Raw genomic sequence first — 56602 nt, forward strand, 5'->3', positions numbered from 1 at the left:
AAATCCGCCACTGCGTTCGAAGCAGGAAAGCGGAGCATTTCGTCAAATGTGTGATGTTGAGCAAACATCGTGCTGTCATTCGTTTCAGTTCGTTTCGACAACTCGCGTAGTATAGCAGCATTCTTGAACCCTGTCAAATCACACGAAGCTGATCCACGAAGGACACGAAGGAACACGAAGCACGGAACCGCGAAGGACGCGAAGAGCGCAAAGGGCTATGGGCTATAGCTTTCTGACTTCTGACTTCTGACGTTGGCTTCATCCTTCATCCTTTTAGTTTTGCCTTTATAATAGCTTTGCCACAGCGATAGAAGGCGTGGAGCCTACGAGAGAACTAAGAATCTACTTCATACGAGATTGGGAGAAGCGCACATGTACGCCACGTATATGCACGAGTTGGCACGTTTTGTTGCGCAAACAAAGCTGGTTGCGACTGTTGCAGGTGCTGATGAAGCAACGCTCAGCGCGCTGGAACAACGCCGTGGCTATCAGTTGCCAGCCTGTTATCGCGCCTTTTTGCAAACCTTTGGCAATACCAACACCCACGGTTGGTTTGATGGCGATTATGCGGCCATCGGTCATTTTGATGATACGTTTGAAGTCATTCAAGATTTAATTACCGAAGGCTCAATTCCTTGGTTAGACGACCCGCTGATGCTGCCATTTACCCAACATGATGGCTCTGTTGTCTATTATCTTCGGCGTGATGATGGTGATGATCCAGCGGTTTTTTGCGTTATTTCAGACGATGAAACTACTCCGGCAGAATGCAGACAGCTTGCCCCAACTTTCTCGATTTGGCTGCGTGATAGTGCATTTGCTACGATCGAACGCCGACCATGGACCGAAGCCTACATTAATTATATTCGCCAACCTGATGGCACTGTTGAAGAACGCAGCAAGCTTGTAACGCAGCATATGCAGGAATATAGCAAGCTCTATGAGCATTTTAGCGCTCAATCGTATCAAACAGACATCCAAAATCAACAATTAACAGCTCCTTGGGATTTTGTAAGTGCTTGGGTGGCTATGTTTCGCCAAAGCTATCTCTACCAACGGATGCACCCATTGCACGTGCCGCTGCCTTTGCATTGGGTGCGGTTAACAGGAGAAGATTGATCAATGAAAAGGTTTTCAAGCAACAAACTGGGGGCAATTATTGGAATTGTGGGGATGCTCGTGGGCTGCGCATCCAACCAAACGGCTCTTTCGAATGCCAGCAATAGTAGCCCGACCACCCAACCAACAGAGCGTATATACCCAACCGCTTGGCCGACCTCAACGCCTTATATTCAAGTAAGCAGCGCAACAGCAAAGCCAATAGCAAAGCCAACAGCCTTGCCGAGCGACTGGCCGCTGCCACCAACCGCGCCAGTTTCAGTAACCGAATATGTCGATCTGCTGACCGATTTTGTCAATGCACAACCAAGCAATCGCGATCAATTAGGCGCGCTATTAACAGGATGGGCAGAACAAAGCCAATCAACCAACGCAGCTAAACTCATTGGCGAACAGTATCGCACTGTTGATTTGAATAATGATGCTCAAGCCGAAATTCTGATTACGCTGCCTGTTGGCTATCCAGATCTGCTCATCCTTTTAACTCTCGATGCGAATGGAGTTTATCAACCAAACTGGACATTATTAGCTGATCAAGCCAATGGCTATCGGATTTGGCTGGTGCGCGATCTGACGAATGATGGCATGCCAGAAATTGTTGTGCATACTGCTGGGTGTGGGGCACATACATGCTCTGAATCGATTAATATTGTGCAATGGCAAGCAGCGGAGTTTCATTCAATTTTAGAGCTGAGTGCAACCAATCCAACCATGAGTTGGGCTGATCTGACTGCTGATGGCACGCTGGAATTAATCGTTAACCGCGGCAAAGTTGGCTCAGATGGCGCGGGTATTCAGCGCAAGCAAACCGAAATTTATGCTTGGGATGGCGAGCGCTATACGCTTAGCTCAATCATGCCCGACCCAATTGATTCGCAGCATCCCTATTGGCTGTTGCTTGATGGATTTACAGCCTTGGCAAATGACGATAAGGTACTCGCTCAAACCTTATTCAGGGCTGCGGCCAATGCTCAAGCACCATTCCCAGCAATTGGAGTCGAGGGCAGTGAGCTTGAGTTGACTATCGCAATCGCCCGTTTTCAAGCGTTGTATACAGCCTTATTAGCGGGCGATGATGCAACAGCCCAAACTTTTTATGCTCAAACCCAACAGAGTGCTGCTGATGATAAACAATGGGCTTCGAAATTTATGTCAACTTATCAACAAACTGCCGATCTGCAAGCAGCATGCTCGGCAGCACAGGCCCAAGTTGAAGAGGATCAATATTTGACAGGGTTTAGCTATAAGCACCGTGCTTTGCCAATTCAATCGTTACTGTGTGGGCGCTTACCTTAATAAAGGAATACCACATGTTGCAGTCATTTCTAACCGCAGCACTTCGCGATGACCACTACATCCTTCAGATTGCGGTTGATTTTGTGCCAGCATTGGTCAAAACCCAACTCCAAGCTGTAGTCAAAACGTTGTTAGCGATCCTTGCACATCCCTATGCAGCTGATCCTGAACTAGAATGTATTGGACTTGGCGCAATTATGTTAAATCAGGAGAATTTAGCATTTGAATTATGTTTTATCAATGGCAGCTATGATGAATATCAACAGCATAAACGCATAAATTTCCTGTTTTATCTTTTGGCATTGGTCGATCAACAATTTCCACTCGATCACAGCCCGTTACCTCATAATTTGAGCCAATGGCTTGAGTATTATCCAAAAGAGTACACTGATTAATTGATAAAAAAGCCCCTGAGCATTGCATGCTGAGGGGCTACTGGATTTAGTTGAGCCACAAAGAGTATAAAAGGAATGGACTATAGGCTAGATATATTGGTTCATTGGATTGGCAATAAGGATTATTCCCTCACCCCCAGCCCCTCTCCCACTCAACGCGGGCGAGGGGAGCACCAATGTTCACCACCAATCATGCAAAAACCACGGCGTTAAAGCCCCTCGCCCATCGGATGGGCGAGGGGTTGGGGTGAGGGTATCAGGCGGTGGTTAACCTGATGTACCATTACAGCTATTAACTATCGGAACAATTGTTGTCATTTCAACTCAATTTCCGATAGCCAATAGCCTGTAGCCATATGCTCTATGTTCTATGTTCTCTGCTCTTCATCCCTCATACTTTAATTTAGGGTTTCGGCTGCTTGCCATTCGATTTTGAGCTTTTCGCGGAAAGCGAATTGTTCAAAATGTTCGTCCATAATGTGTTGGATGGTGGCGATCGCCTCGGGGGTTTCAGCATTGATTACAAAGGTTAGTTGCTCAGCTTCGGCGTGCATGGCACACGTGCCCATCGCAAAATAGGCCATGCCTTGCTGATCGTCGTATTCGACCTTGATTTTGTGGGCGTAGTGTTTGCACAGTTTTTTGATGTAGCTTGAGCCAAGTGCGGTTGGAATTGTTGCTTGTGATTGCATGATATGCTCCTTATAGAATAATAATTTATTGCTTATCAATGGTTCGCCTCCCTTCCGTCCCTCTGCCAGCGGGAGACGCAGCTTACAAGGGTAGGTTGTTAAGATCCCCTCACCCCAGCCCCCTCTCCCGTGGCGCGGGCGAGGGGCTTTAACAGCGTGGTTCTCCCCCAATTGAACCACGGATGCTCCCCCTCGCCCGCGTTCAGTGGGAGAGGGGGCTGGGGTGAGGGGACACGGTTGCCAATCCAATGAACTAGTACATCTATGTTCTATGTTCTCCCTCTCTCATCCTTCTAATTTTTCGATGCTGCGTTGCACACCAACGATAATTGGCGTACCACTCACAGGATCGGGAATTAATCGGCAGTGAACGCCATAGAGTTGATGAATTAATTCGGGCGTAACGATGGTTTTGGGTGCGCCAGCAGCGATAATTTTGCCAGTTCGCATGGCAATCAGATGATCAGCGTAGCGGCAAGCACTGGCTAAATCGTGCACGACCATCACCACAGTTTTGCCCTCGGCTGCTAATTGGCGAATCAGCTCGAAAACTTCGATTTGATGGCCAAGATCAAGCGCAGCGGTTGGCTCATCGAGCAGCAGCAATGGCGTAGCTTGGGCAAGCGCCATGGCAATCCAAGCCCGTTGGCGTTGGCCACCAGAAAGTGTGGTTAGCGGACGATCGGCCATGCTGCTCAGATCAGCAGTGGCAATTGCCTCGACGACCGCCTGTTGATCATCTTTTGACCATTGGCGCAATAAACCAGTATGCGGGTGGCGACCAAAACGCACCAAATCGGCAACAGTCATGCCATCGGGGGCAAACCCATCTTGGGGCAGCAATGCCAACGATTGCGCCATCTCACGCGGCGAAAGGCGGGCAATATCACGCCCATCGAGCAAAATCTGGCCCTGCTTAGCAGGATGCAATTTGGCCAGCCCTGCTAACAAGGTCGATTTGCCACAACCGTTTGGACCAATAATTGCCGTAACTTGGCCATGAGGAATTTCAGCATTCAGCTGGTCGATAATCGTTGTGCGTTGATAGCCCAAGACCAAATTTTGGGTTTGCAAAGCCGCTGGGGGAAAAACACTCATAATTGTTTGCCTCTAGGGGTTCGCAACAGGAACCATAATAAGTATGGGCCGCCAACCAAGGCGGTTACAATGCCCACGGGAATTTCAGTCGGGCTGAACAAGGTGCGCCCAAGCAAATCGGCGAGCATGGTAAAACATGCACCAGCCAAGGCCGCTGGCACAATCGGCACGGTGCGCGGGCCAGCCAAACGCCGACCCAATTCGGGCGCTGCCAACCCGATCATGCCAACCGGGCCGGCAACCGCAACCGCAAGCCCCGTCAAACTGCCAGCCAACAAAATCGTAAAGAAGCGCAGGCGATTGACCCGCACGCCCAAACTTTGGGCTACAGCGTCGGGCAAGCGCACCAAATTCAGGCGTTTGCCTACAATCACGGCCAGCGGCAGCATCACTACCACGCCCCAAGCCAGCAAGCTTACAACTACGCCCGAACGATTATTCAAACTGCCGACTGTCCAAGGAAAGGCCGTGTTAGCAGCGTCGATGGGTGCTCGCGCTAGCATCAAGTTAGTGGCAGCGCCGCAGATTGAGCCTAAGCCAAGCCCAGTAATCAGGAAACGATAGCCACGCGTGCCAGCCCCGCCACTCAAGGCAAAGGTTAATGAGAGCATCGTAATCGCGCCAGTTAATGCCATGGCCGAAGGGGCGAGGGTTGTGCTGACCGCCACGACTGAGGCAACCGCAAAGGCCGTTGCCGCATTATCGATCCCAATTGTGTCGGGGTTGGCCAGCCGATTACGGCTCAAGGTTTGCAACAAACAGCCAGCCATGCCCAAGGCAGCGCCAGCCATCCCACCGCCCAAAACCCGCGTCAGGCGTAAATCGCGCACAATAAAAATAGTTTTGGTTTCGCCTTGATTGAATAATGCAGCCAAAGCCTCAAACGGTGCAATTTTGACCGTGCCACTGCCAAGGCTTAGGCCAACCAAAACAATTGTGGCAAGCAGCAACAGCAAACTCGCCAGCCAAGCCCGCCGATCCAACAAGAGGCTGAAACGGCCAAAGCGCAGCACCCACAATCCTGCTGGCCGCCCATTAAATAGGATTGGTGCTGAAACATCGTGAGCAGCACTCGTTGTTGAGGTCATTGAAAGTCGATCCATGACGTTCTCCTAGAGTGCTGGCAAGCGTTGGCTACGCACAATTAATACCAAAATTGGCGCACCAATCAGGGCTGAAATCACGCCCAGCGGGGTTTCAGTAGGTCGGGCGACAATCCGCGAAAGCACATCAGCAAGCAAAACAAAACTTGGGCCAAGCAATACCGCTACAATCAAGGCGCGGCGAATATCTGGCCCGACAATCGCCCGTGCGGCAATCGGCACAACCAGCCCAACAAAGCCAATCGGGCCAGCCATAGCCGTGGCCGAGCCAACTAATAAGGCTACACTAATCATCACGCCTGTTCGCACTAATTTTGGGCGTTGGCCAAGCCCGCTGGCAACTTTTTCGCCCAAAGCGAGGGCTGCCAATGGCCGAGCCAACAGCAAGGCAACCGCCAAACCCAATAATAATACAGGAATCGCAGGCCGAATGCTGCTCAAGTTGCGGCCAGCAATCGCGCCAATCGTCCAAAAGCGCACTTCATCGGCAGTGCGTTGATCGGTCAAAAGAATCACCGATGAAACTGCTGCCAACATACTGCTCAAGGCCGCTCCGGCGAGCACCAAACGAATTGGATCATCGCCAAGGCCGCTCATTCGGGCTACGCCTAAGGCCACGCTACAGCCAAGCAACGCCCCAACAATTGCAATCCAAACTTGCAAATTATCAAGGCTCGCGCCAAGCGCAATTGAAATGACGACCGCCGTTGCTGAGCCAGCGCTTACGCCCAACAAGCCAGGTTCGGCCAAGGGATTGCGCGCCGCCGATTGCAAGAGCGCGCCAGCAGAGCCAAGCGCAACCCCGACAAAACAGCCAATAATGGTGCGTGGAACACGTAAATCAAGCACTGTCATACGCGCTTGATCATCGCCTGCGCCTTGGAGCACCGCCAGCACTTGCGCAAAGCCAATTGCGTTATCTGAGCCAACGCCGAGGCTCAATAAAACAACAATTGCCAGCAAGCCTAGGGCTGCCAGCACTCCAATGAGCATGCGTCGCGAGAGAAAAGTCGTAGCCATGTATCAGTTTCCCAATTTAAATGGGGCAAGAAGAACATAGAACATACTCACTATTTGGAGCACCAGAATAATTAGTGTAATCTGTGGCAACAAATAGCTTTTATATCCAATCCGATCCCCGATCCGCGACCCCTCGCTCTTCATTCTCCACCCTTCCGTCCCGCCAGCGGAAAACGGAAGGGCAGGTTTTTAAGATCCCCTCACCCCAACCCCTCGCCCGTTGGACGGGCGAGGGGCTTTAATGCCGTGGTTCTGCTGCACGACGTGGTAACAACGCGTGCTCCCCCTCGCCCGCGTGCAGTGGGCGAGGGGGCTGGGGGTGAGGGAACGTTCAACAGCAAACCAATCCCCAATCTACCTCTTCTTCGTGTCCTTCGCGTACTTCGCGGTTTCGAATCTCTAGTCTCTCAGCCTCAGTGATCGTTGGGAATCGCCGATCGAATCGATCCCCGATCCCCAACAAGGGATTTTCCACCCTTCCGTCCCGCCAGCGGGAAACGCAGGGGATTTTCATCCCCCTGCACCCCCTAATATTTACATTGAGGATTGTTTTTATTCAGCACAATCCCCAATATATGTACCTTTTACGGTTCCTCTCTCCTGAACCCTAAACCCTAGCCCCTGATCCCTTGCTTATTGGGCAGCAGGAACGTTGGCTACAATGTCGCTTAAGATGGCATCGGCGGCCAATGGGCCGAACGCGCTGCTCCAAAGTTGGGCATTGACAGCGACAACTTGCTTGGCTTTTTCGGCTTTCAATTGGCTGAATGCTGCTTGGCTGCGAGCACCAGCCAAAGCGGTGTCGCCTTCGGCGTTGAACGTGGCTACAAACAACCAATCAGTATCAACGGTTGCCAATTGTTCCAAGCTCAACACATCGGTGTGCGGTGCGTCGGTGCCTAAGTCGATTGAAACTTGGGGCAAGGTCAAGCCCAATTCTTCAATCAAAACAACAGCTGGCAACAAGCGACCCATCACCAATGGACCTTGGGGCATCCAGCGAATAACAGCGCCAGTTGTGCCTGCTTTGATTGCCAATTTGGTTTTGGCATCAACAACTTTGGCATCGAAATCTTTCAACCAAGCTTCGAGTTCGCTGGTTTTGCCCAACGCTGCGGCATATTCGCCAGCTGCATCTTTCCAAGCGCCGATGCCGTTGGTTGGCACGATGGTTGGAGCAATAGCGCTCAATTTTTTAAAGGTTTCTTCGTCGATGCGGTTGTGGGTCAAAATCAAATCGGGGGTTGCAGCAATCACTGCTTCGAAATTGATTTCGCCAGGGTTGCCGACGATTGCAATTCCAGGCACTTTAGCGGCGATGTATGGTGCAACGCCATCGGTCAAGCGTGAGCTAATGCCACCAACTGGGATAATGCCCAAGGCAACAGCGGTATCTAATGCGCCTTCATCAAGCGTAACCAACCGAGCAGGAGTCGCTGGCACTTCAACCTTGCCATAGCGGGTTTCAATGCTGCGCGTACCGCTAGCACTGGTTTCTGTGGTTGCTTCAGCGGTTGGGGCTTCGGTCGCTGCTGGAACTTCGGTTTCCGCTGGCACTTCGCTTCCTGGAGGAGGAATGGTTGCTGCTGAGGCTTCGGTTGCCGCAGGAGCCGTGGTTGCAGTTGGAGCGGCGGTTGAGCCACAAGCAGCCAAGGTTACAAGCGCGAGCAAGGCCAATAACGAACGAAACCGAACTGAAAGGGATGTCATTGGTGTAATTCCTTCGTATGCTAAAAACTTAGCGTATACCAATACTAGTCTGGCGTAAATCGGGTGCAGGCAGTAAGCCCGTTCGAATACACCGCTCAAGATAGCCAAAGAAGCGCTCGCGGTCGATCACAGGCACGGCGATGCCATGCGCTGCCAGCGTTTGCAGCAAGCGTTTGTTTTCAATCGTCCCAATTGCACTTGGCAGTTCCCCGCCATCAGCCTGACGATCAAAGAAGGTCAGGGTGGCCTGACTCATCGCGTCGGCGGCAGTACGCAAGGATTGATACCATTGCTCAACACTGCACAGTTGCACAGCATAGCCATAATCAGCCACCCAGCTTAATAGTTGGCTAAAGCTCAGCGGCGCGCTTGGGGCAAGATTATACACCCGCACACCACGATGATTATGGCTTAGTTGAACGATTGTCTGGGCAGCAAAATCAACTGGATTCCAGATTTCCTCGACAGGCAGGCTGGGCAATAAGCCACGTGGCACACCTGCTTGGACAATCCGCCAGAATAAATCATCTTGATTGACGAAATTGCTTTGAACTGGGCCAACAACCCGGCCCAAGCGATAGACCGCCACCGGCAAACCACGGGTCGCTGCTTGTTCGAGCAAGCGTTCGGCAACCCATTTGCTTTGGCTATAGCCATCGCGCAGGCCAGCATGTGCCGCCACAAAATCTTCGGGCACACGATGGATCACGCTTTGCGGTGGCGAAACCGCCAACGTCGAAACGTAATGCACCGGCGTGCAACGCACCGCTGCCAAGCGCACAATTTCGCTGGTCGCGTTGACGTTGACCGCCCGCAAGCTGCTATATTCGCGTACCACACTGACGACTGCTGCATTGTGATAAATCAAATCGCAGCGGTCAATCAAGCCTTGCCATTGCTGATCATCAAGCCCAAATTGGGGCTTAGCCAAATCGCCTTGCCAGGCTTCAACCCGCTCAGCAAGCTGGTCGGTTGTTAATTCGTAGTGCTGCAAACTTGCTTGCAAACGCTCAAATGCCGCCGCGCTCGAATCCGCCCGCACCAAGCAAATCACTTTAGCAGTAGTTGTGTTGAGCAATTCGGCCAACAGATGCGCGCCAACAAATCCAGTTACCCCAGTCAAGAGCACGGTTTGAATTGGTCGAGGCTGGGCGGCAAGTTGCTTGGGCACAATCTGCTCAGACAAGTTGGCATCGCTCAAAAATTGCGGCGCTGCCTCGCTTGTTTGCGCAAATTCAGGGTCGAGCGCTTGCGCCAAGCCGGCAATCGTGGGATAGCGAAAGATCAAGGCGGCGGTTACTTCGCGGCCCAAGGCAATGCCCAAACGATTAGCAACCTGAATTGTTTGCAACGATTGACCGCCCAACGCGAAGAAATCAGCCTCGTCGCTTAATTCAGTTTGGCCCAACACTTCGGCCCAAACTTGGCGAATTAATCCTGCGCTATCGTTCGCTGAAGCAGCGGCCACGATTGGCGTTGGTGCTAAAGCCGCAACAGCCTTGCGATCAATCTTGCCTGCGCTGCTACGCGGCAAGCGTTCGACAATCCTAATTGCTGCTGGCACAACCGCCGCAGGCAGATGCTTGCTGGCGTGATTGCGCAATTCAGCCACGCTCAACGCCGCATCGCTAACCACAACCGCCGCAAACAGGCGCTTGCTGACATTGCCTAACTGCTGGCCAATCACAGCTACTTCGCGCACCGCTGTATGCCGCAAAAAGACCGATTCAATCTCGGCGGGCGTAACTCGCTGACCGCTAATTTTAAATTCATCGTCGTTGCGACCCACAAACTGCAACTCATCATCCAGCAAGCGCACCCGATCGCCAGTGCGATAGGCTCGCGGAGCGTTCGGCAATTGGCTGAGTTGGCCAAAATTCAGCGCATCCAAATCGGGGCGTTGATAGTAGCCCGTTGCCAAGCCATTACCCAGCAAATACAAATCGCCAACGTCGCCAGTAAAAATCGGTTGCTGGTCACTACCTAAAATCGCCGCTTGCACGCCAGCCAACGGACGACCAATCGTAATTGGTTGGTTGGGGTTGCTCAATTCGGCGACGGTTGCGACCACCGTTGCCTCGGTTGGGCCATAGGTGTTGAATAAACGGACGCTTGGTGCAACCACGTTCAACCAGCCACGAACACGCTCTGGCAGCGCTGCCTCGCCGCCGATAATCACCACCCGCAGGCATTCGGGCAATTGCACCGCGCCTTGGGCCACGCTATCAGCTAATTCATGCCAAAAAGCGGTGGGCAAATCGAGCACGCTAATAGCATGCTCTTGGCAAGCCGCCACAAAACGCTGCAACGATTCGAGCATGGCATCGTTGCGCAGCACCAAGGTTGCACCTTGGCACAACGTGACAAACATTTCTTCGACGCTGGCATCAAAAGCAAACGGCGCAAATTGCAACACCCGATCATATTCGGTTATTGCGTAGCGCTCTGCCGCCGCTTGCACAAACCCAGCCAAAGCCTGGTGGCTAATCACCACACCTTTTGGCTCACCAGTCGAGCCAGAGGTATACATGATGTAGGCAGGTTGGCTCAAATCGACCCGTGCCTCGAACCATGCATTCGATTTGCCAAGCTGCTCTACCAGAACCACATTCGGCAGATCAAAAGCTTGTTGGGCCAAGACCAAGGCTGGTTGTGCTTGGGCAACGACACTCGCCAAGCGGCTTTGCGGCCATTGCGGGTCAAGTGGCAGATAGGCCGCACCACAACAGAGCGTGGCCAAAATAGCCACAATTGCCTCGCGGCTGCGCGGCAAGGCCATGCCAACCACGCTACCAGCAGTTACGCCACGCTGCACCAATTGGCCAGCCCAAGCATGAACTTGGCTCGCTAATTCGGCATAATTCAATTGCTCAGTGTCAGTAACCAAAGCCAAGGCATATGGTTGTTGTTTGGCGTTGCTCAAAATCTGCTCAATCACGCTGGTCAATGGCAAGCGCAATTCGCCGCCATCAAGCACCATCGGCGCTGGCAACACGTGGTGCTCAGCCACAGTTTTGGTTGGCTCTTGCAGCCAAACATTTAATAGTTGTTGAATCGCAGCAAAATGATACTCCAGCGCTGCTTGACTATAGCAAGCAGGATTGGCCTCAAGCGTCAGATATAGCTGATTGCCCCGCAAAATCACGTTGAAAGCCAAATCTTCGACTGGGCCAGCTGTAAGCGTGGTGCTCTGGGCTTGGCACGCGCCAAAATTCAGCGGGTGATCGAAGGGCATAATATTGACAACTGGGCCGAATAAACGCCGCCCAGCGCCGACAAAGCCCAAATCGCGGCGCAACTGTTCGTAGCGATAGCGGCCATGCTTGCGGAAGGCGTTGCGTTCAGCGGCAACCACCGCAGTCAATTGGCCAAAATCGTGGTCGGCAGCAACATTGAGGCATAGCGGCACAATATTCATCGCCATACACGGCACGCGCAACGCCACTGAACCCAAACGGCTCATCAAGGGCATGCCCAAAACAACACTCGCACTGTTGTTCCAGCGGGCAAGATAGGCCGCTACCACCGCCATCAAGGCATCAGGCCACGTGCTGCGGCTTGGTTTGGCAATTGTGGTTAATTGTTCGATCAAATCGCTGGCCAAGGCGGTGCTTAAACGAATACTGCGCGGTTGCGATAAGCCAGTTTGCTGAGTCAAGCTAACGATCTGCGGATTTGAGGCAAAGCGATTGACCCAAAATTCGTGATCAAGCGTGGCTTGAATCGAGGCTTGATAGGCTTGATCTTCAGCAATCACTGGGGCTAATGCACCAAAGCTTGGGCTTAACGCGGCCTTGGTTTGCAACGCCGAATAGATTTCGGCCACGCGCTTGGTCAACAAAGCAAAACTATAGCCATCCAAGGCAATGTGATGCGCCCGCAAATACCATAAAACCTGATCATCGGCAAGCTGGAAAATCGCTGTTTTGAACAACGGCCCAGTTGCGAGATCAACCACATTGCTCAAATCGGCCTGCATCCACGCCAAGGCTTGGGCTTCAGCATCGGGCTGATCGCGCAAATCGTGCAACACCAAATCGATCGGCTGTGGCTCAATTACTGCATACGGTTGCCCATCTTCAACGCCAAAACGCAAATGCAGGGTTTCGGCTTCGGCAAAGGCTTGCGTAATTGCCGCAGTTAAATCGGCTAGCTCAACTGCGCCGCGCAAGCTCACATATTCTGCTGTGTTATACAGCGGACTACTCGGATCAAGCTGTTGACCCAGCCAAATGCCATGTTGTGCCGCCGATAGCGCCAGCTTAGCCATGCGTTTGCTCCAGATTTTGAGCGGCGAAACGGCGTTGCCACCATTCGGCCAAGGTTGGGGTTTCGGCCAATTCTGCAAAGCCAACTTCGCAGCCAGCCGCCCGCCAGCGTTCAGCCAAAGTCATCAAGCGCACTGAATCCAAGCCCCAATCGAGCAAGTTGTCATCAGGACCAATGCTCTCAACATCATCAAGCAAATCGTGCAATTCGCTACGCAACTGGTTGTAGCCCAATTCGCGCACCAATTGCTCGGTCGTGGTGACCACAGCGCAACGGCCAGCGGCATATTGCAAGGCCATGCGATGCTCATCAAGGCTAAAATCGGCGACTGCATCGGCCACAAAAAATGGCTGAATATCTTGCATAAAGGCATCGCAGGCGGTCAACAAACAGCCAAGATGAGCATAAACGCCACACACAATTAGCTGATCGCGGCCTGCTTCACGCAACAATTCACGCAATGGCGTGCGCTGAAAGGCGCTATAGCGCCATTTCGTAATCACCTGATCGCCATCACGCGGCGCGAGTTGGGCGACAATCTCTGGCGGAGTGCCAGTGCTCAAGCCTTTGCCCCAAAATGTGCTCAACAAGCCGCGATCTTCGGGCGCTTGGTCGCCTGGTTGGGCCGAATAAAAGACCGGAATGCCCAAGGCATGAGCTTGATCGCGCAATGTTGCAATCGAACGCAACACGCTGCTGATTGGCTCCTCGCCAGCAGGAAACGCATCGATGAAATAATTCTGCAAATCGTGAATCAACAAGGCGACGCGCTGCGGCTCGGCGGCCCAATTTGCGCGGTTGGTTGGTAATTCAGTTGGAATTGCATAAGCTGTAATTGATGGTAACGCCATGGCTCTGTATCCTTCTAGGCTGGCACACGACCAGCGCTTAATTGCTCACGTAACAGCCGTTTGTTGATCTTGCCAACGCCAGTTTTGGGCAAACTCGCCACGATTTCGACCCGATCTGGCAATTTGTAGTCGGCCAGCCCCCGGCTGCGCAAAAATTGCACCACCTCGCGGCGGTTGATAGTCGTGCCGTTGCTGACGATCACAGCACAAGTGCGTTCGCCCAAGAAACGGTCGGGCAAGCCTACCAGCGCCACATCGTGAATCGCTGGATGATTGAGCAAATGTTGCTCAATTTCTTCGGCAGCAACTTTTTCGCCGCCGCGATTGATTTGATCTTTGGCGCGGCCTTCGACCGAGACATAGCCAGCAGCGTTCAGCCGAGCCAAATCGCCAGTGCGATAAAAACCGTCGCTGGTGAAGGCTCGTTGATTATGTTCAGCTGCTTGGTAATAGCCGCGAATCGTGTAGGGGCCACGGGTAATCAGGTGGCCAAGCTCGCCAATTGGCAGATAGTTATCTTCATCATCGACGATCCGCACTTCGTCCAAGGGTGAAATTGGGCGGCCTTGGGTATTGCAAATCAACTCGTCAGCATCAGCAAGCCGAGTGTAATTAACCAAGCCCTCAGCCATGCCATAGACCTGTTGCAATTGGCAACCAAGCTCAGGCTGCACGCGGCGGGCTGTATCGGCTCCAAATGGCGCACCACCAACCAAAATCTGCTTGAGGCTGGTCAATTCTGCTTGGCCTTTGGCCGCAGCATCGAGCCACAGCAAAGCCAGCGGCGGAACCATACCGGTGATCGTCACGCCTTCGCGAGCAATCAGCGGAAAGGCCACATCAGGGCTTGGTTGCGGCGCAAGCACCACCGTGCCGCCTGCCGCCAAGGTTCCCAAGGTTCCAGGCGAACTCATCGGAAAGTTGTGAGCCATCGGCAGCACGCACAAATAGACGCTGCTGGCATCTAATTCGCAGATTTCAGCGCTAGCCCGCACCGAATACAAATAATCGTCGTGGGTGCGAGCAATCAATTTGGGCACGCCCGTGCTGCCGCCAGAAAGCTGAAACAACGCCACCTCGGCGGGATCAAGCACTGGAAATTCGGCTGGCTCTGCATCAACATCAGCCAAAGCAGTAAACGGCCCAGCCTCGCCAACCACCAACACATGCTCCAGGGTTGGCGCAACCGCTTTGACCTCAGCCGCCAAATTGCGATAATCGAAACTGCCAACTTTATCGGCAATCACATAGGCCACGGCTTCGCTGTGCTGGCAAAAATAGCCGATTTCGGCCAAGCGATGAGCTGGCAGCGCCATCAACGGAATTGCGCCAACCCGAAAGAGCGCAAAACAAACCACAAACCACTCGGCACAATTGGGCAATTGCACAACCACTCGTTGTTTTAGTTGGATGCCAAGCTGTTGCAAGCCCGCCGCCAAGCGATCAACCCGTTGATCAAGCTCGCGATAGCTCCAACGGCGATCGCCACAAACCACCGCAGTTGCATCGCCAGAGCGTTGCGCCCACTCGCGCAGGGCCTCGCCAAAGGTTTGGCCAACCCAATAGCCAGCATTGCGATAGCGTTCAGCAAATTCGGCGGGCCAAGCGGTCGTGCCAGCGAGGCCAAGCGTTTGCTCAGCCATTAGGCCACCTCGCCTTCGCTATCAAGGCCCATCGCCAACAACATCGTGCGGAATTTCGCGCCAGTTTCGGCCAATTCTGCTTCAGGCGTTGAGCCAAGCACTACGCCAGCGCCAGCAAATAAACGCAACGATTGGTCGACAACTTCGGCGCAGCGAATTGTGACAATCCATTCGCCATCACCTTGGGCGTTGCACCAACCAACCATCCCCGTGAAAAAGCCGCGATCAAACGGCTCGATTTCGCGGATGGCAGCGCGGGCGGCCTCGGTAGGCGTGCCACACACCGCTGGAGTTGGGTGCAACGCCAATGCCAGACCTAAAGACGAAGGTGCATCAGCGTTTAATTCGCCAACCAAGGTTGTCGAAAGATGCCACATTGTCGCCGTAGAAATGACGGTTGGTGCTGGAACTTCGAGGCTAGTACAGAATGGAGCTAAGGCCGCTGCCACAGCATCAACCACAACCTTATGTTCGTGTAAATCTTTGGGTGATACGAGCAAGCCTGCTGCTCGGCGCGCATCTTCCTCAGGGTCGCTGCTGCGTGGAATCGAGCCAGCCAACGGATTGGCGATTACTTGATTACCATTGCGCGCCAGCAACAATTCAGGGCTTGCACCCACCAAGGCGCGGCGAGTCGGCAGCGGCACGGCAAAGGTATAGCCAGTTTTGTTATTGCGCGCCAAGCTTGCCAAAATCAAGTTGACATTAAGTGGCGCATCGGCGGTCAATTGCAACGAGCGTGAGAGCACAACTTTTTGCAAATCGCCAGCTTCCATTTTGGCCAAAGCTTGGGCGACACCCCGTTTGTAGTGCTCGGGCGCTGGCATTGGCTCGATTGTGCAATGGGGCAAGCGTTGATTGTGCCAGTAGGGCTGAGCTTCAGCATGCAATGGGCCAGCCCACGCCACCCGCGAAGGCAGCGCCAAGTAGGCCGCAGCATCGGGAGCAAAAGGCAATGCGCCAACCACAACTGGATTAACGTCGCCGCCACGTTCAGCGCGTTGCAACGCCTCGTGCACCCGTTGCTCAATCTCAGTCAGCGAGGTTTGGCTAATCAAATCGACATAGCTTAATTGCGCCAACAAGGTATGGTTGGGCGAGGCAAAGAAAAAGGCCGATTCTGCTTGATAGGTGTCTAGCAATTGCCACGCCGATTCGCGTAGCCGTTCTTGTTCAAAACTGCTCATGATCGTCATCCTTAATTGCTTATTACTCGACCTTGGCTTAGTTCAGACCCACTTCGCGCGCCACTGGTTGGGCAGCTTGCAGATTGATTTTCTGCATCAAATCTGCAAAGTGTTCGTGGTTCAGCGATTGCGGGCCATCTGAGCTAGCGTGATCAGGATCATGGTGGACTTCGATCATCAAGCCATCGCCACCAACTGCCAAGCCAGCTAAAGCCAAGGGTGCAACCAAGTACCATTTGCCAGTGCCATGGCTTGGGTCGACGATCACAGGCAGGTGGCTACGATGTTTGGCCATCGCCACGGCATTCAAATCCAGCGTGTTGCGGGTAGCATTTTCAAACGTCCGAATGCCGCGCTCGCACAAAATCACATTGGGATTGCCCGTTGCCAGCACATATTCGGCGGCCAGCAACCATTCTTCAATCGTGCCAGCAGGGCCACGTTTGACCATAACGGGGCGGCCAGTGCGGCCAGCAGCTTCGAGCAAAGCAAAATTTTGCATGTTGCGAGCACCAATTTGAATCACATCGGTGTATTCAGCCACCAAATCGACATCGGCAGTATTGAGGGCTTCGGTGATAATTGGCAGGCCTGTTTCGGCGCGGGCCTTGGCCAAAATCTTCAAACCTGCTTCGCCCAAGCCACGGAAAGCATACGGTGAAGTGCGGGGCTTGAAAGCGCCGCCACGCAGCATGTGCGCGCCAGCTTCGGCCACCGCATAGGCCGTGTTCAACAATTGGCTTTCCGATTCGACCGAGCATGGACCAGCCATCACGACTGGCTGACCGCCGCCAATCTTGACTGAGCCAAGATCGACAATTGTGGTTTGGTTGGCATCGCTGCGAGCAGCAAGCCGATACGGCGCGGGCTTGGTCGATGCGTTTGCAGTGCTCATGAGCAAAAGATCCTTGTATCTAAGCATCAAGCGTTGCCCCACCATCAATGCGCAAATCGTGCATGGTGATGTGGCGGGCACGCTCGGAGAGTAAAAAAACAACAGCGTTGGCAATATCGGCAGGCTCGGCAATCCGCCCAAGCGGAATTCCCAAGCGAAATGTTTCCAATGAGCCAGCAATCACTCGTTGCGGGCCAGTTTCGTCGTGCCACAACATGCGTTGCATGGCGGTGTCGGTCGAGCCAGGTGAAACGACATTACAGCGAATCTTATGTTGCGCTAATTCAAGCCCCAAGCACATGGTGAAGGCGGTCGCGGCAGCTTTCGAGGCGGCATAGGCCGCCATCTGCATCCGTGGCACGCCAGCGGCGTTCGAGCCAACCGTCACGATGCTGCCAGCCTGGCGTGGAACCATACGCCGAGCAACTACTCGCGTTAGGTTGAACACCCCAGTTGCATTGACATCAAGGCTAGTTGCCCAATCGTCGTCGCTTAATTCAACTACGGGAGCCATGCGCAAAATGCCAGCAACATTCACCAGCATGCCAATTGGCCCCGTCTGATTTTCGATAGCATCGACCAGTGCTTCAACTGCTTGGGCATTGCGCACATCGATCACGCGCGGCGTGAGTTGGCCTGCACCAAGCTCCAAGCGTTGTTGCAAGGTTTGCAAGCCAGCCGCTTGAACATCTAAAGCAACCACATGCACGCCATGGCGACATAATTCCTCGGCAACTGCGGCCCCAATGCCTTGCGCAGCGCCAGTTACCAGTGCCACTTGGTTTTTCAGTTCGGGGTATTCTGAAAAATGCACACACGCTCCCTAACCGATCAGGCTTTGCCTGCAGTTTGAATGGCAACAACTGACGATGACAGTCGCTATTTTTAACCCATATGTTGGGCAAAAATCAGGCTCTTACTATCACCATCGCTTGAATTATGTCATTAACACAATTTAGTCGGATATAACTGTTTTTATTCAAGGCGCAGTATACGCAACAGGTTCATATTTGTCAAACGCAGATTAATAGAGCATAGAGCATAGAGCATAGAACATAGGGTTGGGCTATTGGCTATTGGCTTTGGGGCTATGGAAACATGCTTCGTGGAATTCCTGCAATTCGTGGCTAAAACATATTCTTCGCCGATCAGGTTTTAACGCAGAGGATGGGTGGCTAGTGGCTGTTGACCAGCAAGAACATAATCCCAAAAATCTGTGCCAATCTGTGGCTAAAAATCATGCTTCGGATCAGCAAGTTTGCGGTTAAACTCAGCAGAAATCACTTAACTATAAGGATAATTCATGCACACAGTTCGGGCAATTAGTTTATTCATCTTGGCGGGCTTGGCCGAAATTGCTGGCGGGTATCTGGTGTGGCAATGGCTCCGCGCCGATCGATCGGTTTGGTTGGGTGTGCTGGGTGCAATTTTGTTAATTGGCTATGGCGTTTTGCCAACTCTCCAGCCACAAGTGTGGAGTTTTGGCCGCGTCTATGCAGCCTATGGTGGAGTATTTATTGTGCTTTCACTCGCTTGGGGCTGGATCGTCGATCATAATCCACCTGATCAGCCGAGCTTAATTGGTGCATGTTTGGCTTTAGTTGGGGCAGCAGTTATTTTGTATTGGCCGCGCTAATAGTGAGCAATAACAGAGCGTAACGCTTGGGGGCAGGGTTCAGGGGTTAGGGATCAGACTTTGGAAATAGGAGCCTTCGGGGTTTCAACCATCGTCGATCACGCCGTTAACCTATTCGTGTCCTTCGTAGATCGTTCTATAGCATTCCTGGTCAAAAAAAACTAAGGCCGCTTGCATCTAAATCACTATACTATAATCGCTATGAGACAAATGCCATTTTTTAGAAACATTTAATCCAGCGAGGGTGTATGGGCAAAGTCGCTTGGATCACTTCACTTAATCACGTACATACCAAGATACTTGCAATCGAATGGCGGCACTATCGCCGATCTAGCAGCATTTTTATTGTCGTGTTTATGCTTCGCTGCTACAAGTTGGCGGCGCAAAGCCTCTGGTTTGATGAACTGAGCACATGGTGGGCTGTTTCACAGATGAGTTGGCTCACTGGATTTAAACAACTTTGGGTGCCTCAAGCAGGCTATCCTTTATATCAACTCTTGCTTAAAATGTGGATCTCTCTGCTTGGCCAAAGCGAATGGGCATTACGCAGTTTTTCAGTTCTATCAGGTACATGGGCTGTTATGATTATTATCCAAATCGCACACAGATTAAGCCTAGCACGCTCATTAGTTTGCGGTTTAGTCGTGATTGCACCATTGCCATTATGGTATGCTCAAGAAAGCACAGCCTATAGTTTGTTCTTTTGCACCGCAGCAATGCTTCTATTAACCATCATTCGCCTGCTTGAAACCCCAACAAGCCTGAAGCTCGTGCAATGGATTGGCGCTGCCTTGATCTGCATGAGTAGTCATCGGCTTGGTTCACTACTGGTTATTGGCTGTCTTGTAGCGGGATTGCTGCGTTGGAGTCAACTCAATCGGCTTCAAGGAGTAAATCGACCCATAAGCCGGTATTGGCTACGTGGCGCGATCGTTGGGCTTAGTTTTTGTACCATCGGATTAATTGGCTATGGTGTCAAAATCTTTAGAGTTGATAATCCCTTAGTTAGCCAATCGCATCGCCAAGCCACCCTGATTGATGCCCTTGAAATGACGATATGGAGCTTTAGTAGCAATCAAAATCCTGGTGATTTTTCGTGGCTCTGGCTGCTGCCTAGCCTTGGGCTTGCAAGTTGGGGCCTGGTCAAACTGCTGCTGGATTGTCGAAAGCATTGGCAAGCGCAAACTTTGCTCTGTTTGATGCTCGTACCGATTGGCTTATTTGCAATTCTATTAGGTTGGACAAAACTGTATGAGCCACGCTATATGATTGGCCTGTATCCACTATGGATTCTCATCCTTGCGTATCCTTCGGTTAATCACCCCAAAAAGCAAAATAGCTCTTCTCCAGCGGCATTGAGCCTACGCCAGCGTGTGCAAGCAAGCCAAACTCGCCTGCTATACCATAGCCTTACATTTGGGGTGATTGGGGTTAATCTAATGATGTTAATCGTGCCAAAAACTGGATTATGGAGTAATAATCCAGTCCGCGAACAATATCGTGAAGCAATTGACTATCTCGCCCACCAAATCCATCAAGATGATATTTTTATGGTGCATCCAGGCTATTTAAGTTTAGCTTGGTTTTATTATGCACCGAGGCGTAGCCCTGATCCGCTGCCGCATCCATTAACATTTACTGAATTTGATCACTATGCGACAACGTCTGCCAAGATTGACGCTTATTTGCAAACATTTGGCCAACAACGATCGTTTTTGTTGGTTGGCCCATTCCATGCCCGCACCATCGATCCACCGCCAAGCGATCAAGCATATGGAATAATTGGCAGCTTTTATCAATCAGGCAATGGTGCATGGCAACCATGTGGCCAACGTGATTTTTTAGGCGTTGCGATTCTTTGTATAGCCCAGCCAGCCAGCAATCCAACCAAAATCAGCCGTTCAAGCTATGTTCCAGTAACCTTTGGTCAACACATTGTGTTGCATGACTACCAGATAAAACCATTTGCCGGCAAATTCAATGCCGGCGGAAGCCTCCCAATTACGCTGTTTTGGCAGTATACTCAACCATTTTCCGAGCCACACCAGTTAACGCTCGCTCTTCGCCGCGTTGGGACAAGCGAATTACAGGCATTTGAATGGGGATTATTGGCCCAAGCAGAACCACGCAATCACCTATCGCTTGATCAACGGGCAATCCGCTTATCCGATTATCGGAGTGGTCAGCCATTAGCAGCAGGTCGTTATGAAATCGTGCTAATGATCCAAAAAGCGAATATTGCCCCTAACACGATCTGGCTTACGGCCCAAAATGCCAATGGAATTTCAACAAATCAAGTCATTCTCACGACGATCGATGTAAGTAATCCTTAGATCAGCAAGAGGCGAAGAATGAAAAAGGTTTTTGCCAGTCTCGGGATCGTGCTGCTACTGCTTGGAATCCAAGCCCGATTTTCAAGCAAGCAGGCAATGACGGCTTCCCCAGTGCAGTCATTCAAACAACCAAACACCTGTCAGCCAGCAACTCCATCAACCTGTGGGCAATTACGGATCGACGGTGCAGGATTCTTTGATCAGTATGGCCCATGGGTTATGCATGGGGTTCAGTTTTTCTTGCCGCAATATGGAATTAATGGCCGAACGTTTTGGGATGCTGAATACAATCAAGCAATTCAGGATGGTTCACTTGATTATTGGCTTGGACGAGCCCAACAAGCGCTATACGCAAATCTGCTTCGAATTTTTGTTGATTTACCATTAGCTTCGGGCCAGCAGGTGGTTATCCCAACTAGCTATGCGACCCTCTACGATTTTGCCAGTCGGGCGAATGCACGCGGCATGCGGTTGGGCATATCCATCCATAATAGTGATGAATGGACGTTAACCAGCGGGCAACAACAGTGGATTGAAGGGATGCTTTCCTATTTTTTAGAACGCGATAGCCTAGCCATGCTGGCCTATATTAATCTTGATAATGAAATCAATAATTATTGCGATCCACACCATCGCCGTGATTGCCTAGCTAATCCCAAACAGGCATATCTTGATCAAGCCATCGATTGGATTCGCCAAACCAGAGCGCTCATTAAAGCCCGCACCCCACAAATCCTGATCACTGTTGGCATGTCAACTGAGCTGATAGCACCAGCGGCTAAAGGCGGGATTGCTAATTATTTTCTGCGCGATCAGCACGGTGTTAGTTTGGCAAGTTTGATCGATTTTTTAGCACCGCACAATTATGGAGGCCGTGGCCTCTGGTTGATCACCAGCATTCGCGAGTATGGCTATCGCGGCCCGGTTGTGCTCGAAGAATATGGCTTCCCGACCGATCCGTTTCCTGGCAGCGTTCATTGGTCGGAAGGGCCTGCGATCTGTCGCATTAATCCGCTATTCGCAGCCTGCTTTGAAACCGCCCCATTTTATGTCGAAACCAATCTCAATGCCTTGCGCCAAGCTGATTATGCAGGCGGAGTTGCTTGGATGCTTGCTGATATTCAAGAAAAGGAACTGCCAACGGCGTGTGATGGGTATTCAATTCCATCAGATTTATGGACTGGGCTGTTTGCAGTTGGCGGCTCCTATTGCAATGGCGGAACGCTTACGCGCGATTTTGGTCGACCTAAAGCAACCGCAACCCGCGTCTGCTTTTATCATATCAATAATCTTGAGCTTTGCCTGCAACACGCAGCCCTTACAATCCAACCTTAAAGGCTGTCCAATAGGGCAAGAGTGTGCTGATCAAGGCCATGCTTGCAAATAACCCTAAAAAAACACTCATCCCAACTAGGCCTTGGCGGCGAAGATGAGGTGGAAACAAGCTCCTCAATCCCACCACCAGGATGATCAATGATGGAACAACCGCCACAAACGTATAGCGCCCAAAACTCCAAATAAATGCGCCTTGAATCGGTTGTAAATGCACCCGCAAAAAGGCCATGGCCCAGCCCAACCCTACTGCCAAGCAAATCATCCACCAAGCTATAGGCTGGATGTGCGCAAGATCGCCAGGAGTTTGCCGAGCAAAGCGATAACTTTGACGCATAGCGCCGACCAACCCAAGCCCAACCAACAAACCAATTGCCGTAAACCAGCCTGCTGAAACACTGATTTCGCCCCAGCCAAAAACACCCCAAAAGCCTTGAAAGAGGGCTAGGGCTTGGCGTGGGTACACTGCCCTAATCCATTCAGGATTAACGGCTTTTTCCAGCATGCGATCAATACTTTGAGCATCAATATGGCGCGACGTAAGACCACTCATCGCGCTTGGCACAAGAGGGATCTGCAACTCTGCATCGCTATTGCGTAAAAAGTTTTGCGGTACACCTTGGTCAAGAAGAGCTTTTTCAAGCTCACCATCAGGAGTGGCATCGTCGCCAGGAGCATAGCCTGCAATCAGCGTCAGCGAATCATAAAAGATTGTAGCGTGGCTCAATGGCCCACTTAAGCGCACAGCAAGATAGGTTGTATCGGTTGGGATGCGCGTCGTGATTGAGACATATTTCCAGGTTGTTCCAAGATAAATACTATCGTGTACGACCGTTTGATTATATTGGAGGGCTGGTGTAAGCCCAAGGATTCCTTCGCGATCAGTGCGCATCCAGCCGCTCAAGGTCAGCACTTGCCCAGCAAGATCTTTACGTAAAAACGGTGCAATCTCTTGTTCAAGCATTGGGCCAGGCCCATCAACAGGTCGATCAAGCTGAAAAGCAGCAGTCCCGCGCCGAACAATAGTTGTCGACTGGGGCTCAAAGCCTGGTTCATAATTTGCTGCAACGCTTGTCCAAGCCGCTAATTTACGCGGCAGAACCTGACTTGCGCCATAGCAACCAAACACCAAGCCAAGCCCCAAGGCTGCTCCTATCCGCCAGCGATAGATTGGCGGCAAACTCATCAGCCATCCCAGCGGAACAATCAGGGCAAAGGGAACCAGCATGCGTTTAACATTCCACGCTAATAGCATCAAGCTAAGCCCAACCACCAGCCAGCGCCAACTTGGCCGTTGGGCAAAACGGAGGCTCGCCGCAAAAAGCCAAACTGCAACCAGATTCGCCAAAACATCGCTATTAACGCTACTCATCGTATCAGCAAGCGCAGGATTAAAGGCCAACGTAGCGAGAATCGTCGACTGAACGTCACTAGCCAGTTGCAGCTTGGCAATAAGTCGCACAACGCTATAAAAAAAGAGCGTTGCCAACAACACACTGAGCAGTCGAGCAGCCCGTAATTGATCAACAACTGGTTTTGATTGAAATGGCGTAGTGAGGGTTGCTGCAAGCCAATAATAGAGTGCAGGATGAGTACGTTCATTAAAGCCAAGCGTTAATTCCGGATCATCAAGCTCAAACGGTTCAAGCTCGCTATGGGGCGAGGCAAAAAAGCCCTCTTCAAGCATTGAAGCAGCTATTGCCCGCCGCACGCCATGATCGTGCACTTCGAGGCTCGGAATTTGGTCAAGCTTACGAATAAGCGCGATATATTCAAAATGGGTTGGCTCATCATAATGTTGCCATGGTGGGGCAAGCATGGCATAGATCAACACATGCCCCACCCAAAGCAACAACAGCAGCGCGTCGGCATATTTACGCATAGCCAGCTTATTTAAACGAGATTGGCAAATAGGCGTAATAGCGACTCAAAACTGGTTCAATCGGAGTGACGAAAAAAACAACCGCTACCAAGATCGTCACCATCAACAATGAAAACCACCAGCGCCGCACAAACCGATCAATTATTGTAGCCATAAATGCTCCTTAAACTACCAGCATTCACTCAACCCAAGTATGCCTAGCGCCGACTAGTTGTAAATGTCCAACGGCTATCGAACGGGATATTGTCATAGCTTCCAGTAACATGCACCGTAATTCGGCTATTTGCTGGCAACGGATTGGTCGGCAACAAAAGTACCCCTTTATGCCCAGCAGGCAGATCAGTGCTTGCAGAATGGGCAATTTGAACCCCGTTGCTCGTTTCAATTGTCGTGCTACTGATAATTGGATTGTCCCCAAAGTAGCGCCAACTTAGAGTAATTGGATACTTGCTTGGCGGAATAAAGCGCTCAGCATCAGCAGGATAGCGAATTGGCCAACCAGCGTACGTTTCATCTGCATCCATTGCAGTGCGTGAAAGCACATCAAGGCCTGCTGCCGAGGTACCATTTTCAGCCCGATAAAAACCAAAGCCAAAAACCGGCGTTGTTGGGTAGAGCAACCACAGTCGATGCCCAGGTGAGGACATCCAACCCTCAACCGCATCAACTGCCGTCCAGCCTGCGCCACCGCCAAGCCAAGCGTTGCCATTGCTGCCACAAATTTGGCCAGCAGGCGAGGCCCATGGCAAACTGGGGTCTTGATCATGGGTCAGATGACGATTTTCGGCCATATAGCGGGCATGCTGAAAACAATTGTCATTAAGCACCGCATCTTCGGCAACTGGCGCTAAACCTGCATTGGCCCGATAGAAATTGACAGCCTCAAGCCAGCCTTGAGGTTGAGGCGGCGGTGGCCCCAAAATTTCACTGCCGAGTAAGCCAAGCAAAACCTTAAATTGATCAGGATTATTGGGATGCCACTCAAAACGAGCACGCTCAAACCATTGGGTTACTACCGTATCGCCACTGGCATTGGTTTCCATTTTTGGTTCAGTCAGTGGTAAGCCAAACAGTTGCAACGAGCGCTCATAGGCATTTAAGCCAGCAATGTTGAGCCCATGGTTCTCCCAGTAGCTGCGAAAGCCTAGGCCTGCCTGTTGGTCGCAAAGATTATGCCCAGTTTGTTCAAACCATAAGCATCCATCACGTGGGCCTGCTTCACGGCCTTCGACAAATGGGTCACGGCCAAGTTGCTGCAAGCGATCTTTGCCAAGCAGCCCCAGCAAAATCACATAGGGCGTTCCTGCGTTCTCAGGATGCCATTCCAACCGATTGCGCTCAAACCATTGGGTAAGATACTGTTGGCCAGTATCAGCATTGGTTTCGTTATCAGCCCATGTAATTGGGTAGCCAAATACCGCAAGTCCGCCGTTGGTTTCCCAATAGGAATTAAAACTTGCATCAATACAATAAGCCGATTGTTCTGCGGGGAAGCATTGTTCCCGGGCAGCGACTGCCTGAATTGGCCACAAGCTTAAGCCAAGCAAGCAGATTAATCCCCAGCGTAGCTTCTGCATTATCTACTCCTTCAGATCAATCCATAACGATTTATGGATGAACGATTACCGCTGTGCCAGTGCGATCAGTCCAGTTATAGAGCCATTCAGCTTCGGCTAAAGCAAGGTTGATACAGCCATGCGAGCGACGAGTGCCAAAATCTGCATGCCAATAGGTGCCATGAATCGCCCAATCGCGGTAGAAAAATTGGACAAATGGCACAGCGCTCGTATTCCAGGATTCACCACGTTCGCTGCTTTGCATATCTTTTTCCCACCATTTTTGATAGACCAGAAAGCTGCCGCTGACCGTCTCAAAGCCTGGTTTGCCAATCGCAATTGGCGCAGTCAAGACCTTTAAATCGGCTTCGTAGGCCTCAAGTGTATAGTTTGTCAACGAGACCTTGATCGTTTGGGGCCAAAGCTGAGGCGACCACGTAGGCACTGCTTGGCGCTGTGGCACTGCGTCGAGCATCAGACCATTGAGCTGAGCCACTTGGCGGCCAACCGCGCTCGGAATAATTTCATACAATGGATCAAGATCGATCGCCTTAAGTTGCTCGTAGGCGAGCCACAGTGGTTTTAAGGCTTCTGGATGATATTCTAAGCGGCCCCGTTCAAACCACTGAACAAGCATTCCATCCTCATTGGTAGGCTCTGCAATCGGATAGCCAAGAAATTGAAGCCCTGCAGAACGCTGCCAAAATTCGCGAAATTCACCCTGCAGCGTATGGCCAGTCTCAGGAATAGAGATCACACTTGGATCAGCGCTGACCGCAACCGCAGGCGTAGCCATGCCTAGCTCGCGACCTAAAAGCCCAAGCAATACCTGATTGTGCTCAGCATGAAATTCAAGCCGAGCGCGTTCAAAATATTGCACAGGGCGGTTATGCTCAACAATTTGTTCCGTAATTGGATAGCCAAGCCGTGTTACTTGACCATGTGCACGCCAATAGCTCAAGAATCCGAATTGATCATCAACATGATGGCCAGTTTGCGCAAAATAAACAGCTTGAACTGATGGTTCCACCGCATAAGCCGAGCGATTAATCAAGAGTAGTGCGATCAGGAGCAGCAAACGAGGAATCAACAAGCGCATTGTAACCTCCTATGGGCGTAGCATTCGTTGAAGTTCGTGATCATAGATCTGGCCCAATGGAATGAGGAAGGTGCCTTGCTGGGCATTCCAAGCGATCATAGCACGTTCTGTCAACACAATAATATAGCCATCAATCCCATTTTGATCAACACGTTGATTGGGAATGTTGCGCAGCACATACTGCTGCATCGTTGCTTGCGATAGCCAAATTTCTTGGGTCAAAACGTTGCCAAATACCGCGAGAAAATGTTGCTCAGAGCCAAAACTCGCAATAACCCACTCGCGAATACCATTAACCAAAACAGTCTTTTCCCATGGGCGAATAGTTCCGATGGGCAAGATTCCTGCTGCCTCCAAATCGTAGCCCATCCGCGTGCCCAATAAAGCGAGGGTAATTGGCCCAGCCTCAACCCGTTCATAATGAACATAGGTTCCTGGTAAAACAACTTTGGTTAGCTGTTGATCGTGCCAGCGAAAGGGTTGGCCAAGCACTTCGCCCCATTGCAGATAGTCGCTGCCAAAGGCCTTGCGTGCGGCGTATAAATACGGCCCACCAAGCCGATTCGCCACATAGGGCGCGGTTCGGGCAGCAAATTGATAACGCTGATGATCAGCGATGCTGCCCGCCTCTGCACTGACCATAATCACGCTATTAAACCCCCGCAACCAGTCTGCAAAGGTATCCAGCGTAAGCGCAAATGGGTAGCCAACTAAACCATCAAGAATAATGACTTGCTGCGGCGTACGTGGGTCGACAAAGACTGCGACCTCGTGATAGGGATAGAGCATCGCAACGGTTTCATTGGTTTCGGGAACAACAATGTTCCGTGCATTGCGCCTATACTCACGCGGGGTAATCCAGGCATGGGCGAATGAAGCATGCGGATTTTTCAGCAACTGATCAACGATACTTTGGGCGAAACTATAATCACGCTGATCTGGTTCGGCCATGAGCAGCAGTGCGTTATAACCAAGCGCTTGATAGACCCCAATAAAGGCAGCGGCGGCAGCACCAAGATTATCGAGCGAGAAGCGCTGATCTGAGCCATTTGGGCCTTTTAAGGTATAAAAACCTTCATAATAATCGCGGGGGCTTTGGGAAATCATCGTGCGCGCAGTAGCATAGGCTGCGTCACCAGCTCCCCCAATATTTTGAATGCCATTTCTGAGCGCAATAAAATCACAATTACTATCGTTGCCTTGCAGCCGAATATCATATGTTTGCTGCATTGCCGATGGCGCTATCCCAGGTGGTTGAAAGGTCGGGCCATAAATCGCCTGGCGTTTCACAAGGCTCAGATCGTTCAATTGAGCGGAATCAGGTTGTGGTGTTGCAGAAATATTCATGGTAATGCCAAGCCAGCAGATCAAGAATGCAGAAAATCGCATGAACATTGCACCCTCCTAGCGTAGTGATTCCAAAGCTCAGATCAGCAATGGAGAGTATGTAGCACAGCGCTGAATCAAGCAGCAGCTACCTTCAGCACTGTGCTGCGAGCACTATTTATGGGCGAGCAAACACGTGAGTCCAATAGTGAAAATATGGGCCATTGCTACATCCACCATCAATGCAAACATTGCCTTGATCGTTAGCTTGATAGTAGTAGCCAATCCCGGTTTGGGTAAAGTTGCAGTTTAAGATATTGGCCCGATGACCGGTACTATTCATCCATCCAGTAACAACCGCCTGTGGCGAACTATAGCCTACAGCTATATTCTCACCACCTGTTGAGAAGCTATAGCCCTGGGCATTTATGCGCTGACCAAAACTTGATCCATTCGAACCAGTATGGCTAAAGAAGTTATTAATCGCCATGTCTTGGCTATGCAGCCAAGCAGCAGTTCGCAAGCGCGAATCAACCGTGAGTGCGCCACAACCAGCTTGAGCACGTTCTTGATTGACCAAGGTTAGCACTTGGGCCTCAAAATCACCCGAATTTGGGGTTGCCGTCGGCATGCTGGTTGGTGTGCGGGTATTCGTCGCGGTTGCCGTCGGCATGCTGGTTGGTGTGCGGGTACTCGTCGCAGTTGCCGTTGGCGGTAGGTTGGTCGCAGTTGCCGTCGGTGTGCGGGTTGGCGTACGGGTTGGCGTTTGGGTATTCGTTGCAGTTGCCGTTGGCGTGCTGGTTGGCGTGTTGATATTTGTTGCAGTTGCCAAGGGCGTGCGAGTTGGCGTTTGGGTATTCGTCGCGGTTGGCGTAGGGTAGACTGGTGGCTGTGAATAGCCCAAGGTAAGCGGTAGCCAAACCCCTGGTAGGACTGTGGCCGCAGGAATGATAAAGCCACCGTTCAGCGTATACACGCCACCATTCAGCTGGCCTGCATCTGCTTGGCCGATGCTACCGCTGAGCGCATAAGCCCCACCCTGCGCACTACCACCACCAGCATCGATCGAAAACCAACGCAGATCATAATTGGATGGCGCGGCGCGCAAAGAACTATAGCCAAGCAGCATTACGCCAATCAAGCAGCATTTAAGCCAATGTTTCCGTAGCATAATCACAATCCTTTACATCACTAACGGCGTTCCAATTTACGCTGGAGTTCTTGCTCCAATTCTTGTGCTGGTGCCGCCGGAATATCGATGGTAGGAATGCTTGGTGGGTTCTTGATTGTGCTGCGATAGCGGGCATCAACTCCTTTGGCTGCTTGGGCAGAGCCTTGAGGAGCCAAATAGGTTCCTTGCTCGGTTAATGGCTTGGTTACTTCTACCTGCAGCGGATTGGCGACCGCATAGGGATCATGGCGAATGCCAGTAACTTGCCATGAAACTTTACTGCCAGCGCTGCCGCCAGCAATCGTAAATTGGTTCTGCTTAATTTCGGCAGCAATATATAAACCTGGGCCGGGGGCATTGAGTGCAGTAAGTTGATAGCGGAAATCGCCATTCAGCGCTTCAAACCAATCAGGCAGTTTAACCACAGCCTTGCCATCGCGGTCAAGCACGGCTACGCCATCATAAATGGTCTTCATTGCATCGCTTTCGACCGAAGCATGTTGCAAATATTGGTTTGCAGGATCAAGTGGGTGATCGATGCGAAAATTTTTAACCGCAGCATTGATGGCCCCTGTCACATTGACCGAGCCATAGAACATGCCAGCATAGCCACTTTGGCTAATCCCAACAATCCCATTGCCGCTAACTGCAATTCCTTCAACCCCGTTACCAGTGCCTGATTCAATTTGCTGACCTTGAACAGCAGTATTATGGCTACTGGTGAAACCCCAAACACTGGCATAATTGCCACCACTTACCCCCAGAATGCCACTACCATTTTCGCTTTGACCCCAAACCCCAGAGTTATCTGTGCTAAATCCGCGCACCCCTGTATCAGCACCAATGCCTTGCACGCCTACCCAATTAGAACTTGCACCAGAAACTCCTAAAGCATCGTTGCTAAAGCCATAAACACCACTACCTGACGTACTTCTCCCTGAAACACCAATGCTCGATACACTTTCACCAGAAACTCCAATCCCTGAAGTCGTATTACCCACAACACCACGTCCATTCGTACTTAGACCCCAAACTCCATAGGCTGCTGGGCCATTATTGGCTACCCCTCGAACCCCATTTCCTAATATATTCGTTGACTCACCAGCAACCCCATCATAGCCAGTGCTCATGCCATGCACCCCAATCCCAGCGCCATTGTTGCGGCCATACACTGCACTTGCAGATGTTGAGCTTGAGCCAGTGGTGCCATAAACCCCATAGGTTTCATTGCTTTGGCTTGTGCCTTCGCCATAAACCCCGCTGGTCGTGCCATAACCTGCTAAGCCATTGCCGGACGTACCAAGATTACTCGCAGTAAAGATCGAATTGAATGGTTCGGCGCTACGCACAACCGCACCTGGCTTGAGGCTCAAGGCATAGGGCGTTGCTGTAATCTTCTGACGGGGATTAAGCGCAGTATAGCTGCCAGTTCCTGCCGGGCAGCGAACAGCAATACTCAGCCAGCGGTCACCACCAGTAAACGCTTCGCCAAAAGGGCCACTTACGCCAGCATCAAGCTCAACACTAAACCGACCCTTTTGCACATTCACATTCAATGCTGTCTGAGTCGAGCCAAGCTGGCTGCCGCCACTGGCAACACTATAGAGACTAAATTGAAAATCACAAACATTATTAATTGCAGTGCCACTGCTAACCAACTCGCCTTGATAGGTAAATGTGCCAGCATACAACGTGGATGGCCCCACTGGATTATTCGCTGATTGAGCGGTTGTCTGTTGGGTCGTGATTCCACCGAGCACAAAAATAACGAAACCAAGCACGCCATAGCCAATCCTTGAACGCATAGCGACCTCCTCATGGTGTAGAATCATTGATGCACGAAAACCTTCCCCTCAGATCTGACTCTATTTAGGCACAGCCAGCACCAGAAATAGTGCTATTGCCACTAACCGAGACTGTCGAATAACTTCCAGCTACACCTGAATAAACCACCGTTGACATCCCACCACCAAGGTTTATATGTTTAATAACAGGACTAGCAGCCAAGCGATTGAAGGTCACTTGCACGCTGCCGCTCCCACCAAGACTAACCCAAGCGCCATTGCCACATGAGGCGTAAATATTGGCACTGCCTGCGGCCCAAGTTGTGGTAGGCAACATAGCTAAAACCAACAAACCTAAGCCAACCAATCGAATCAAGCTGCTTTTCATCATTCCTCCTAAAACAATAACCAAAGCTTCATAGCTATATGATGCGAAAGGCTTAGATTTTTTCAGTCGATAAATAGCTTAAATATAGCGCTCCTGTCTGATTCGACTATAACAAAATACGCCTTGACGGCATAGGCACAATCCATGGCGAGCTTAACACTGTTCATGGGGGGCTTTGGCTAATTAAAAAGACTTTATAGCTTTTTCAAGCAGGTTTATAAAAATTAGGTGAAAGAGGTCGGGGATCAGGGATCGGGGATCAGGGATCGGGGATCAGGGATCGGGGGTCGGCGATCAGGCTTTTGGCGAAAGGGGTCGGGGATCAGGGATCGGGGGTCGGGGGTCGGCGATCAGGGGTCGGCGATCAGAGGTCGGGGATCAGGCTTTTGGCGAAAGGGGTCAGGGGTCGGCGATCAGGCTTTTGGCTATAGAAACATGTTTCGTGGCTATTGGCTATGTGTACTGGTTCATAGCATTAACAACCGCCTGATCCCCTCACCCTAACCCCTCTCCCGTGGCGCGGGCGAGGGGCTTTAATGCCATGGTTCTTGTGCAATGTGTCGGTAAAAACGGGGACTCCCCTCGTCCGCGTTCAGTGGGCGAGGGACTGGGGGTGAGGGCATGCCCTGCGTTGCCAATCCAATGACCAGTACAACTATTAGCTATCGCAACAATTTGGATGCAATTTCACCCAAACCCCGATAGCCCAAAGCCAATAGCCAATTTCCCTTCGCGATCTTAGCGTCCTTCGCGGTTTCGTGCTCTTCGTGGATCACAATCCATGATCCACAAAGAATGCTAACCCCTGACCCCTGATCTCCAACCCCTAGCTAATTACCAACGCTCATGCACCAGCGGGCGAATGAGGCGTTCGTAAATTGCTTGAGCCTCGGCCATGGTTGCTGCATCAAGCGGCGCAAGCGCGGCGGCATCGGCGTTGGCGCGCATTTGGGCTGGCGTTTTGGCCCCAGGAATGGCCGTCGTCACTGCATCGAACATCAAGATCCAGCGTAAAGCAAATTGGGCCATGCTGGCATCGATTGGCACTAAAGCGCGTAATTCCTCGACCGCTTGCAAACCAGTCGCATAATCCACGCCCGCAAAGGTTTCGCCTTGGTCGAAGGCTTCACCATGGCGATTATAATTGCGATGATCGTTGGCCTCGAAATTAGTAGCTGCCGTAATTTTGCCCGATAATAAACCACTCGCTAATGGCACCCGCGCCAAAATGCCAACTCGCTTGGCTTGCGCCGCAGCAAAAAATTGATCAATTGGTTTGTGGCGAAAGAGATTGAAAATAATCTGCACGCTTTGCACATTGGGAAATTCAATTGCTGCCAGTGCTTCATCAACCCGCTCGACGCTTACGCCGTAGTAGCGCACTTTGCCAGCCCGCACCAAATCATCAAGCACGCCAAATACGTCGGGCATGGCATAAACTTCGCTTGGCGGGCAGTGCAATTGCAGCAAATCCAGCGCTTCTGTATTGAGATTGTGCAAACTGCGTTCAACAAAGGCGGTTAGATTTTCGCGATTGTAGCCAGCAGCCGTATGCGGGTTCAAGCGCCGCCCAGCCTTGGTTGCCACAATCACTTGCTCCGAACGCTCGCGCAGCACTTGCGCAATGAGGCGCTCAGAGTGACCATCGCCATAGACATCGGCAGTATCAATAAAATTCACGCCTGCATCAATTGCTGCATGAATCGTCGCCAGCGAGGTGGCATCGTCGGTTTTGCCCCAGGCATCGCCGCCAATCGCCCACGCCCCAAAGCCGATCGATGAAATCTTCCAGCCAGTTCGGCCCAGTTCTCGATAATCCATAGAAACTCCTCAGATTGCTAGGTGTAGCTTGCGATTATTGCTCAATTCGTTGCAGCAGGTGGGTTTGCATTTCGCCTTGCTGGTTCAACATGACTAAGCTCAGCTGCTCGACGCTCAAGGCATAGGTCGCGGTTTGTTGCTTGCCATCAGCGCTGGTTAAGCGCAATTCGGTCGCACTCAACACGTCGTAGCGCAGCGGCTCGCTCGCTAAGCCAGTGACCATGCCATCGGCCTGAAACTCAACCACTTGGCTCACCATTTGCCAACGCCCTTGCACCGTCGGCGCATCATTGGCAAATAAATGCCACACGCCCCAAATCAATAAACCAAGCACGACCAACGTCAAAACACTATAAATTGTGCGAATTGAACGCACTCGCGGCGATAAAATTGTCATACTGACCTCGAAGTTAATCCGTAGCCATTTTAGCAGCAAGTTGCGGTTAATGATCCAGCAATTGATCCACGAAGGACACGAAGCCACACGAAGCACGGAAACCGCGAAGGACGCTAAGACCGCGAAGCACGTTTTAGCTACAGATTGCCCAGATTGTTTTGATCCCCTCACCCCCTCTCCCGCCCGCGAGGCGAGGGGGAACCGTGCGGTTAGTGCTCCCCTCGCCCGCGTTCAGTGGGAGAGGGGCTGGGGGTGAGGGCATGAACCTGCTAGCCTATAGCTTCATCCCTTCGTGCTCTTCGTGGTTAAAATAGCTTTTTGCCTTTTGATTTTCATCTCTCATCCCTCATCCTTCGTTTCTCTGCGCCGCTGCGTTAAATATATATTCTTTGATTTTTGACTTCTGACTTTTGACTTTTGACTTTTGACTTTTGATTTCTCCATGCTTCTCGCGTACAATTACTTGATATTAAATTAAGGGCACAACTGTTGGTTGCATGGTTAACAATCCAGACAGCTGATCAAACCAACCTTCCTTTGCGTCCTTCGCGTCCTTCGCGGTTTTGGCCTTCGTGCTCTTCGTGCTCTTCGTGGATCGGAATTTGATCCCGCATAAAGGAATATAAATGACCCGTCAAATACCGCGCCCGCTTGAAGCGTATCGCGATTTATTGAATGAAACCGAACTCAACCAACTGCTTGAGAGCATGAATCAGCCGTTGCCGAGTGGCTTGCGCGTCAATCCGCTCAAGGCCAATGCGGCTAGCCCCAAAGCCTGGCAACAAGCCTATGGTTGGCAACTTGAGCAAGTGCCATTCTGCCCAACTGGCTGGCAGCTTGGCAACGAAACCAGCAATTTAAGCCGCACGGTCGAGCATCAAATGGGCCATTATTACATTCAAGATGCAGCTTCGATGTTACCCGTCGAGCTATTTGAATTTAATCCCGAGGCCGAGCCAAGCGTGCTCGACATGACAGCCGCGCCTGGTGGCAAAACCACCCATCTCATCTCGCAGCTTGGCGATCGCGGGCTGGTGGTGGCCAACGATAGCAATTTGCAACGTATTTCTGGCCTCAAGGGCAATCTGCAACGCTGGGGCAGCACCTCGGCGGTCATCACCAACCAACCAGGCGAGCGCATGGGCCGTTGGCTGCCAGAGCAATTTGATTATGTCTTGTTGGATGCGCCATGTAGTGGCGAAGCCTTGCGCACCAGCGAACGCCACACCAGCCGCTTAGTTTCGAGCCACGAACGCAACACCCTGCAACAACGCCAAATTAAGTTGCTCGAAAGTGCGCTGCAAGCGGCTCGCCCCAACGGCCAAGTGGTCTACTCAACCTGTAGCCTTGCACCCGAGGAAGATGAGGCAGTGCTTGATGCGCTGCTCAAGCGCTACCCTGAGCAAATTGAAATTCGGCCAATTCCGCAGCGCGTGCCAATTCACGCCCCGGGGTTGATGGCCGCAGGCGCGCAAGCCTACGATGCTGAGGTTGGCAAAGCCTTGCGCCTCTGGCCACATCTCTACAATACGGCGGGATTTTTCGCAGCGCTGATTGTCAAGCGCGATCAGATTGCCACGCCAAGCCTCGAGCGCCCGCAACAGACGCTTGCCAAAGCTGGCTACAAAGCCGTAACCAATGAAGAGCAGCAGCAAATTATCAGCAGCTTACAGAATTATGGCTTCGATTTGCCCGCGCTCTTAGCCAGCCAAGGCCTCAGTTTATGGCGCAATGGCAAGAGCATTCAGGCGATTCCTGAGCGCTGGCTGAGCAATTTCGAGCATTTCCCGTTTGTTAGTGCAGGCATACATATTGGCAAACTATCGCGTCATGGCTTTCAGCCAGGCCACGATTTGGCCTCGCGCTATGCAGCCCAATTCAGCCAGCAGCGGCTCACCATCAGCGATCACCAGATCGACGAATGGTTGGCGCGCCGCGATCTACCGATTAAAAAGAGTTCGTATCCTGATGGCAGCATCGTGGTAGTCGAAGATCAACAGCAACGCTACCTTGGTTTAGGCCAAATCAACGCCAACACTTTAGAGAATTTGCTGCCGCATTGGCAATAAATAGAGGGGTCAGGGGGCAGGGGTCAGGATTCAGGGGCTGGGGAATGTTTGCAAGAATAGGGGTTAAGATCCCCTCACCCCAACCCCTCTCCCGTCCAACGGGCGAGGGGCTTTAACGCGCTGGTTCTCCCGCAATTCCTTGGCGAAAAAGGTCGGCTCCCCCTCGCCCGCGTTCAGTGGGAGAGGGGGTTGGGGGGTGAGGGCATGTTTGACCACCACACTTTTTAACAACCTACCCTTGAAAGCCCGTGGCGCGGGCGAGGGGATTTAACTCCGTAGCTCTTTTGCAATTCCGCTGAAACCCAGTGCTCCCCCTCGCCCGCGTCTAGTGGGAGAGGGGGCTGGGGGGTGAGGGCATGCCCTACAGCTACTTACTTTTTGCTAACAACTAACTCAGGCCGCCCCATTTCCTTCAAAAGTCGGGGATACATCTCATACATTGGGGTAACTGCTGGCAGCAGCTTGATAATTTTGGGAATCGGGCCTTTGGCCACAATTTGGCGGCGAGTTAGGGCAGCCATCAAATTGATTGTGCCATGCCAAAATTGGTGGGCAATATCGGCCTTCATCGACATCACAACATCGGGCTTCAACCCAGCAACTTCACCCCAAACCACATCGAAAAATGCACCCTCTTGGGTTGGCTGACGATCAGCCAAAATGCTCACAATCCCTGCGGGATCGTCGTAGCGATACTGAATTGAGAGGCCAGATTGCTTGATTTTGGGCGCAATTTCAGGATCGCACTTGGCTTCATCATACAACGCACCAAGATACTTGATCAATTCTTCTGAATCTTTGAATACCGACATGGGTGATGCTCCTCACGTATACAGGCGGTTCGGAGACGTGACGAGGGGAAAGTGCTTCGTCGCGCTTTTTGGCGATTATAAAGGCCATGCTGCACTTGCGTCAAGCCCAATCCAAGCCTGCCCTGCATGATTGAGGCCGAGCGTTTAACCAAAAGCCGCCGATCAAGCATGATCGACGGCTAGCTCCATTAGATCGCAATTTCGCAGCGTATTTAGCTGGATTCGATGCCATGTGCACGCTCGAAGGCAATCCGTAGGCCACCAATTTGGCTACGATGTTCTGCTTCGTGCTGGCATAAATGGTGTAGCACCCATTCTGAGGTTACAAGATAGGGTTCAAATTCACGCGCGCGCCGAAAATCGGCCAAACTCATATCTTTAAAGGTTTCTAACAACAATTCACGAATTTTTGCGAGGCGGGCGCTATGTTGGGCGATCGTTTCACCAAAGACTGGGGTCAATAAACCTTGGCTCGTCCGATGCGGGTGAGGCAACAGGCTGGCGGCTGGCTCGGGATAATCATCGCGCTCAAGCACTTCAGCATAGAGCCAATCGGCTTCAATCAAGGCAACATGATAGAGCACGCTGCCAATGGTGCTATCGCCATGGGGTGGCTGCCAATCGATCATGGCTTCACTCAATTGGGCAATTTCTTCGTTGGTTCGGCGGCGCGCATCTTCTAGCGCCCAAAGCCAGACACCGATTTCTGCAACAGGGTGAGCATGTTCGACAATTTTTTGTTCGCGCAAAGGCGTTCTCCTTAAGTAAGAATCTCCTGAAGTATGCCCAATAATCGCCAACTTTACCTCATTCTTAAGCACGATCAATCGCAGTGCATTGATTATGCATGCCCTCACCCCAACCCCTCTCCCGTGCGCGGGCGAGGGGCTTTAACATCGTGGTTCTCTCTCAATTCCTTGGTGCACCACGGGTGCTCCCCCTCGCCCGCGTTTTCGTGGGAGAGGGGGCTGGGGGGTGAGGGAATGTGCCAAACCACCACCAATTCAAACCTACCCTTGAAAGGCTGGGGGTGAGGGAACCCTCAAGCGTTGCGCATCCACAATGAACAGCGTAGGCTTGACAGAAACCACGATCATGCTAAATTATGACTTATCGGTCATAAATTATGACCATCAAGTCAATAAATATGAATCCTGAGTTCAAGGACATGCAAATGGAGCAAAAAACCCTAGCAACGCCGCTGCCAATGCGTTCGCTGCGCGAGCGCCAACGGGAAGAACGAGCCGCCTTAATTCTTGAGGTTGCCCAGCAACTTTTCAGCGAAAAAGGCTATGTCGAGGCCTCGATCGATGAAATTGCTGCCCGCACTGGCATTGCCAAAGGCACAGTGTATTTACACTTTGCCAGCAAAGAAGAGCTGGTTGTGGCGCTCTTTGAACAACAATTTAATCAATTTTTGCGCCAAATTGAACAAATATTTGCTGAAACTTTGCCAGCACGGGTGCGGCTCGAACATTTGCTGCTCGATGTCTACACCCGCATTCAAGCCCAAGGCAACCAAGTGCTGCTTGATCTCAATCCGCGGCTTGGCTTAACCACCAACGTCATCAATAAACGCCCAGATCTGGCGGCCTATAGCGCCAAAGCCATGGAATTAATCACGGCCTTGATGACCGAAGGTCAAGCCAACGCTGAATTTGATCCAGCAATTCCCACGGTGGTGCTGGTCGCGACGCTGGTCAACATGCTTGCACCCAATAGCTACGAACGCCTGCTTGCCAGCGGCCAAATTAGCCCAGCAGAGTTAGCGGGCTATCTGAGTCGCTCGTTTTTCCCTAATCTTGCAAGTGCGCAAGCCTAAATCATTGCTGCAATCGAAGGAGTTTTTATATGACAACCGCTGTTCGTTCGGTTCCGCATCGGCGCAGCCGTTTGGCGCTTGATATTGCGCTTGAGGTCAAACGCCAAGGAACACTCCAATTTTTTGAATCAACTTGGCGACGCTATGGCGATCTCGCGCATTTGCAACTTGGCACGCAAGATATGTTTTTGATTGTGCATCCAGATCATGTTAAACGCGTGATGGTTGAGCAACGCGACACCTATTCGAAAAAAGCCAGCTATGAAGGTGTGCGCAAACTATTATTGGGCGATGGCTTGGTGGCAAGCACTGGCAGCTTGTGGCGGCGGCAGCGCAAACTAATGGCTCCGTTTTTCACACCCCGCTCAATCGAAACCTATTTGCCAATTATGGTTGATGATGGGGTTTGGTTTCGCGAGCGCTGGACAGCAGCCGCCAAACAGGGCCAGCCGCTCGATATTCTGACCGAAATGTCGGTGCTAACGGCATCGATTATCCTCAAAAGTATGTTTAGCCTCGAAGCCGACGAAACGATTGCATGGGTCAAACATGCCGTCGAAACCATGATCGGCTTTGCCTCAAGCCGCCAAATGAACCCATTGCATGCGCCACTCTGGATGCCAACGCCCAAAAATCGCGCCTACTTGGAGGCTCGCAAACGAGTTCACGACTATATTCAGGGCATCATCGCCGAGCGTCAACGCCAAGCACCAGAGCAATGGCCCAACGATTTGCTCACCCGCATGATGCAAGCCCGCGATGAGGAAACCGGCGAGCCAATGTCCACAATCTTGTTGCGCGATGAAGCAATTACGGTCTTTTTCGCAGGCCACGAAACCACCGCTCGCACATTGTCGTTTCTGTGGTATGCCTTGGCCAATAATCCCGAGGTTGCCGAGCGCATGCAGGCCGAAATTGATAGTGTGCTTGGCGACAATCCACCAACGCTGGAGCTGCTCAAGCAATTGCCCTACACCTTGCAAGTTATCAAAGAAACCTTGCGGCTCTATCCCGCTGCGCCGATGTATGCCCGCGATGCAGTTGCAACCGATGAATTTGCTGGCATCAAGGTGCCAGTTGGCTCGCGTATGACCGTGATGCCCTATCTGACCCATCGGCACCCCGATTTTTGGGATGATCCGCTGCGCTTTGACCCTGATCGTTGGTTGCCAGAGCGCGAAGCTCAGCGCCATCCCTTTGCGTATCATCCATTCGCCGCAGGCCAACGGATTTGCATTGGCAATAATTTCTCGTTGTTTGAATCGCATGTGATTGTAGCCATGCTGGCCCGCCATTTTGCCTTGCGCAACGTCCCAGGCCACAGCCCCCAAATTTGGATGGATGGCACGCTCGGCTCACGCAATGGCTTGCCAATGTTCATCACCCAACGCTAGAACGCTGGGGCTTGGGGAGTATTTCTAAAATAAAGGTTACGACCCCTCACCCCAACCCCTCTCCCGTGCGCGGGCGAGGGGCTTTTTGTACGCTAGTTGTATCGATGATTTTTGGTTCTCCAATCGTGCTCCCCCTCGCCCGCGTTCAGTGGGAGAGGGGGCTGGGGGGTGAGGGAACGCTCTCCAGCAGACTAATTGCTAAAAATCCTATCCTTAGTTCATCACATGCTACGCTACTTGCGAGCTGCCAAGCAACGCAGTACGATAGACCAAGAACCAAATTTTTGCGCAAGGACATAACATGGCCAGCATTCACTTTAGCCGTTTAACGGAACCAACGACCGCAATCGCCGCAGCGTTTACGCGTTGGGAAAATGATCAGCAGATTAAGTATTTAGCCCGATTCAACCGCGATCAAGCAGATTTAGATGCCTCCAACGAAATAACGATCGCAAGTTTGGCACAACGAATTCAACACACAGCAATCTATTTAATCTATGCAGATCAGCAATTAATTGGCGAAATGAGTTATCAAATTGATCCGCCGCTGCTGTTGAAGCACGAAGCAAATAGTGCGTGGATTGGCATCACGATTGGCGAACATCACGCGCGTGGCCAAGGTATTGGCAATCAAGCCCTCGTCTATTTAGAGCAACAGATTGCAGCCCAAGGCCTCAGGCGAATTGAGCTAGGCGTGTTTGAATTTAACCAGCCAGCTTTTGCGCTGTATACCAAACGTGGCTACCACGAAATTGGGCGCATCAACGATTTTACCTACTGGCAAGAACGCATGTGGGCAGATATTCGCATGGAAAAATGGCTTTAAGCAACCATCCTCAGGCTGAGAATATGCTCGATCAACTGAACCCAACATTCCTCAAACTGCACCTCAGCTCTAGCTTCATTCCTCAAACTGCACCTCAGCTCTAGCTTCATTCCTCAAACAACGCATGAATTGGCAAAATTCGGGCTAAATTGCATGCGCTTGCACTAAAACGGACATTCAGTGTCCGCAGCATCGTGTATACTTGATTTCAAACATCATAGCAAGCAATTACATCCTCTCACGTTCTTAGTGCGTTTCAGGAGGCAGCATGGATGATGAAGCAAGTTTGAATGCAGAAGCGGAGGACACAGCCAACGACACAACGCCCATCAACCCCAAATTCTTTGATCTTTTACTTGGTCCAGCCCCAAACGAGGAGGATTTATTCGAGCGCTATCGCAAACATGTGATTAATTATGGCTTACTGCCCTACAAACAGGTTATTCAATTTAGCCTGAGCGAAGGCGGCAAGGCCGGCGAATCGCTGTACAACCACGTTTTGAATGGCATCTTGGTGCTTCAGCATTTGCGCGGCCTGTTACAACTCAGCGACGAAGAAACCAAGGTCTTGTTTACCGCTTTCACGATTCACGACATCAATAAAGTTCAAGCAAGTGAGCACTATCAGAGTTATTTAGAGCTAACCAAGCCCAATAACGTCGTACGCGAGATGAGCAACGTTAAGCTTGATGTGTTTTTCGAGGGCTACGAAGCCTATCTCAACGATATTATTAGCCTGATGCAACGCCATTCAGGCCATAATTGGACTGGCGTGCAAGCCCTCAATCTGAACAATCAGCCAAAATTCACATTGCCCATGGATCGGCTCGATAAACTTGTGCTGCTGATGCGGGCAGCAGATGGCATCGATCTATCACAGACACTCGACGAACAACGCCACAAAGATCAGTTTCTACATTCAATCAACACATTTAGCGACCAACAATATACATTTTGGCGGCATCGCGTGGCTGAACAGCGCGGCAGTTTTAGCAATATTATTCATAATGCAGTGGTTGAGGAAGTAAGCGAACGCTTCGGGCTACTGCCGCTGCTCTATTATCCCGATGGCGTGGCCTATCTGCAACCAAAAGGCCACAAACCAACCCTTGATCCGGCGGTTCGTTCAGCGATTGCCGCTCGCGTTGCCGACACAATTAATGAAATGACTAGCGCAGGCTTTCGCGAGTTTATTCGCGCAATCAACATGGGCATCACGGTTGATCGCAAATGCTTAGAACTCAATCTGCCATTCGCCAAAATTCTGGCCGCGATTGATACCATCATTCAACGGCGCTCGGTCAAAGCCGATAAAATGCAAGCACTCAACGAAGCGTCAATCAAACGCACCAGCGATCTGCTTGCCAAACGCCAAGCCAAGGCAGCCAATCCAAGCGCTCAGCAAGCAACCAAGCAGGCAATCGAGGCCATTTTAGAACGTGGCCCCGTGCCGCAAACCAATAGCCAGTTGCAGCTTGGCGAGCTAATTCGTAGCTACTACATTTTCCTGATCGAGCATTGCGAGCAAGCAATTCCCGATGCATGGCCGCATCTCTATCAATTGCTCGATCTGCCAGCAGAGCGCTGGGCAGTCTACGATGGTTTTGATGCCCGTATGGATCGGGCTTATGCAATTGCCACTGAACTGCAACTCACCAGCGAACAGCTTTATCATAAAATCGAAGCTGATGGTAGCAGACTAGTCGATACTCAAACCACGAGTGACCCTCGCTTAGCAACGATTGATGCCTATTTACAGCATGTCTTGGTGTTTGATGGTCAGGAGCGCAGCGCTGCTGATTTTGCTGGCAGCTTGCCCAATTATGTGCGCCAAAACTCCAAACAATGTGTCCAATGTAGCCTGCCAATGAAAACCGACAAATGGGGTTCGGCCAATGTCCGTTCCGACATCAAAATCCAAATGTTCTCGAATCGGCTAGCTGGCGGCCCAGGCGAGCCAGTTAAACACATTTGCGAGCTGTGCTTAATTCAATATTTGGTCGAAAAACTCAACTATCGCGAGATTAGTGGCGAGCGTACGATCTATTTACACATGTTTCCCTATTCGTTTTTGCCAGCGCCATTGCTCGAAAGCCTACGCTCAACCTTTCAGCATTTGACCCGTGAAGATACGCTGACCGGAGCTGTGCGCTTGGCCGATGTGAGCACAGCAATCTTGGCTATTGCCCAAAAGCGTGCGCCAACCCTCAATTTCACCATGCGCACCAAGGCCGATAAAGCCCAGCCTTATGGTTTGTATAGCCCGCGCTATAGCAAAACACTTGGCGGTTTAATCACCTTGCCGCTCAATCCTGCTGGCGAAACCGATACAGAGCGCTTTTTGTTTGCCTTGCAGCACGCCTTGTTATTGCAGCATCATTTTGGTTGCAAGGTTTTGCTCAGTGCTGCCGCCGTGCCCCCGCTTAGCAAAGAAGCCTTTGGCGATGTGTATGTTGATTTGACTCCGCTGCATGCCCGTGGCTTCGTGCGCCAAAACGATTACGAATATTTCGCCCAAAAATCCAAAGATCCAGGCAGTTTAAGCAAACTCTGGCGGCAACTTGAATGGCTATATCAAATTCGTGAGGTTGTGGCGCTGGCCAATGCCGATCCAGTGGTCGATTTCATTGGAGCCATGGCCGATCATCCGCTACGCATTTTTTACTTGGCCGAAAAATATGCCGAAGCCAAAGCTGGCCATCAGGCCTCAGTTTGGCTGATTCGCACGCTGTTTCAACCAGTCCGCGATTTGGCCCTTAGTATGGGAGATCAATCAATGGAAAAACTCGATTTCCATCTCAATCGGCTCGCCGAAATTGCTCGTCAAGGCAATTTACGTGGCTCCTCGTGGAAGAAAAGTTCAATGCTCACGGCCTTGGATGAAGTGTTGCGCAAAATTAATCTGCAAAGCGAGGAGTTAAATCCTGCGGTGCTACAAGCTGCCGCCATCGAAGATATGTACCAGCACATTCAACGAACCCGCACCTTGAGCGGCTTTAAGAGTGGCAAGAAGCTGCTCGCCGCCTGCGAGGCTTTTGTCCAAGTATTTTTCAGCGATATTTACTATGGCGTGTATGCAGGCAAGCCAGCGCGCTTGCTCAACCACGAAAAAGTCTTGCGCTCAGCCTATCATTTTTATCTGCAACAACATTTCCGCGCCAAACCACTCAGCGCCGAAGAAGCCCAAGCAGAAGGTCTCAACGCCGATAGTAGCGAAAGCGAATAATTTTTTATTGGATTGATAAAGGAGCACCAAGAATGAGCATTTTGAACAACTACCAAAACCACTTGATCGACCAGTACAATCCCTATCCGAATGGCCGTTTTGTCAGCATCTTTATTCTGCGCCACGTCGAATCTGAGGCCATGTTTCGCACCGAAGGCAGCGGCGAACCACTCAACCGCGAGTTTGTTTTTGCTGGCCAGAAAGCAGGTGATACCGAATTAATTCAACGGGTTGTCATCAGCAAGCGCAAACAAGTTGCCGTCGAGCGCCGCATGGGCCGCGAATTGCTGCGCGAATATCAGCTTTTGCACACTACACCCAAGGCCAATGCGATCTGCTCGCTCAACACCAACAACCCTTGCGAACGTTGTATTGATTGTATGGTTTATGGCTATGCTGCTGGCGGCGGCGGCGCGCAACGCTCACGGGTCATCACCGATGATGCCTTCAGCTTGCACCCTGCGGCAACGATTGTTGGCACGCGCCAATTCAATGCCTTGTTCGATAACAGCACCATGCGCAACCCCGAAACCGGCGATCCCTCAACGAGCATTGGCACCGATGAATATGTCAAGCCCGAGAGCGTTTTTCTCGATATTGAAACCCTCAAGGATGTCAGTGCCGATGAATTGCGCTATATCGTTGGCAATATTCTGCGCTCAAGCCGCTACGGTGCAATTTCCTCGCGCATTGGCAAAACCCGCAATCAGCTGATTGGCATGGCCTGGAGCAATTGCGAATTATTCTCCAACCTTGAGTGGGTGCAACATACCTACGATTTGCTGCGCGGCGACGAGCATGAACCATCGTTCCCGCTCCACACCAACACAATTAAAAACGCTGCCCAACAAGCTATGCAAGCGCTCCGCCAACGAGTTATTGGCCAAGTTACCTGGCTGAGCGAAGCAGAACGCGAGAGTTTGGTTGCCGAATTGGGCCAAATCTATGCCGACCCTGAACAGCTCAAAACCATGCTCTCGCGGCTGGCAGCCAGTTATCCCGCAACTCAGAAAAAAGGAAAATAACCATGGTACAGATTTATCGCTGTCGGCTGGTGTTGCAAGAGCCAACTTTCTTTAGCACCCGTGAAATTAGCAATTTGTATCAAACTGAGGCCTTTATTGGGCATATTGCTTTGGCCTATGCCTTGGGCTTAGCACCCAGCCGCTACTACAACGATGGCAAAACCATCTACTATCAACAAGATTTGGCAGCGTTAAATCAGGCAGGTGTCTATTTGACACCTGCCACGATTACCAATGCAGCCAAATTTAGCCTTGGTCAATTCAATGCGCAAGCGGAAAGCTATTGGTTTGCCATGGGCAATAACGCCATCATCACCGCGCCCGAAGGCACATGGGCCGAACGCAATGGCAGCTCATGGTACATTCACGATGGCGTGAGCACGCCCAAAAAAGTGCGGGTCGAAAATCGCCCGCAATTCGGCCGCATTCGAGCGCTGGCGATTGGCACAACTGCCGAGTTTTATGCGATCAGCCAACGTGAGTTGCAGCTGCCCAGCTATTTGCGGCTTGGCAAATGGATGAGCAAGGCCTTTCTGCAAAGCCAGCCAGTCACGATTCTCGCAGAAAGCGCTGGCGGCTCAATCCCATTTTTACTGGCCGGAGCCGATCTCAGCCCAGCTTGTCGCTTATTGGCCTTTGATGTGTTGCATGTGCCGCCAACACCATTAATTCGCAATAGCCATGTGCAAGGCCCGTGCTATGAGCTTGATGATGGCAAGCTGCTGCCCCAAGGCATGGCCTTTAATCTGGAGGCCTTCAAATGATCACGCTTCAATTAACGGGCCATGCAGAAAAATTAGCTCCAGCAGCGGCCATTCCAGCCTATCGCGGGGCTTCGCCATTGCTCTATCATCAAGTGCGCACCTACCAAGCCCTTGAGCAAGCGACCTTGGTGATGAACACCTATGCGACTGGCACAGGCAAAACCAACGCCGCGCTGTTGCGCTTGCTGCACCCAGCCCAACAAGGCCACAATACGTTAATTATTGCGCCAACCAATGCCCTAATTGAGCAGCATTGCGCCGATGCCCAAGCCTTTATCGATGCCAACAACATTCCAATGCGCACAGTGCCGATTAATGCTGCGACAATCCGTGCCATCAGCAGCGAAACCAGACGCGGCGAAATTTTGCAGCGCCTGATCGCCAATCCCTTGACGTTCAACCAAGAACTTGGGCTACCAGATGCTGCTGAAAAACTGCCATTCGTGGCAGTCACCAACCCCGATATTTTCTACTTGGCGCTCTATTTTCGCTATGGCCGCTTGGATCAGCGCAATGTCTGGGAGAAATTTATTCGCCAATTTCGCTATATTGTGATCGATGAATTTCACTATTACGATACCAAGCAATTTAGCAACTTCTTGTTTTTCTTCAAGCTCTGGCACGAATGGGGCTATTTTGCTGCTGGCTATAAAATTTGTTTGCTCTCAGCCACGCCGCGCAATGCAGTTTATCGCTATCTGAATCAACTATTTGGGGCTGATGGCTGGCAACGCGTCGGCCCCGATAACGAGCCAGCAAGCAGCGCCGATTTACCAACAACGCCAACCTTAACTCCCTTGACGTTGCACATTCACAATGCCAAGCTTGAAGAATGGCTACAAACCCAAAGCCAGCTTATTGCCGATTGGCAGGCAAATGCGCTCGATAGCGTGATTATTAGCAGCAGTCTTGGCAAAATCAACCGCATGTATGCTAGCTTACGCCAACTGGAGCCAGTTCGGATTACTGGGCCAGAACCGCCAGAACATCGACGCTTGGTGCGGCCCGTTATTTTGGCCACACCCACAGTTGATATTGGCTATAACTTTGGGCGGCCAGGCAAAACTCGCCAAAGCATCGATCGCTTAATCTGCGATGCGAAATTTGGCGACGAGCTGACCCAGCGGATTGGACGCGCAGGCCGCGTGTTAGGTCGCGAAGAAACCGCCATCGCTAGCGAGGCCCATGTTTTTGTCAGCGAAGAAGCCTTTGCAGCGCTCAAAACCTGGGATCAACAAACCCTCAATCGCGCCGAATGGGCTAGCATCATTCAGCAGCTTGAGCAACTGCCAGCCAAGCATCAACTCGAAGGCTATATCAACCAATATGCCTTACTCGAAAGCTTTTATCCATTGCTCAAGTTACAGCAACTCACGCCCAAAGACGATCCCGATCAAGAGGCTTTGTTTGATGCTATGCGGGCGATTTTTGCTCCCACCAGCAAACGCACATTCAAGAGTTTTCGCCATGTGTATCAGCTGTATGAGGAGCGCGAACAATGGCTCAAGCTCGCAGCGAGCGCCAAATGGGCCGATCGCAATGCAGTTGCCAAACATTATGCCAAATACCTTAGCTGGCTTGCTTGCACAAAATCGATCCAACAAGAAATTTCGCCCCAGCAAGTGCGTCCCATTCTTGATGCGCGCTTGATTGGACATGAAAAGCAGCAAACCGAGCTGATCGATTTTATCGAATCGCAAGTGGCAATCACCAAGGCGCTGTTTAATTTTCGTGAAGCTTGGCAAGGCCCAAAAGCAGCGATTTACGATCCCAAACAGTTACTTTCCAGCCAGACCCTCAACTATTTCGATCTCTTTCACGTTTTTTGTAATTACGAGGTGACGATCTATCGCTCAAAAGCCCATTTCGAGCAGGATGCAGGCCCAAGTGAAACGGCGGCAGTCTATCTGCAAATTATGCAGCATCGAGCTACGCAGCTTGGTTTAGCCTTCGACTATCCAAACCTTGATCAGCTTGACCAAAAAACCTTTGAAGAACGCTATTGCAACGCGATTGTTGGCCTCAAAGGCCTAGGATTAAGTGCGTTTGAATATGCGACTCGGCTTGTTGTACCCACGCCATCAGCCATTTATAACGCTGTGCAAACCAATGCAATTCCCTGTTTGATTGTTGATCAAGCAAGCGTCAGTGCCTTGATTCGGGTGTTACAAGGCGGCCCGATCTATCGCCAACGCCTCAATGTTGATTTTAATGGCATGTTCGAAGAATACAGCGTGGTAACCGGAACCGCGGCCTTTCACGTTATCCCTGAACTCAAACGCCACTTTCTGATGCGCCAAAAACGGGTCAACGATCAGCCAATTTTGTTGTAAGAGGAGCCATAATGCTTGCCCAACCAGAATTAATTGCCTGTGTGCTTGAATTAACTGCTGCGCATGGTACGCAGCTTGAGCGAACCCAAGGCCATCGGGCGCATGCGCTGTTTTTAGAATTGATCAAAGCAAGCGATCCTGCCTTATCGGAACAATTGCATGCCGCCAGCCAAACCAAGCCATGGACGGTCACGCCGCTGCCTCAGCAAGCTCGCCGCTTACACAACGGCGAAAGCTACCCGCTGCGGGTTGCGTTTCTGCAGGCAAGTTTATATTGGCCCTTTGCTCAGAGCTTTCTGCAACGGCCACAGCAACAATTACGCTTGGGCAGCAGCCATTTCAATCTGCACGCAATTCATACCACCAGCCAGTATAGCGCTTGGGCCGGCACTAGCTCATGGCAAAGCTTAGTTGATCAAGCCCAAGCCAGCGATGAAGTTACGCTGTGGTTTGCCACGCCAACCTGCTTCAAGTTGGGCCGTGATAGCGCAGGCAAACAGCGAGTTGGCTTGCTGCCCGATGGCCAAAGCGTCTTTCAATCGTTGCTGCGGCGTTGGAACGCCTTTGCCCCAACGCCATTGGCAAGCTGCGAGCAGTTAGAACAATTTGATATTCAAATTAAACGCTATCAATTACACACCGATATGCTGCATGCCCAAAACAAACAACTCGGCTTCCTCGGCAAGGTGTGCTACAAACTGGCAGGCGATCTGCACGAGCGGCGAATTTTGACCACGCTCGCCGATGCAGCCATGTATCTTGGCGTTGGCGCGAAAACAACCCAAGGCATGGGCTTGGTGCAACGCCTCAAAACCAAACAGCAGGAGGAATAATGAATGCCTTTGAGCCAGATTATGTTCCAATTGCGATGCTCAATGCCTTAGCCTATTGCCCGCGCCGCTTTGGCTACGAATATTTGCAAGCAGAAATGCTGATTAATGAATTTGTCGCCGACGGCCAAATTTTACACAGCAGCGTTGATGCTGGAGGCCGCACCTGGATTGCTGGGGAGGTGCAGGAACGCTCGGTCTATGTGTTCAGTCAACGCTGGCGCATTACGGGCATTGTCGATTTATTGGCGAATGATCAGGGCGAATTATGTCCAGTTGAATATAAACGTGGCAAACTTGGCCGTTGGCGCAATGATCATGTGCAACTTTGTGCCCAAGCTCTCTGTTTAGAAGAAATGTTTGCCTGCACGATCAACCAAGGCTTTATTTTTTCGTGGGCCAATCGGCGGCGCGAATTGGTGGAGTTTGATGCTGAACTGCGCCAGCAAACAATCGACGTGATTGCCCAAGCGCATACATTATGTCAAAACAATCAACTACCAGCACCAACGACCCAAAAAGCCAAATGTCGGGATTGCAGCCTGCAACCATTATGTTTACCTGATGAAGTTCGCCATTTGACGACCAATCCAAACCCGCTGAGCGAGGCTAACGATTAAAGGAGTGGCTCATGCAAACACTCTATCTTTCGGAGCAATATAGTATTGTCAAGCGCGAAGGCGAAGCGTTGCGGGTTGAAATTCCCGAAGATCAAGCCCTTGGGCGGCAGCGCCAAGTGGTGCGCATTCCATTAAATGTCATTGATCGGGTTGTGGTTCAAGGCGAAATAACCCTGACTGCTTCGGCGCTTGCCAGCCTGCTCGAACGACGAATTTGCACCCATTTTTTGAGCTATACAGGGCGCTCGCAGGGTGCGCTCACGCCTGATCCAACCCGCAATGCGACCTTGCGTTTGGCCCAATATGCAGCTCATACCGACATCAGCCAACGCTTTAGCGTGGCGCGGGCCTTTATTGATGGCAAATTGCGCAATCTTCGCACCCAAATCTTGCGTTTTAATCGCTCCCAACGCCAGCCACGGCTTAGCCAAGCAATTGAAAGCCTGCGAGCCGCCCATCGTGATCTGCATGGCCTAGCCATACCAGCAGCGTATGATCCACTTGACCGCATGCATGGGCTTGGGCCAATTTTCGGCTGTGAAGGCCAAGGCAGTGCAGCCTACTGGGATTGTTGGAGCGAGTTGCTGAACCAGCCATGGGAGTGGAATGGTCGCCGCCGTCGCCCGCCGCCTGATCCAGTCAATGCACTGTTATCGTATGGCTATGTTATTCTGACCAGCCAAGTTTTGAGCCAATTGGCGATTGTGGGCTTTGACCCCTACATTGGCTTGCTGCATCAATCGAGTTTTGGCAAGCCAGCCTTGGCGCTCGATCTCATGGAAGAATTTCGCCCAGTGATTGTCGATTCAGTTGTGCTGAGTGTGCTTAACAGCAAAATTCTCAACAAACAACATTTTCAGCACGAACCTGGCAGCGTTCAATTGAGCAAAGAAGGGCGTAAACTCTTCTTAACCAAGCTCGAAGAACGCTTCAGCAGCGAAATTCAACACCCAATTTTTGGCTATCGCGTCAGCTATCGACGCTGTATCGAATTGCAGGCCCGCCTGCTGGCCAAAGCGCTGATGGGCGAAATTCAACACTATATTCCATTTCTGGTGAGGTAAGCAATGGCTGATAGTACGCTCTACATCATTGCCTACGACATCCCCAACGATCAACGGCGCAGCAAAATTCACAAATTGCTGTGCGGCTATGGCTACTGGACCCAATATTCATTGTTTGAATGTTGGCTAACCAAACGTCATTTGGTAGAATTGAGGGCAAAACTTAATCGAATCGTCGAGCCTGCGCTCGATACCGTTCGGCTTTATCGAGTTTGCGGGGCGTGTGTTGAACAAGCGATTACGTTTGGCAGCCCACAGCCACGTGAAGCGATTACGATTATTCTTTAGCTAAAAATCGATCGAGCGGCGTAGCCCATGCAAGCATCAGCCTGCGCTGCTCGATCAAACACCAAATGATTCTATTGGTCTTCAGAAAGGCCCAAACGATGTTCATGTGTCAAACATTTATTCGAATAACGAACCTGCAACGAGATGATCGAGCGGCAAACGTGCCTGCTGCTCGATCAAGCGCCATTTTGGTGTGGTATAATGCGGCCAGAATCGAGGGGCGGTTCAATAAATACCGAATCCCTGCAAGGGATTAAAACCTAAGTTGGTATGCTGCCCGCCGACATAGATTGTGTTCAATAAATACCGAATCCCTGCAAGGGATTAAAACCTGTGGTTGTTGGGTGTAACGCTGCTCGATAGCAGGTTCAATAAATACCGAATCCCTGCAAGGGATTAAAACAATTTCAATATGGCACATGTAGCGGATGTCCGTGCCGTTCAATAAATACCGAATCCCTGCAAGGGATTAAAACGCAACGTGACGGTGCAATCCGTCCAGCCGCTCTGTTCAATAAATACCGAATCCCTGCAAGGGATTAAAACCATGAAATTCATAGGCAAAGGCTGACAATAGCGGTGTTCAATAAATACCGAATCCCTGCAAGGGATTAAAACAAATATTGCACGCGGTATCAACTGACCCGCATTTCGTTCAATAAATACCGAATCCCTGCAAGGGATTAAAACAACAACGGCCTCGCCTTGGACTTGGGCCTTGTGCGTTCAATAAATACCGAATCCCTGCAAGGGATTAAAACTATTTACCTGATGTCGTGGCGGCCGAGAACCTACCAAGTTCAATAAATACCGAATCCCTGCAAGGGATTAAAACTTGGGGCTAAGTGGTTTGGCGGCTATGCGCGTGGCGGTTCAATAAATACCGAATCCCTGCAAGGGATTAAAACGACACCATTCATTCCATGCTACATTTGGTTGTTTCATGTTCAATAAATACCGAATCCCTGCAAGGGATTAAAACCTGCCTTTAATGATATGGGGACGACCGTCAATGACGGTTCAATAAATACCGAATCCCTGCAAGGGATTAAAACCATGCCGTGATTACACCGACGGCGGCAAGCGCGGTTCAATAAATACCGAATCCCTGCAAGGGATTAAAACTTAATTATTCTATTGACGATGAAGAGGGGACGTGTTCAATAAATACCGAATCCCTGCAAGGGATTAAAACCGGGTGCGCGATCTGAACTATGTCAAGCATCTTGAATCCATTGGTTCAATAAATACCGAATCCCTGCAAGGGATTAAAACATTTGGACGTTGCTAATGATGCTTGGGTATCAACGTTGTTCAATAAATACCGAATCCCTGCAAGGGATTAAAACAAGCGCGTCCCCATGACCTTCAAGCGCCGATCGAGTTCAATAAATACCGAATCCCTGCAAGGGATTAAAACTTCGGCACAATGTTGATGGTCGTCAGGACTGCGTTCAATAAATACCGAATCCCTGCAAGGGATTAAAACTTTGTCCATACAAAACTCCATACACGTCAAAGAAACGTTCAATAAATACCGAATCCCTGCAAGGGATTAAAACTTTCTACACGGCCAATGGCGGCGTAGATACATGGCGTTCAATAAATACCGAATCCCTGCAAGGGATTAAAACAGCGCTTCAAGGCAACAGGGCGATGGCAGCGCATCGAGGTTCAATAAATACCGAATCCCTGCAAGGGATTAAAACTCGCACCGTTGGAAGCCATCGCCACCACCATGGCGTTCAATAAATACCGAATCCCTGCAAGGGATTAAAACTTTTTGCCTTACGCCGTGACGAAGGATGGATCGGTTCAATAAATACCGAATCCCTGCAAGGGATTAAAACTCCGCTCGCAGTGGGGCAAGCTGCGCAATGGCGAAGTTCAATAAATACCGAATCCCTGCAAGGGATTAAAACGTGTCAACCCCTATGCCATTTTGATGGTTCAAAAGGTTCAATAAATACCGAATCCCTGCAAGGGATTAAAACAATGGCTTGTAGGCTTGCCATGCCTCAATCAGTTCAATAAATACCGAATCCCTGCAAGGGATTAAAACTTGCCAAATAAAAGCATGTTCATGTCCTGACCATGTTCAATAAATACCGAATCCCTGCAAGGGATTAAAACTGGCACTGCCAACGATAACTGATGTCCGTCAATATCGTTCAATAAATACCGAATCCCTGCAAGGGATTAAAACAGCCGTGAATACCTCACCAATGCCCGCGCCAAGTTCAATAAATACCGAATCCCTGCAAGGGATTAAAACGCTGTGGACGATCAGCGCTGCGGGCTATTGCCTTCAGTTCAATAAATACCGAATCCCTGCAAGGGATTAAAACCGCCGTCGAATCGCCCAAATCGAAGCCGAATTGAAATGTTCAATAAATACCGAATCCCTGCAAGGGATTAAAACAATACACATGTTCTACTATCGCCATTTTATCCCACTGGGTTCAATAAATACCGAATCCCTGCAAGGGATTAAAACCAGCGCAAAACATCACTATTCATTGCCCGATTCCCGTTCAATAAATACCGAATCCCTGCAAGGGATTAAAACATGCCCAGTGACCATGCCAGCAAACGGACGGCCTCAGTTCAATAAATACCGAATCCCTGCAAGGGATTAAAACCGATTGTGAATGAGAATTAGCTGATTATTGTACGGTTCAATAAATACCGAATCCCTGCAAGGGATTAAAACTCGCGTTGATTGATGTAGTTGGCTTCGCGGGCTGCTGTTCAATAAATACCGAATCCCTGCAAGGGATTAAAACTTTTCGTCAACATATCTTCTTTGTAATCATGCGGTTCAATAAATACCGAATCCCTGCAAGGGATTAAAACGACTACACAAATATTTACAGCTTCAGAAATTGGGTTCAATAAATACCGAATCCCTGCAAGGGATTAAAACTGCAGTTTACTTGGGGATCATGCCAAATGAAGTTCAATAAATACCGAATCCCTGCAAGGGATTAAAACGTAAATAATAAAGAATAGCGCAGCTCATCAAAAAGACGTTCAATAAATACCGAATCCCTGCAAGGGATTAAAACTTGTAATGCGTCGTGCTAACACTTGTGACAATGTGAGTTCAATAAATACCGAATCCCTGCAAGGGATTAAAACCACAAATCTTCCAATCAACCTATATCACGGGCGGTTCAATAAATACCGAATCCCTGCAAGGGATTAAAACATCAAGCGAATCAAGATCAAGGAATAGGCGAGGAGTTCAATAAATACCGAATCCCTGCAAGGGATTAAAACTTGCTAATTTGCGTTCATTCTTGGCAATTCGTAAGTTCAATAAATACCGAATCCCTGCAAGGGATTAAAACCATAAAATACAAATGTTCTACTATCGCCATTTTATGTTCAATAAATACCGAATCCCTGCAAGGGATTAAAACTTGACGCTATCAACATCGAATTGATGCCCGCGTGGGTTCAATAAATACCGAATCCCTGCAAGGGATTAAAACACATTTGCATTTGCGATATTCGTGAAGCTGGTCGTGATGTTCAATAAATACCGAATCCCTGCAAGGGATTAAAACTTCAGTAGGGATTCCGCCGCGCCTGGTGCTGATGTTCAATAAATACCGAATCCCTGCAAGGGATTAAAACGCAACACTATACAGCGCCTATGGCATGATGTCTGTTCAATAAATACCGAATCCCTGCAAGGGATTAAAACTTGAGTTCAACCTGCACCACGGGAACACCATTGATGTTCAATAAATACCGAATCCCTGCAAGGGATTAAAACGGATTCTGAAAGTCAAGGGCTTTTTAAGCGAAGTTCAATAAATACCGAATCCCTGCAAGGGATTAAAACTCACCGTGTACGAAGCCGCAGCGCTGCTGGCTGGCGGTTCAATAAATACCGAATCCCTGCAAGGGATTAAAACAAAGCCTGGGCGATTTGTCATGCGGCCACCTCGTGTTCAATAAATACCGAATCCCTGCAAGGGATTAAAACATACCGTCAAAGGCGGTCACTTTTGCGACCCAGTTCAATAAATACCGAATCCCTGCAAGGGATTAAAACTAGCGCTCTAGTGGACGATCTGTCAACGCATGAAAGTTCAATAAATACCGAATCCCTGCAAGGGATTAAAACATTGAAACCGGATGGATAGGTGTCAATATCCACATTCGTTCAATAAATACCGAATCCCTGCAAGGGATTAAAACATGCCTTCGTAGAACGCATGCTTAATGCTGCTGACGTTCAATAAATACCGAATCCCTGCAAGGGATTAAAACTAAGCTCATGTCAAGCGACTTGTATAAACCGTATGTTCAATAAATACCGAATCCCTGCAAGGGATTAAAACCATCCGCATTTGCACTGGCGGGGCATACCCACTCAGGGTTCAATAAATACCGAATCCCTGCAAGGGATTAAAACTTTTTTGAACGTTTCATGTCACCACCTCTGTTTTGTGTTCAATAAATACCGAATCCCTGCAAGGGATTAAAACGATATGCGCGCCAAATCCAGCGTGACGGGTATCAGCGTTCAATAAATACCGAATCCCTGCAAGGGATTAAAACCGCCATCCAATGCGCCGCATCCTCGCGCGCCATCCGTTCAATAAATACCGAATCCCTGCAAGGGATTAAAACTAGATCCGGTGCTCGGGGAAGTGGCTGATAATCCACGTTCAATAAATACCGAATCCCTGCAAGGGATTAAAACCAGGATCTTGGATCGAATCGGGCGGTCGAGCTGGCGGTTCAATAAATACCGAATCCCTGCAAGGGATTAAAACCCTGCTGAACTAGCCTTGGCGATGTGGCGCAAGTTCAATAAATACCGAATCCCTGCAAGGGATTAAAACTCCTCTTATGGCAATCCTGCTTGTGATGGCAGGATGGTTCAATAAATACCGAATCCCTGCAAGGGATTAAAACCTGGCCGTCAGTCAGCCCAGGAATATCCGATTGAGTTCAATAAATACCGAATCCCTGCAAGGGATTAAAACGCGGCTGATTTTTTCAGAACCAATAACGGGGCCTTTGTTCAATAAATACCGAATCCCTGCAAGGGATTAAAACATAATCGCATAATGCTCACACAACACGACAATCGCGGTTCAATAAATACCGAATCCCTGCAAGGGATTAAAACAGGACAATCGGCGGCTGTGGCTCTGGTGTTGGCAGTTCAATAAATACCGAATCCCTGCAAGGGATTAAAACATGGCAAGTTGCGGCAGTACGTCCTCTTGTTTGGTTCAATAAATACCGAATCCCTGCAAGGGATTAAAACTAACAATCGCACGGCATACCGCTTGGGCTAGCTCCAGTTCAATAAATACCGAATCCCTGCAAGGGATTAAAACCCTTATAAATCGAATTGGGCGACTTCCTGCGGCGTTCAATAAATACCGAATCCCTGCAAGGGATTAAAACATCAGGCGCATATCCCTCTGTGCTAACATAGGTGAGACAGATCTGGTGTATCCATCTTAAGTCGAGGGCCGGAAGGAGCTTCCATGGCCA

The 56602-nt window shown here is 50.6% G+C and carries 41 protein-coding genes and 1 CRISPR repeat array; of the genes, 18 read left to right on the forward strand and 23 right to left on the reverse strand.

From position 1 onward, the window contains the following. The first annotated feature begins 372 nt into the window (after positions 1–372). Genes ACFMKP_RS24445 through ACFMKP_RS24455 form a run of 3 tightly spaced genes read left to right on the forward strand, consistent with a single transcriptional unit; the run spans position 373 to position 2810 of the window. Positions 373–1119: an SMI1/KNR4 family protein gene (locus ACFMKP_RS24445; RefSeq protein ID WP_382296375.1), complete on the forward strand. Its 747-nt coding sequence runs from the start codon at positions 373–375 to the stop codon at positions 1117–1119. A gap of 3 nt (positions 1120–1122) precedes the next feature. Further along, complete coding sequence (locus ACFMKP_RS24450; protein WP_382296378.1) at positions 1123–2415, forward strand: hypothetical protein; 1293 nt, start codon at positions 1123–1125, stop codon at positions 2413–2415. A 14-nt stretch (positions 2416–2429) separates the two neighbouring features. Continuing rightward, a complete protein-coding gene (locus ACFMKP_RS24455; protein ID WP_382296381.1) occupies positions 2430–2810 on the forward strand; it encodes a hypothetical protein in 381 nt (126 codons plus the stop codon). 398 nt (positions 2811–3208) lie between these two features. Here the strand turns inward: ACFMKP_RS24455 and ACFMKP_RS24460 are convergent, their stop codons facing one another. The 11 genes from ACFMKP_RS24460 to ACFMKP_RS24510 form a co-directional block, all read right to left on the reverse strand. Continuing rightward, positions 3209–3502, reverse strand: coding sequence for a DUF2218 domain-containing protein (locus tag ACFMKP_RS24460; protein ID WP_382296384.1), 294 nt, complete (start codon positions 3500–3502; stop codon positions 3209–3211). 285 nt (positions 3503–3787) lie between these two features. Next, on the reverse strand, positions 3788–4600 hold the full coding sequence (locus ACFMKP_RS24465) for an ABC transporter ATP-binding protein (RefSeq protein ID WP_382296386.1): 813 nt from the start codon (positions 4598–4600) through the stop codon (positions 3788–3790). After that, positions 4597–5703: a FecCD family ABC transporter permease gene (locus tag ACFMKP_RS24470; RefSeq protein ID WP_382296388.1), complete on the reverse strand. Its 1107-nt coding sequence runs from the start codon at positions 5701–5703 to the stop codon at positions 4597–4599. Before ACFMKP_RS24470 ends, ACFMKP_RS24465 begins: the two co-directional genes overlap by 4 nt. Before the next feature lie 9 nt (positions 5704–5712). Further along, positions 5713–6723, reverse strand: coding sequence for a FecCD family ABC transporter permease (locus ACFMKP_RS24475; RefSeq protein WP_382296391.1), 1011 nt, complete (start codon positions 6721–6723; stop codon positions 5713–5715). 633 nt (positions 6724–7356) lie between these two features. Then, positions 7357–8433 (reverse strand): ABC transporter substrate-binding protein, encoded by a 1077-nt coding sequence (locus ACFMKP_RS24480; RefSeq protein WP_382296394.1) that lies wholly within the window; start codon positions 8431–8433, stop codon positions 7357–7359. A 28-nt stretch (positions 8434–8461) separates the two neighbouring features. Further along, entirely contained in the window at positions 8462–12703 is a 4242-nt protein-coding gene (locus ACFMKP_RS24485) for an amino acid adenylation domain-containing protein (protein WP_382296397.1), read from the reverse strand. Continuing rightward, positions 12696–13553, reverse strand: a complete 858-nt coding sequence (locus tag ACFMKP_RS24490) for an isochorismatase family protein (protein ID WP_382296399.1) — start codon at positions 13551–13553, stop codon at positions 12696–12698. Before ACFMKP_RS24490 ends, ACFMKP_RS24485 begins: the two co-directional genes overlap by 8 nt. Positions 13554–13567: 14 nt before the next feature. Continuing rightward, entirely contained in the window at positions 13568–15196 is a 1629-nt protein-coding gene (locus ACFMKP_RS24495; RefSeq protein WP_382296402.1) for a (2,3-dihydroxybenzoyl)adenylate synthase, read from the reverse strand. Next, on the reverse strand, positions 15196–16383 hold the full coding sequence (gene dhbC / locus ACFMKP_RS24500; RefSeq protein ID WP_382296405.1) for an isochorismate synthase DhbC: 1188 nt from the start codon (positions 16381–16383) through the stop codon (positions 15196–15198). Before dhbC ends, ACFMKP_RS24495 begins: the two co-directional genes overlap by 1 nt. A gap of 37 nt (positions 16384–16420) precedes the next feature. Beyond that, complete coding sequence (gene aroF, locus ACFMKP_RS24505; RefSeq protein ID WP_382296408.1) at positions 16421–17278, reverse strand: 3-deoxy-7-phosphoheptulonate synthase; 858 nt, start codon at positions 17276–17278, stop codon at positions 16421–16423. A gap of 19 nt (positions 17279–17297) precedes the next feature. Next, positions 17298–18092 (reverse strand): 2,3-dihydro-2,3-dihydroxybenzoate dehydrogenase, encoded by a 795-nt coding sequence (locus ACFMKP_RS24510; protein WP_382296410.1) that lies wholly within the window; start codon positions 18090–18092, stop codon positions 17298–17300. 489 nt (positions 18093–18581) lie between these two features. Here ACFMKP_RS24510 and ACFMKP_RS24515 point away from each other — a divergent pair, with 489 nt between their 5' ends. From ACFMKP_RS24515 to ACFMKP_RS24525, 3 genes are all read left to right on the forward strand, one after another. Next, positions 18582–18914 carry a YnfA family protein gene (locus ACFMKP_RS24515; protein WP_382296413.1) on the forward strand — a complete coding sequence of 111 codons (333 nt, stop codon included), beginning with the start codon at positions 18582–18584 and terminating at the stop codon, positions 18912–18914. Positions 18915–19162: 248 nt separating this feature from the next. Continuing rightward, positions 19163–21247, forward strand: coding sequence for a hypothetical protein (locus ACFMKP_RS24520; protein ID WP_382296416.1), 2085 nt, complete (start codon positions 19163–19165; stop codon positions 21245–21247). A gap of 18 nt (positions 21248–21265) precedes the next feature. Further along, complete coding sequence (locus ACFMKP_RS24525) at positions 21266–22582, forward strand: hypothetical protein (protein ID WP_382296419.1); 1317 nt, start codon at positions 21266–21268, stop codon at positions 22580–22582. On the opposite strand, the gene ACFMKP_RS24530 is transcribed toward ACFMKP_RS24525, so the two are convergent. The 10 genes from ACFMKP_RS24530 to ACFMKP_RS24575 form a co-directional block, all read right to left on the reverse strand. Continuing rightward, positions 22566–24461 (reverse strand): hypothetical protein, encoded by a 1896-nt coding sequence (locus ACFMKP_RS24530; RefSeq protein WP_382296422.1) that lies wholly within the window; start codon positions 24459–24461, stop codon positions 22566–22568. The genes ACFMKP_RS24525 and ACFMKP_RS24530 overlap by 17 nt on opposite strands. Before the next feature lie 7 nt (positions 24462–24468). Further along, on the reverse strand, positions 24469–24615 hold the full coding sequence (locus ACFMKP_RS24535; protein ID WP_382296424.1) for a hypothetical protein: 147 nt from the start codon (positions 24613–24615) through the stop codon (positions 24469–24471). Between the two features lie 43 nt (positions 24616–24658). Next, complete coding sequence (locus ACFMKP_RS24540) at positions 24659–26038, reverse strand: CAP domain-containing protein (protein WP_382296425.1); 1380 nt, start codon at positions 26036–26038, stop codon at positions 24659–24661. A gap of 31 nt (positions 26039–26069) precedes the next feature. Then, the gene (locus ACFMKP_RS24545) at positions 26070–27116 is read right to left on the reverse strand and encodes a L,D-transpeptidase family protein (protein ID WP_382296428.1); all 1047 of its coding nucleotides are present in this window, start codon (positions 27114–27116) and stop codon (positions 26070–26072) included. 9 nt (positions 27117–27125) lie between these two features. Further along, positions 27126–28505 carry a hypothetical protein gene (locus ACFMKP_RS24550; RefSeq protein ID WP_382296431.1) on the reverse strand — a complete coding sequence of 460 codons (1380 nt, stop codon included), beginning with the start codon at positions 28503–28505 and terminating at the stop codon, positions 27126–27128. Positions 28506–28620: 115 nt separating this feature from the next. Continuing rightward, positions 28621–29613 carry a CAP domain-containing protein gene (locus ACFMKP_RS24555; RefSeq protein ID WP_382296433.1) on the reverse strand — a complete coding sequence of 331 codons (993 nt, stop codon included), beginning with the start codon at positions 29611–29613 and terminating at the stop codon, positions 28621–28623. Between the two features lie 20 nt (positions 29614–29633). Further along, positions 29634–31418: a hypothetical protein gene (locus ACFMKP_RS24560; RefSeq protein WP_382296436.1), complete on the reverse strand. Its 1785-nt coding sequence runs from the start codon at positions 31416–31418 to the stop codon at positions 29634–29636. Positions 31419–31482: 64 nt separating this feature from the next. Beyond that, on the reverse strand, positions 31483–31785 hold the full coding sequence (locus ACFMKP_RS24565) for a hypothetical protein (RefSeq protein ID WP_382296439.1): 303 nt from the start codon (positions 31783–31785) through the stop codon (positions 31483–31485). An 834-nt stretch (positions 31786–32619) separates the two neighbouring features. Next, on the reverse strand, positions 32620–33606 hold the full coding sequence (locus ACFMKP_RS24570) for an aldo/keto reductase (protein WP_382296441.1): 987 nt from the start codon (positions 33604–33606) through the stop codon (positions 32620–32622). A 34-nt stretch (positions 33607–33640) separates the two neighbouring features. Continuing rightward, complete coding sequence (locus ACFMKP_RS24575) at positions 33641–34003, reverse strand: hypothetical protein (protein WP_382296444.1); 363 nt, start codon at positions 34001–34003, stop codon at positions 33641–33643. A gap of 626 nt (positions 34004–34629) precedes the next feature. On the opposite strand from ACFMKP_RS24575, the gene ACFMKP_RS24580 reads away from it, so the two are divergent. After that, positions 34630–36072, forward strand: a complete 1443-nt coding sequence (locus ACFMKP_RS24580) for an NOL1/NOP2/sun family putative RNA methylase (RefSeq protein ID WP_382296447.1) — start codon at positions 34630–34632, stop codon at positions 36070–36072. A gap of 371 nt (positions 36073–36443) precedes the next feature. On the opposite strand, the gene ACFMKP_RS24585 is transcribed toward ACFMKP_RS24580, so the two are convergent. Next, positions 36444–36884, reverse strand: coding sequence for a hypothetical protein (locus ACFMKP_RS24585; RefSeq protein WP_054533264.1), 441 nt, complete (start codon positions 36882–36884; stop codon positions 36444–36446). 212 nt (positions 36885–37096) lie between these two features. Further along, positions 37097–37633 carry a DinB family protein gene (locus tag ACFMKP_RS24590; protein ID WP_382296449.1) on the reverse strand — a complete coding sequence of 179 codons (537 nt, stop codon included), beginning with the start codon at positions 37631–37633 and terminating at the stop codon, positions 37097–37099. A gap of 425 nt (positions 37634–38058) precedes the next feature. Here ACFMKP_RS24590 and ACFMKP_RS24595 point away from each other — a divergent pair, with 425 nt between their 5' ends. From ACFMKP_RS24595 to cas2, 11 genes are all read left to right on the forward strand, one after another. Next, positions 38059–38706 carry a TetR/AcrR family transcriptional regulator gene (locus ACFMKP_RS24595; RefSeq protein ID WP_382296452.1) on the forward strand — a complete coding sequence of 216 codons (648 nt, stop codon included), beginning with the start codon at positions 38059–38061 and terminating at the stop codon, positions 38704–38706. Positions 38707–38735: 29 nt separating this feature from the next. After that, entirely contained in the window at positions 38736–40100 is a 1365-nt protein-coding gene (locus tag ACFMKP_RS24600) for a cytochrome P450 (protein WP_382296455.1), read from the forward strand. 301 nt (positions 40101–40401) lie between these two features. Then, positions 40402–40926: a GNAT family N-acetyltransferase gene (locus ACFMKP_RS24605; RefSeq protein WP_382296458.1), complete on the forward strand. Its 525-nt coding sequence runs from the start codon at positions 40402–40404 to the stop codon at positions 40924–40926. Between the two features lie 268 nt (positions 40927–41194). Beyond that, a complete protein-coding gene (gene cas10d, locus ACFMKP_RS24610) occupies positions 41195–44152 on the forward strand; it encodes a type I-D CRISPR-associated protein Cas10d/Csc3 (protein ID WP_382296461.1) in 2958 nt (985 codons plus the stop codon). A 32-nt stretch (positions 44153–44184) separates the two neighbouring features. Continuing rightward, positions 44185–45177 carry a type I-D CRISPR-associated protein Cas7/Csc2 gene (gene cas7d / locus ACFMKP_RS24615; RefSeq protein WP_382296464.1) on the forward strand — a complete coding sequence of 331 codons (993 nt, stop codon included), beginning with the start codon at positions 44185–44187 and terminating at the stop codon, positions 45175–45177. Positions 45178–45179: 2 nt separating this feature from the next. Beyond that, a complete protein-coding gene (cas5d, locus tag ACFMKP_RS24620) occupies positions 45180–45941 on the forward strand; it encodes a type I-D CRISPR-associated protein Cas5/Csc1 (protein ID WP_382296467.1) in 762 nt (253 codons plus the stop codon). Continuing rightward, positions 45938–48274 (forward strand): type I-D CRISPR-associated helicase Cas3', encoded by a 2337-nt coding sequence (cas3, locus tag ACFMKP_RS24625; RefSeq protein ID WP_382296470.1) that lies wholly within the window; start codon positions 45938–45940, stop codon positions 48272–48274. The genes cas5d and cas3 overlap by 4 nt, the downstream gene beginning before the upstream one ends. A gap of 11 nt (positions 48275–48285) precedes the next feature. Continuing rightward, entirely contained in the window at positions 48286–49107 is an 822-nt protein-coding gene (gene cas6 / locus ACFMKP_RS24630; RefSeq protein ID WP_204758110.1) for a CRISPR-associated endoribonuclease Cas6, read from the forward strand. Further along, the gene (gene cas4, locus ACFMKP_RS24635; RefSeq protein WP_382296474.1) at positions 49107–49724 is read left to right on the forward strand and encodes a CRISPR-associated protein Cas4; all 618 of its coding nucleotides are present in this window, start codon (positions 49107–49109) and stop codon (positions 49722–49724) included. Before cas6 ends, cas4 begins: the two co-directional genes overlap by 1 nt. A gap of 11 nt (positions 49725–49735) precedes the next feature. Beyond that, positions 49736–50788 carry a type I-D CRISPR-associated endonuclease Cas1d gene (cas1d, locus tag ACFMKP_RS24640; protein ID WP_382296477.1) on the forward strand — a complete coding sequence of 351 codons (1053 nt, stop codon included), beginning with the start codon at positions 49736–49738 and terminating at the stop codon, positions 50786–50788. Between the two features lie 3 nt (positions 50789–50791). Next, a complete protein-coding gene (cas2, locus tag ACFMKP_RS24645) occupies positions 50792–51076 on the forward strand; it encodes a CRISPR-associated endonuclease Cas2 (RefSeq protein ID WP_110515520.1) in 285 nt (94 codons plus the stop codon). 223 nt (positions 51077–51299) lie between these two features. Next, a CRISPR array of direct repeats spans positions 51300–56512; the repeat unit is 37 nt; unit sequence GTTCAATAAATACCGAATCCCTGCAAGGGATTAAAAC. Positions 56513–56602 lie beyond the last annotated feature (90 nt).

It is taken from the genome of Herpetosiphon sp. NSE202, assembly GCF_042688385.1.
GTDB lineage: Bacteria > Chloroflexota > Chloroflexia > Chloroflexales > Herpetosiphonaceae > Herpetosiphon.

Coding starts and splice junctions, on each gene's coding strand:
- ACFMKP_RS24475 (WP_382296391.1), bottom strand. CDS start 6,723: ATGGCTACGACTTTTCTCTCGCGACGCATGCTCATTGGAGTGCTGGCA.
- ACFMKP_RS24450 (WP_382296378.1), top strand. CDS start 1,123: ATGAAAAGGTTTTCAAGCAACAAACTGGGGGCAATTATTGGAATTGTG.
- ACFMKP_RS24560 (WP_382296436.1), bottom strand. CDS start 31,418: ATGCGTTCAAGGATTGGCTATGGCGTGCTTGGTTTCGTTATTTTTGTG.
- ACFMKP_RS24605 (WP_382296458.1), top strand. CDS start 40,402: ATGGCCAGCATTCACTTTAGCCGTTTAACGGAACCAACGACCGCAATC.
- ACFMKP_RS24515 (WP_382296413.1), top strand. CDS start 18,582: ATGCACACAGTTCGGGCAATTAGTTTATTCATCTTGGCGGGCTTGGCC.
- ACFMKP_RS24570 (WP_382296441.1), bottom strand. CDS start 33,606: ATGGATTATCGAGAACTGGGCCGAACTGGCTGGAAGATTTCATCGATC.
- ACFMKP_RS24465 (WP_382296386.1), bottom strand. CDS start 4,600: ATGAGTGTTTTTCCCCCAGCGGCTTTGCAAACCCAAAATTTGGTCTTG.
- ACFMKP_RS24600 (WP_382296455.1), top strand. CDS start 38,736: ATGACAACCGCTGTTCGTTCGGTTCCGCATCGGCGCAGCCGTTTGGCG.
- ACFMKP_RS24485 (WP_382296397.1), bottom strand. CDS start 12,703: ATGGCTAAGCTGGCGCTATCGGCGGCACAACATGGCATTTGGCTGGGT.
- cas3 (WP_382296470.1), top strand. CDS start 45,938: ATGATCACGCTTCAATTAACGGGCCATGCAGAAAAATTAGCTCCAGCA.
- cas7d (WP_382296464.1), top strand. CDS start 44,185: ATGAGCATTTTGAACAACTACCAAAACCACTTGATCGACCAGTACAAT.
- ACFMKP_RS24580 (WP_382296447.1), top strand. CDS start 34,630: ATGACCCGTCAAATACCGCGCCCGCTTGAAGCGTATCGCGATTTATTG.
- ACFMKP_RS24490 (WP_382296399.1), bottom strand. CDS start 13,553: ATGGCGTTACCATCAATTACAGCTTATGCAATTCCAACTGAATTACCA.
- ACFMKP_RS24530 (WP_382296422.1), bottom strand. CDS start 24,461: ATGCGTAAATATGCCGACGCGCTGCTGTTGTTGCTTTGGGTGGGGCAT.
- ACFMKP_RS24480 (WP_382296394.1), bottom strand. CDS start 8,433: ATGACATCCCTTTCAGTTCGGTTTCGTTCGTTATTGGCCTTGCTCGCG.
- ACFMKP_RS24575 (WP_382296444.1), bottom strand. CDS start 34,003: ATGACAATTTTATCGCCGCGAGTGCGTTCAATTCGCACAATTTATAGT.
- aroF (WP_382296408.1), bottom strand. CDS start 17,278: ATGAGCACTGCAAACGCATCGACCAAGCCCGCGCCGTATCGGCTTGCT.
- ACFMKP_RS24535 (WP_382296424.1), bottom strand. CDS start 24,615: ATGGCTACAATAATTGATCGGTTTGTGCGGCGCTGGTGGTTTTCATTG.
- cas2 (WP_110515520.1), top strand. CDS start 50,792: ATGGCTGATAGTACGCTCTACATCATTGCCTACGACATCCCCAACGAT.
- cas10d (WP_382296461.1), top strand. CDS start 41,195: ATGGATGATGAAGCAAGTTTGAATGCAGAAGCGGAGGACACAGCCAAC.
- ACFMKP_RS24445 (WP_382296375.1), top strand. CDS start 373: ATGTACGCCACGTATATGCACGAGTTGGCACGTTTTGTTGCGCAAACA.
- ACFMKP_RS24455 (WP_382296381.1), top strand. CDS start 2,430: ATGTTGCAGTCATTTCTAACCGCAGCACTTCGCGATGACCACTACATC.
- ACFMKP_RS24595 (WP_382296452.1), top strand. CDS start 38,059: ATGGAGCAAAAAACCCTAGCAACGCCGCTGCCAATGCGTTCGCTGCGC.
- dhbC (WP_382296405.1), bottom strand. CDS start 16,383: ATGAGCAGTTTTGAACAAGAACGGCTACGCGAATCGGCGTGGCAATTG.
- cas1d (WP_382296477.1), top strand. CDS start 49,736: ATGCAAACACTCTATCTTTCGGAGCAATATAGTATTGTCAAGCGCGAA.
- ACFMKP_RS24550 (WP_382296431.1), bottom strand. CDS start 28,505: ATGCGATTTTCTGCATTCTTGATCTGCTGGCTTGGCATTACCATGAAT.
- ACFMKP_RS24460 (WP_382296384.1), bottom strand. CDS start 3,502: ATGCAATCACAAGCAACAATTCCAACCGCACTTGGCTCAAGCTACATC.
- cas6 (WP_204758110.1), top strand. CDS start 48,286: ATGCTTGCCCAACCAGAATTAATTGCCTGTGTGCTTGAATTAACTGCT.
- ACFMKP_RS24540 (WP_382296425.1), bottom strand. CDS start 26,038: ATGCAGAAGCTACGCTGGGGATTAATCTGCTTGCTTGGCTTAAGCTTG.
- cas5d (WP_382296467.1), top strand. CDS start 45,180: ATGGTACAGATTTATCGCTGTCGGCTGGTGTTGCAAGAGCCAACTTTC.
- ACFMKP_RS24545 (WP_382296428.1), bottom strand. CDS start 27,116: ATGCGCTTGTTGATTCCTCGTTTGCTGCTCCTGATCGCACTACTCTTG.
- ACFMKP_RS24470 (WP_382296388.1), bottom strand. CDS start 5,703: ATGGATCGACTTTCAATGACCTCAACAACGAGTGCTGCTCACGATGTT.
- ACFMKP_RS24565 (WP_382296439.1), bottom strand. CDS start 31,785: ATGAAAAGCAGCTTGATTCGATTGGTTGGCTTAGGTTTGTTGGTTTTA.
- ACFMKP_RS24555 (WP_382296433.1), bottom strand. CDS start 29,613: ATGCTACGGAAACATTGGCTTAAATGCTGCTTGATTGGCGTAATGCTG.
- ACFMKP_RS24525 (WP_382296419.1), top strand. CDS start 21,266: ATGAAAAAGGTTTTTGCCAGTCTCGGGATCGTGCTGCTACTGCTTGGA.
- cas4 (WP_382296474.1), top strand. CDS start 49,107: ATGAATGCCTTTGAGCCAGATTATGTTCCAATTGCGATGCTCAATGCC.
- ACFMKP_RS24585 (WP_054533264.1), bottom strand. CDS start 36,884: ATGTCGGTATTCAAAGATTCAGAAGAATTGATCAAGTATCTTGGTGCG.
- ACFMKP_RS24520 (WP_382296416.1), top strand. CDS start 19,163: ATGGGCAAAGTCGCTTGGATCACTTCACTTAATCACGTACATACCAAG.
- ACFMKP_RS24495 (WP_382296402.1), bottom strand. CDS start 15,196: ATGGCTGAGCAAACGCTTGGCCTCGCTGGCACGACCGCTTGGCCCGCC.